The sequence below is a fragment of the Erythrobacter sp. KY5 genome, from assembly GCF_003264115.1.
Taxonomy (GTDB): Bacteria; Pseudomonadota; Alphaproteobacteria; order Sphingomonadales; family Sphingomonadaceae; genus Erythrobacter.
Window position 1 is genome coordinate 1,032,672 of the sequence record NZ_CP021912.1, and the last position, 57,307, is coordinate 1,089,978.

Annotated in this window: 51 protein-coding genes (2 of these 51 only partly in view); 25 read left to right on the forward strand and 26 right to left on the reverse strand. The window is 62.4% G+C overall.

From position 1 onward, the window contains the following. A protein-coding gene (locus CD351_RS04950) for a DcaP family trimeric outer membrane transporter (RefSeq protein WP_234027229.1) crosses the window boundary here: on the forward strand, positions 1 to 900 show its 3' portion. Its footprint begins 495 nt before the window's first position; only the last 900 of its 1,395 coding nucleotides appear in the window; its start codon lies beyond the left edge, outside the window; its stop codon occupies positions 898 to 900. Positions 901 to 983: 83 nt separating this feature from the next. Here CD351_RS04950 and CD351_RS04955 read toward each other — a convergent pair whose 3' ends face one another. Together CD351_RS04955 and CD351_RS04960 are read right to left on the reverse strand one after the other, a co-directional pair. Further along, positions 984 to 1,760, reverse strand: coding sequence for a DUF2189 domain-containing protein (locus CD351_RS04955; protein ID WP_234027231.1), 777 nt, complete (start codon positions 1,758 to 1,760; stop codon positions 984 to 986). Between the two features lie 24 nt (positions 1,761 to 1,784). Next, positions 1,785 to 2,459 (reverse strand): OmpW family protein, encoded by a 675-nt coding sequence (locus CD351_RS04960; RefSeq protein ID WP_111993594.1) that lies wholly within the window; start codon positions 2,457 to 2,459, stop codon positions 1,785 to 1,787. A gap of 300 nt (positions 2,460 to 2,759) precedes the next feature. On the opposite strand from CD351_RS04960, the gene CD351_RS04965 reads away from it, so the two are divergent. The 10 genes from CD351_RS04965 (at position 2,760) to hemN (ending at position 12,994) form a co-directional block, all read left to right on the forward strand. Then, a complete protein-coding gene (locus tag CD351_RS04965; protein WP_111991583.1) occupies positions 2,760 to 3,458 on the forward strand; it encodes a Crp/Fnr family transcriptional regulator in 699 nt (232 codons plus the stop codon). Between the two features lie 118 nt (positions 3,459 to 3,576). Further along, positions 3,577 to 5,247: a cytochrome-c oxidase, cbb3-type subunit I gene (gene ccoN / locus CD351_RS04970; RefSeq protein ID WP_111991584.1), complete on the forward strand. Its 1,671-nt coding sequence runs from the start codon at positions 3,577 to 3,579 to the stop codon at positions 5,245 to 5,247. Positions 5,248 to 5,260: 13 nt separating this feature from the next. Beyond that, positions 5,261 to 6,037, forward strand: a complete 777-nt coding sequence (gene ccoO / locus CD351_RS04975; protein ID WP_111991585.1) for a cytochrome-c oxidase, cbb3-type subunit II — start codon at positions 5,261 to 5,263, stop codon at positions 6,035 to 6,037. Further along, the gene (locus CD351_RS04980) at positions 6,034 to 6,195 is read left to right on the forward strand and encodes a cbb3-type cytochrome c oxidase subunit 3 (protein WP_007166286.1); all 162 of its coding nucleotides are present in this window, start codon (positions 6,034 to 6,036) and stop codon (positions 6,193 to 6,195) included. The genes ccoO and CD351_RS04980 overlap by 4 nt, the downstream gene beginning before the upstream one ends. Further along, positions 6,188 to 7,150: a cytochrome-c oxidase, cbb3-type subunit III gene (gene ccoP, locus CD351_RS04985; RefSeq protein WP_111991586.1), complete on the forward strand. Its 963-nt coding sequence runs from the start codon at positions 6,188 to 6,190 to the stop codon at positions 7,148 to 7,150. Before CD351_RS04980 ends, ccoP begins: the two co-directional genes overlap by 8 nt. Then, positions 7,137 to 8,672, forward strand: coding sequence for a cytochrome c oxidase accessory protein CcoG (ccoG, locus tag CD351_RS04990; RefSeq protein ID WP_234027232.1), 1,536 nt, complete (start codon positions 7,137 to 7,139; stop codon positions 8,670 to 8,672). Before ccoP ends, ccoG begins: the two co-directional genes overlap by 14 nt. Then, a complete protein-coding gene (locus CD351_RS04995) occupies positions 8,672 to 9,133 on the forward strand; it encodes a FixH family protein (RefSeq protein ID WP_111993596.1) in 462 nt (153 codons plus the stop codon). Before ccoG ends, CD351_RS04995 begins: the two co-directional genes overlap by 1 nt. Then, positions 9,130 to 11,253 carry a heavy metal translocating P-type ATPase gene (locus CD351_RS05000; protein WP_369880793.1) on the forward strand — a complete coding sequence of 708 codons (2,124 nt, stop codon included), beginning with the start codon at positions 9,130 to 9,132 and terminating at the stop codon, positions 11,251 to 11,253. Before CD351_RS04995 ends, CD351_RS05000 begins: the two co-directional genes overlap by 4 nt. Next, entirely contained in the window at positions 11,250 to 11,429 is a 180-nt protein-coding gene (gene ccoS, locus CD351_RS05005) for a cbb3-type cytochrome oxidase assembly protein CcoS (protein ID WP_111991587.1), read from the forward strand. Before CD351_RS05000 ends, ccoS begins: the two co-directional genes overlap by 4 nt. Positions 11,430 to 11,683: 254 nt before the next feature. Continuing rightward, the gene (gene hemN / locus CD351_RS05015) at positions 11,684 to 12,994 is read left to right on the forward strand and encodes an oxygen-independent coproporphyrinogen III oxidase (RefSeq protein ID WP_111991589.1); all 1,311 of its coding nucleotides are present in this window, start codon (positions 11,684 to 11,686) and stop codon (positions 12,992 to 12,994) included. A gap of 4 nt (positions 12,995 to 12,998) precedes the next feature. On the opposite strand, the gene CD351_RS05020 is transcribed toward hemN, so the two are convergent. From CD351_RS05020 to CD351_RS05055, 8 genes are all read right to left on the reverse strand, one after another. Further along, positions 12,999 to 14,810, reverse strand: coding sequence for a methyl-accepting chemotaxis protein (locus CD351_RS05020; RefSeq protein WP_234027234.1), 1,812 nt, complete (start codon positions 14,808 to 14,810; stop codon positions 12,999 to 13,001). Next, positions 14,810 to 16,384, reverse strand: a complete 1,575-nt coding sequence (locus CD351_RS05025) for a bifunctional diguanylate cyclase/phosphodiesterase (RefSeq protein ID WP_234027235.1) — start codon at positions 16,382 to 16,384, stop codon at positions 14,810 to 14,812. The genes CD351_RS05020 and CD351_RS05025 overlap by 1 nt, the downstream gene beginning before the upstream one ends. 128 nt (positions 16,385 to 16,512) lie before the next feature. Further along, complete coding sequence (locus CD351_RS05030; RefSeq protein WP_111991590.1) at positions 16,513 to 17,376, reverse strand: protein-glutamate O-methyltransferase CheR; 864 nt, start codon at positions 17,374 to 17,376, stop codon at positions 16,513 to 16,515. Between the two features lie 6 nt (positions 17,377 to 17,382). After that, a complete protein-coding gene (cheB, locus tag CD351_RS05035) occupies positions 17,383 to 18,456 on the reverse strand; it encodes a chemotaxis-specific protein-glutamate methyltransferase CheB (protein ID WP_234027236.1) in 1,074 nt (357 codons plus the stop codon). A gap of 107 nt (positions 18,457 to 18,563) precedes the next feature. Then, complete coding sequence (locus tag CD351_RS05040) at positions 18,564 to 18,929, reverse strand: response regulator (RefSeq protein WP_111991591.1); 366 nt, start codon at positions 18,927 to 18,929, stop codon at positions 18,564 to 18,566. Between the two features lie 55 nt (positions 18,930 to 18,984). After that, entirely contained in the window at positions 18,985 to 19,425 is a 441-nt protein-coding gene (locus CD351_RS05045; RefSeq protein WP_111991592.1) for a chemotaxis protein CheW, read from the reverse strand. After that, a complete protein-coding gene (locus CD351_RS05050) occupies positions 19,425 to 21,842 on the reverse strand; it encodes a chemotaxis protein CheA (protein WP_111991593.1) in 2,418 nt (805 codons plus the stop codon). The genes CD351_RS05045 and CD351_RS05050 overlap by 1 nt, the downstream gene beginning before the upstream one ends. A gap of 92 nt (positions 21,843 to 21,934) precedes the next feature. Beyond that, positions 21,935 to 23,320 carry an MATE family efflux transporter gene (locus tag CD351_RS05055; protein WP_111991594.1) on the reverse strand — a complete coding sequence of 462 codons (1,386 nt, stop codon included), beginning with the start codon at positions 23,318 to 23,320 and terminating at the stop codon, positions 21,935 to 21,937. 115 nt (positions 23,321 to 23,435) lie between these two features. On the opposite strand from CD351_RS05055, the gene CD351_RS05060 reads away from it, so the two are divergent. After that, positions 23,436 to 24,212, forward strand: a complete 777-nt coding sequence (locus CD351_RS05060; RefSeq protein ID WP_111993601.1) for a class II aldolase/adducin family protein — start codon at positions 23,436 to 23,438, stop codon at positions 24,210 to 24,212. A gap of 25 nt (positions 24,213 to 24,237) precedes the next feature. Continuing rightward, entirely contained in the window at positions 24,238 to 24,801 is a 564-nt protein-coding gene (locus CD351_RS05065) for a (2Fe-2S)-binding protein (RefSeq protein ID WP_111991595.1), read from the forward strand. A gap of 6 nt (positions 24,802 to 24,807) precedes the next feature. Here the strand turns inward: CD351_RS05065 and CD351_RS05070 are convergent, their stop codons facing one another. The 3 genes from CD351_RS05070 to CD351_RS05080 form a co-directional block, all read right to left on the reverse strand. Beyond that, positions 24,808 to 26,964, reverse strand: coding sequence for a TonB-dependent siderophore receptor (locus tag CD351_RS05070; protein WP_234027237.1), 2,157 nt, complete (start codon positions 26,962 to 26,964; stop codon positions 24,808 to 24,810). Positions 26,965 to 27,084: 120 nt separating this feature from the next. Then, positions 27,085 to 28,089: a DUF6607 family protein gene (locus CD351_RS05075; RefSeq protein ID WP_111991597.1), complete on the reverse strand. Its 1,005-nt coding sequence runs from the start codon at positions 28,087 to 28,089 to the stop codon at positions 27,085 to 27,087. 20 nt (positions 28,090 to 28,109) lie between these two features. Then, positions 28,110 to 30,356 carry a TonB-dependent hemoglobin/transferrin/lactoferrin family receptor gene (locus CD351_RS05080; protein ID WP_111991598.1) on the reverse strand — a complete coding sequence of 749 codons (2,247 nt, stop codon included), beginning with the start codon at positions 30,354 to 30,356 and terminating at the stop codon, positions 28,110 to 28,112. 223 nt (positions 30,357 to 30,579) lie between these two features. Between CD351_RS05080 and arsC the strand changes: the two genes are divergently transcribed. Next, entirely contained in the window at positions 30,580 to 30,924 is a 345-nt protein-coding gene (arsC, locus tag CD351_RS05085; protein ID WP_111991599.1) for an arsenate reductase (glutaredoxin), read from the forward strand. Positions 30,925 to 30,930: 6 nt separating this feature from the next. On the opposite strand, the gene CD351_RS05090 is transcribed toward arsC, so the two are convergent. Further along, positions 30,931 to 32,313, reverse strand: a complete 1,383-nt coding sequence (locus CD351_RS05090; RefSeq protein WP_111991600.1) for an MFS transporter — start codon at positions 32,311 to 32,313, stop codon at positions 30,931 to 30,933. 77 nt (positions 32,314 to 32,390) lie between these two features. Beyond that, entirely contained in the window at positions 32,391 to 33,221 is an 831-nt protein-coding gene (locus tag CD351_RS05095; protein ID WP_111991601.1) for a hypothetical protein, read from the reverse strand. A gap of 71 nt (positions 33,222 to 33,292) precedes the next feature. On the opposite strand from CD351_RS05095, the gene lipB reads away from it, so the two are divergent. Next, the gene (gene lipB / locus CD351_RS05100) at positions 33,293 to 33,994 is read left to right on the forward strand and encodes a lipoyl(octanoyl) transferase LipB (RefSeq protein ID WP_111991602.1); all 702 of its coding nucleotides are present in this window, start codon (positions 33,293 to 33,295) and stop codon (positions 33,992 to 33,994) included. Next, positions 33,991 to 34,317: a hypothetical protein gene (locus CD351_RS05105; RefSeq protein ID WP_111991603.1), complete on the forward strand. Its 327-nt coding sequence runs from the start codon at positions 33,991 to 33,993 to the stop codon at positions 34,315 to 34,317. Before lipB ends, CD351_RS05105 begins: the two co-directional genes overlap by 4 nt. A gap of 9 nt (positions 34,318 to 34,326) precedes the next feature. On the opposite strand, the gene CD351_RS05110 is transcribed toward CD351_RS05105, so the two are convergent. Further along, on the reverse strand, positions 34,327 to 35,457 hold the full coding sequence (locus CD351_RS05110) for an alkene reductase (RefSeq protein WP_111991604.1): 1,131 nt from the start codon (positions 35,455 to 35,457) through the stop codon (positions 34,327 to 34,329). A 67-nt stretch (positions 35,458 to 35,524) separates the two neighbouring features. Here CD351_RS05110 and CD351_RS05115 point away from each other — a divergent pair, with 67 nt between their 5' ends. Continuing rightward, positions 35,525 to 36,469 (forward strand): DMT family transporter, encoded by a 945-nt coding sequence (locus tag CD351_RS05115; RefSeq protein ID WP_111991605.1) that lies wholly within the window; start codon positions 35,525 to 35,527, stop codon positions 36,467 to 36,469. Here the strand turns inward: CD351_RS05115 and CD351_RS05120 are convergent. Then, positions 36,466 to 37,785: a DUF2254 domain-containing protein gene (locus CD351_RS05120; RefSeq protein ID WP_111991606.1), complete on the reverse strand. Its 1,320-nt coding sequence runs from the start codon at positions 37,783 to 37,785 to the stop codon at positions 36,466 to 36,468. The two genes, CD351_RS05115 and CD351_RS05120, sit on opposite strands and share 4 nt — an antisense overlap. A 38-nt stretch (positions 37,786 to 37,823) precedes the next feature. Continuing rightward, a complete protein-coding gene (gene nadA, locus CD351_RS05125; RefSeq protein ID WP_111991607.1) occupies positions 37,824 to 38,825 on the reverse strand; it encodes a quinolinate synthase NadA in 1,002 nt (333 codons plus the stop codon). 110 nt (positions 38,826 to 38,935) lie between these two features. Here nadA and CD351_RS05130 point away from each other — a divergent pair, with 110 nt between their 5' ends. Both CD351_RS05130 and CD351_RS05135 read left to right on the forward strand, forming a co-directional pair. Continuing rightward, positions 38,936 to 40,543: a class I adenylate-forming enzyme family protein gene (locus tag CD351_RS05130; protein ID WP_111991608.1), complete on the forward strand. Its 1,608-nt coding sequence runs from the start codon at positions 38,936 to 38,938 to the stop codon at positions 40,541 to 40,543. Positions 40,544 to 40,606: 63 nt separating this feature from the next. Beyond that, entirely contained in the window at positions 40,607 to 41,050 is a 444-nt protein-coding gene (locus CD351_RS05135; RefSeq protein ID WP_199797905.1) for a DUF1499 domain-containing protein, read from the forward strand. On the opposite strand, the gene CD351_RS05140 is transcribed toward CD351_RS05135, so the two are convergent. Both CD351_RS05140 and CD351_RS05145 read right to left on the reverse strand, forming a co-directional pair. Beyond that, the gene (locus tag CD351_RS05140; RefSeq protein ID WP_111991609.1) at positions 41,040 to 41,762 is read right to left on the reverse strand and encodes a DUF4230 domain-containing protein; all 723 of its coding nucleotides are present in this window, start codon (positions 41,760 to 41,762) and stop codon (positions 41,040 to 41,042) included. The genes CD351_RS05135 and CD351_RS05140 overlap by 11 nt on opposite strands. Beyond that, entirely contained in the window at positions 41,747 to 42,625 is an 879-nt protein-coding gene (locus tag CD351_RS05145; RefSeq protein WP_111991610.1) for an MBL fold metallo-hydrolase, read from the reverse strand. The genes CD351_RS05140 and CD351_RS05145 overlap by 16 nt, the downstream gene beginning before the upstream one ends. Positions 42,626 to 42,679: 54 nt before the next feature. Between CD351_RS05145 and glpK the strand changes: the two genes are divergently transcribed. After that, on the forward strand, positions 42,680 to 44,152 hold the full coding sequence (gene glpK, locus CD351_RS05150; protein ID WP_111991611.1) for a glycerol kinase GlpK: 1,473 nt from the start codon (positions 42,680 to 42,682) through the stop codon (positions 44,150 to 44,152). A 117-nt stretch (positions 44,153 to 44,269) separates the two neighbouring features. Here glpK and CD351_RS05155 read toward each other — a convergent pair whose 3' ends face one another. Next, positions 44,270 to 44,731: a DUF1465 family protein gene (locus tag CD351_RS05155; RefSeq protein ID WP_111991612.1), complete on the reverse strand. Its 462-nt coding sequence runs from the start codon at positions 44,729 to 44,731 to the stop codon at positions 44,270 to 44,272. Between the two features lie 343 nt (positions 44,732 to 45,074). Continuing rightward, the gene (locus tag CD351_RS05160) at positions 45,075 to 45,272 is read right to left on the reverse strand and encodes a YdcH family protein (protein WP_007163148.1); all 198 of its coding nucleotides are present in this window, start codon (positions 45,270 to 45,272) and stop codon (positions 45,075 to 45,077) included. Between the two features lie 291 nt (positions 45,273 to 45,563). On the opposite strand from CD351_RS05160, the gene CD351_RS05165 reads away from it, so the two are divergent. The 5 genes from CD351_RS05165 (at position 45,564) to tilS (ending at position 51,381) form a co-directional block, all read left to right on the forward strand. Beyond that, positions 45,564 to 45,731, forward strand: a complete 168-nt coding sequence (locus CD351_RS05165; RefSeq protein WP_111993603.1) for a DUF465 domain-containing protein — start codon at positions 45,564 to 45,566, stop codon at positions 45,729 to 45,731. Between the two features lie 115 nt (positions 45,732 to 45,846). Beyond that, the gene (ptsP, locus tag CD351_RS05170; protein ID WP_111991613.1) at positions 45,847 to 48,117 is read left to right on the forward strand and encodes a phosphoenolpyruvate--protein phosphotransferase; all 2,271 of its coding nucleotides are present in this window, start codon (positions 45,847 to 45,849) and stop codon (positions 48,115 to 48,117) included. 150 nt (positions 48,118 to 48,267) lie between these two features. Beyond that, positions 48,268 to 49,140 (forward strand): helix-turn-helix domain-containing protein, encoded by an 873-nt coding sequence (locus CD351_RS05175; RefSeq protein WP_111991614.1) that lies wholly within the window; start codon positions 48,268 to 48,270, stop codon positions 49,138 to 49,140. Positions 49,141 to 49,294: 154 nt separating this feature from the next. Beyond that, positions 49,295 to 50,326 carry a tol-pal system YbgF family protein gene (locus CD351_RS05180; RefSeq protein ID WP_111991615.1) on the forward strand — a complete coding sequence of 344 codons (1,032 nt, stop codon included), beginning with the start codon at positions 49,295 to 49,297 and terminating at the stop codon, positions 50,324 to 50,326. A gap of 134 nt (positions 50,327 to 50,460) precedes the next feature. Further along, on the forward strand, positions 50,461 to 51,381 hold the full coding sequence (tilS, locus tag CD351_RS05185) for a tRNA lysidine(34) synthetase TilS (protein ID WP_111991616.1): 921 nt from the start codon (positions 50,461 to 50,463) through the stop codon (positions 51,379 to 51,381). Positions 51,382 to 51,385: 4 nt separating this feature from the next. On the opposite strand, the gene CD351_RS05190 is transcribed toward tilS, so the two are convergent. The 4 genes from CD351_RS05190 to edd all read right to left on the reverse strand — a co-directional run. Beyond that, on the reverse strand, positions 51,386 to 52,342 hold the full coding sequence (locus tag CD351_RS05190) for a L,D-transpeptidase family protein (RefSeq protein ID WP_111993604.1): 957 nt from the start codon (positions 52,340 to 52,342) through the stop codon (positions 51,386 to 51,388). 106 nt (positions 52,343 to 52,448) lie between these two features. Further along, positions 52,449 to 55,238 carry a phosphoenolpyruvate carboxylase gene (locus tag CD351_RS05195; RefSeq protein ID WP_111991617.1) on the reverse strand — a complete coding sequence of 930 codons (2,790 nt, stop codon included), beginning with the start codon at positions 55,236 to 55,238 and terminating at the stop codon, positions 52,449 to 52,451. Then, positions 55,235 to 56,230: a glucokinase gene (locus CD351_RS05200; RefSeq protein ID WP_111991618.1), complete on the reverse strand. Its 996-nt coding sequence runs from the start codon at positions 56,228 to 56,230 to the stop codon at positions 55,235 to 55,237. Before CD351_RS05200 ends, CD351_RS05195 begins: the two co-directional genes overlap by 4 nt. 4 nt (positions 56,231 to 56,234) lie before the next feature. After that, a protein-coding gene (gene edd, locus CD351_RS05205; protein WP_111991619.1) for a phosphogluconate dehydratase crosses the window boundary here: on the reverse strand, positions 56,235 to 57,307 show its 3' portion. It continues 733 nt past the right edge of the window; 1,073 of the gene's 1,806 nt are visible here — the last part of the coding sequence; its start codon lies beyond the right edge, outside the window; the stop codon is at positions 56,235 to 56,237.

Genomic DNA, 57,307 nt, shown 5'->3' on the forward strand with positions numbered 1-57,307 from the left:
TTTAACACCGAAACCGACGTGGGCAGCGACCATACGCTCAAGAGCCATATCGAGCTCGACTTCAACGTCACCGAGGGCGGGAACGAGCGGATTTCGAACAGCTTCGTGCCGCGTATCCGGCAGGCATTCATCACCTACGATAACTGGATGTTCGGCCAGGCCTGGTCGACATTCCAGAATGTCGGCGCGCTTCCTGACAGTCTCGATTTCATCGGCGTAACGCCGGGCACGGTGTTCGATCGCCAGCCGCTTATCCGCTACACAAATGGCGGTTTGCAGCTTGCCGTCGAGCAGCCGGAAACAGTCGTGACCACGCCGACGGGCACGCGGCTTGAGGCGGGCGATGATCAGCTGCCCGATGTCGTCGCGCGTTACAATTGGGGCGGCGATTGGGGTTCGCTGACCGCGACAGGGATCGTGCGCCAGCTGCACATCTCGACCGACGATCTGATGGGCGTCGATGACAGCGCGTTTGGCTATGGCCTCAGCGTTTCGGGCAAGATCAAGGTGGGTCAGCGCGACGATTTCCGCTTCATGGCGACCGCTGGCGATGGGCTGGGCCGCTATATCGGCCTCAATCTCGTCAATGATGCGGCGATCACGGCTGCGGGCGAGCTTGATCCTATCTTCACCTATTCGGGCTTTGCCGCCTATCGCCACGTCTGGTCAGACGATGTCCGCTCGACGATCGCAGGTTCGTATTTCAAGGCTGACAACCCGGTCCTGCTCACCACCAATCAGGTGACGGACGAAAGCTGGAATGCCTTTGCCAACGTCATCTGGAGCCCGGTCGACCCGATCGATATCGGTATCGAGCTGATGTACGCCGAACGCACGCTTGAAGACGGGCGCAGCGGCAATCTGCAAAGGGTGCAGCTTTCGACCCGGTACAACTTCTAGGTCAGATACGTCTCAGGCAGCGCGGGTCTCTCTCTCCAATACGCGCAGCCATTCTGCCCCGCCGGTCCCCAGTGCCGGCGGGGCTATTGTATAGCGCGTCGGTAAAGGTGCCAGGTGGCATGCCCGAACAGCGGCAGAGCGATGAAGAGGCCGAGAAAGGCTGCAAGGATGCTTACGAAAAGGACGCCCGCAATGATCGCTGCCCAGATGAGAAGCACGCGGGCATTGGCCCTGAAGCAGGCAACGCTGGTTATCACGGCGGTCAGGAAATCGATCTCGCGATGGACCAACATAGGCAGGCTGAAGACGGTGACGGCGTAGAACACCAGCGCCATGACCGCGCCAATCGCGCTGCCCACTGCCAGCATGACCAGCCCGGCCTGAGTGGTGAGAAATGCGAGCGATTCAGAACCTGAGCCCGCTTCCACGATCGCGATGGAAAAAATGACATGCGCAACGATGACCCAGAACCCGAACGCCACGAAGATGATGACGCCCATCGCCAGGATCTGTTCGTCCCCGCGCCCTCTTACGGCACCCAGAACGGCGGACCAGCTCATCGGCAGGCCAAGTTCGCGCCGGCGGCTGACTTCGTACAGACCTACGGCGGTGAATGGCGCGAGTAGCGGGAACCCGGCGGCCGCCGGGATCGCCCAGGTGTATTCCCCGCGCGCGGCAAGGAAGTAGGTGAGAGCCAGCCCGCCAGCCACGAAAATCGCGGCAAAGAAAAGGCCGAAAAGGGGAGCGCTTGCAAAATCCCGCCAGCCCGCAGCCAGCGCCGCGCGCAAGTCCTCGAAAGCGAGATCCTGAGCGATTACCAGCGGTTTCGGCTGCGCGGTGTTGCTTGCGGTTTTCCCCAAACGTCCCCGTCCTTTCGTGATCCCTTAAAACCGGTAAGCGACGCCTGCGCTCACGACCCAGGGATCAAGATTGTGCTCGGTTTCCAGAACCAGCGTTTCGTTGACGAAGAACTGTGCGTTGGTGCCGATGAAATAGCGCTTGGCATCCAGCGTCACGCCAAAGCCCTGGTCACCGATCGGAATATCGACACCGCCCTGAAGGACGAAGCCGAATTCATCGGTAAGGTCAGTGTCGGTCACGCCAAGCGGCGCAACGCCAGCACCGGTCTCGTCGGTGAGCCACATGAAGTACGCCACACCCGCGCCGAGATAGGGTTTGATGCCGCCGACATCGAAATGTGCCTTGGCCGTCAGCGTTGCTGGCAGCAGCAGGGCATCCGACACGACTTCGGTGCCAGCGGGCAGGCCGGCGATTGCATCGACATCGTGCTGCGAAACACCCGCGATGGTCTCGATCGAGAAGTTGTTGGTGAAGAAGTACTCGGCAGCGATAGTCGGCACATAATTGTCGTTTGCCTCAACGTCGGTGCCTGCCGGCAAGCCGACATCGTCCAGCACAACCTCGTCGATCCCGCCATCGGGAAGAACGCCCGTCGCGAGGACTTTGACCTGCACATCTCCGGCGCGGTCCTGCGCCGCAGCGGGCGAAGCTACCATTGCTACGGCTGCGAGGCCGAGAAGAGCATGGGTCTTTTTCATCGTTCGTATTCCTTGAAACATTGGTCCTTCAATCGAAGGAATGCTTGCTGCGATAGACCGATCACGAAGCGGAAAATCAGCCATCCGGCGAACCAGGCGGCCTACGCCGACCAGTTCTTCACAAGACATTCGCTCCTTCTTAAAGTGCAGCAGTGGCCACCCGATGCGGCCCAGGATTTTTGCTGCTGATGCGCCAATGCCGCGAGGCTGATGCCGATGCATTGATCCAGATCAATGCGCCTGAACTTCTTTGCGCTCATCAGGCTGCCACTCTGATTATTGCGCGAGGCGCCCTTGCACATGACTTTTCCCGACCTTTTCGAACGCTTTTCGATAGCGATCCTCCCGCTGGGAACTTCGGATGCAACCCATCTCCGCTTCCAGGCGGTCGCCCGCTATGCGAGCGCGCGTGCGGGCGATGCGCCTTTCATGGGAAATGGCTCAGATCAAATCGTGTTCGTCGCAAGTGGCAGCACCAAACTCGTCGCCCACGCATCGGGCGGGCGCGAGCAGGTTGTCGCGTTTCACTTTGCAGGCGACCTCGTATCGGTCCCGGCCCGCGCTGCTCACGCTTATTCCCTGTGCGCGCTTGAAGACTGCGAATTGATCTATTTCCCTGCCGATGAATTCTACAAACTGGCTCGCTTCGAGGCGGGAATGGTAGATGAAGTCCTCGAACGCGCCATCCGGGCACTCAACCGGTGCCGAGAGAAAACGATTAGCCTCGGCCGCAAGAGCGCTCAGGAAAGGCTAGCGAATTTCTTCCTGACGATGGACCAGCGCATCGGGACGGACGGGGAGGGAGGGCGCCTTCTGCATCTGCCAATGTCGCGCCGCGATGTCGCTGACAGTCTTGGTTTAACGATCGAGACGGTGAGCCGCCAGTTCGGAGAACTGCGCGAGGCGGGCCTTATCGAAACCATGGGCCGATCGAAGGTCGTGCTCCGCGATTTGAGCGGCCTTGGTGCGCGAGCCGGGCATCTGTTCGAAGCCGCATGACGAAAACTCAGACGCAAAACCGAGAAAAAGTGACGCCCCGCGCTCCAAGTTGATCTGAGTCAAACACACGCGGTCAGCGGGCCTCTAACGCAGGTTGCAACAACAAGGGATCTTCATTATGGAAGCTGTAGTTGGCCGTGCAGGCCTGTGGTTGGTTCTCGCGCTTCTGGCGCTCGCCGCGATGGTGGGGGCGAAGGATGCGGGGTTTGCCGCTCACGCGCTGATCGTGGCGATCGTCGCCTTCGGGCTTGCGATTGTGACGACCGCGCGCTTTGACCCGATGGCCAAGGCGCAGAGCATTTTCCGCATGCCACCGGGCGAAAGCCGGTACGATGACGACATCGTGCGCTGGGGCGTCATTGCGACGATGTTCTGGGGCCTCGCAGGCCTTCTTGCGGGCGTCTACATCGCGCTTCAGCTGGCTTACCCTGCGCTCAATTTCGAGCCTTACCTGAACTTTGGCCGACTGCGCCCGCTTCACACCTCTGCGGTGATCTTCGCCTTTGGCGGTAACGCGCTGCTCGCGACCAGTTTCTATGTCGTCCAGCGCACCTGCCGCACAACCCTGGCGCTTCCGGGTGTCGCGCGGTTCGTATTCTGGGGATACCAGCTGTTCATCGTGCTGGCGGCGACGGGCTATCTGCTCGGTGTCACCCAATCGAAGGAATATGCCGAACCTGAATGGTATGTCGATCTGTGGCTGACCGTGGTGTGGGTCGCTTATCTGGCGGTCTTCGTCGCGACGATCCTGAAACGCAAAGAGCCGCATATCTATGTCGCGAACTGGTTCTTCCTCGCCTTCATCGTCACCGTGGCGATGCTGCACGTGGTCAACAATATCGCGATCCCTGTCAGCCTTCTGGGCGCGCGCAGCTACTCCGCCTATTCGGGAGTGCAGGATGCGCTGATCCAGTGGTGGTACGGCCACAATGCGGTCGGATTTTTCCTCACCGCCGGCTTCCTCGCGATGATGTATTACTTCGTCCCGAAGCAGGCCAACCGGCCCGTCTATTCCTATCGCCTGTCGATCATCCACTTCTGGTCGCTGATCTTCCTCTACATCTGGGCTGGTCCGCACCACCTCCACTACACCGCGCTGCCCGACTGGGCGCAGACGCTGGGCATGGTGTTTTCCATCATGCTGTGGATGCCGAGCTGGGGCGGTATGATTAACGGCCTGATGACGCTGAACGGCGCATGGGATAAGATCCGCACCGATCCGATCATCCGCATGATGGTGATGGCGCTCGCTTTCTACGGGATGAGCACGTTCGAAGGGCCGATGCTGTCAATCAAGGCGGTGAACTCGCTTTCGCACTATACCGACTGGACCATCGGGCACGTTCACTCGGGTGCGCTGGGCTGGAACGGGTTGATCACCTTCGCCTGCGTCTACTTCCTCGTGCCGCGTCTTTGGAAACGCCAGCGGATGTACTCGCTGCGCATGATCAACTGGCACTTCTGGCTCGCGACGCTGGGTATCGTAATTTACGCCGCCAGCATGTGGGTCGCAGGGGTTACGCAGGGCCTGATGTGGCGCGAATACGGCTCTGACGGATACCTGGTGAACAGCTTCGTCGACACCGTCGCAGCGCTGGAGCCGATGTACTGGATGCGCGCCTTTGGCGGCCTCCTCTACCTCTCAGGCGCGATCATCATGTCCTACAATATGTGGATGACGATTGCGGGCCACCAGCGCGACGAAGCGCCCATGGGAGACACCCATTACGACGAGGAAGCCGACCGTCCTCTGGCCGGCATTCAACCTCAAGCTCAACCTGCGGAATAGGGATACGCAAACAATGAGTGACACACACCCAGAAGCCCCGCCGCAGGGCGTTTTCGAAGGCCACAAGCGGCTTGAGAAGAACATCACCCTACTGACCGTTGCGACCTTCATTACGGTGGCAATTGGCGGGCTCGTGCAGATCACGCCCTTGTTCTACCTTGAGAACACGATCGAGGAGGTGGACGGCATGCGGCCCTACACCCCGCTCGAACTGGTGGGCCGCGATATCTACATTCGCGAGGGCTGCTACACGTGCCACAGCCAAATGATCCGCCCCTTCCGTGACGAGGTCGAGCGCTATGGGCACTACAGCCTTGCTGCGGAAAGTATGTACGATCACCCGTTCCAGTGGGGATCGAAGCGGACCGGACCGGACCTGGCGCGCGTCGGCGGGCGTTATTCGGATGAATGGCACGTCCAGCACCTGATCGACCCGCAAAGCGTCGTGCCGCAGAGCATTATGCCGAGCTACGCCTTCCTCGCGGAGACAGAGCTTCAGGTCGCCGACGTGTCGGCCAACCTCACCGCGCTTTCCAACGTCGGAGTGCCTTACTCGGCCGCCGACATCGAGGCGGCTGAGAACGACCTTTTCGCGCAGGCCAATCCCGACATGGACCCCGGCGATCTCGAGGACCGATACTCCAAGGCGCAGATCCGCGACTATGACGGCGACCCATCACGCGTGACCGAGATGGATGCGCTCGTCGCCTACCTCCAGATGCTCGGCACGCTGGTCGATGTCGACAGCGCCGCGGCGCAGACCGAACTCGCTGAGGAGAAGGGCCGGTGAGCTTCTACGACGCCTTTCGACACTTCGCCGACAGCTACGGTCTGGTGATGATCTTCGGCCTCTACCTCGTCCTGTGTGGCTGGCACTTCCTGCCGCGCTCAAGAGACGGCGTGGAAGAAGCCAAGACCTCGATTTTCAAGGAAGACGATCATGTCTGACAAATACCGCATCGACGAACCCACCGGCACCGAATTTGTCGGTCATGAATGGGACGGTATCGAGGAGCTGAACACGCCGCTGCCGCGTTGGTGGCTGTGGACGTTCTATGCGACGATCGCATGGGCAGCTGTCTACGTGGTGCTCTATCCGGCGTGGCCGATGGTGAGCCAGGCGACCGAGGGTGTGCTTGGCTGGTCGAGCCGTAGTGAACTTGCCGAAGAAATGAGCGCCGCCGACATGGCGCGCGCCGGTACGTTCGAGCGGATTGCCGCAACCGACATCACCAAACTCCCCGCCGATCCCGAGCTGATGGGTCAGGCGATTTCCGGAGGGGCGGCCGCCTTCAAACAGCACTGCGTCCAGTGCCACGGCGCGGGCGCGGCAGGGTACGAACAATATGGCTACCCCAACCTCAACGACGATGACTGGCTGTGGGGCGGCACGCTCACCGATATCGAATACACGCTCACCCACGGCATCCGCTGGGAGGGCTCGGACGAGACACGCTCAAACTACATGCCGGCATTCGGCGATATCTTCAGCCGTACCGAGCTCGACGCCGTCACAAGCCATGTCCTGTCGCTGAGCGGCGAGGGGCAGAGCAATCCGGCTGGCGCGCAGCTTTATGCCGACAATTGCGCCGCATGCCATGAAGCAAACGGCGCGGGCAATCGCGAGCTTGGCGCGCCTGCATTGAACGATGCGATCTGGCTCTACGGGAGCGAGCGCGCGCAAGTGAGCCAGCAGATCGCCAACCCACGCCACGGCGCGATGCCGGGCTGGAGCGACAAGCTCGACCCGGTCACTATCAAGATGCTCGCAGCCTATGTCCATTCGCGCGGCGGCGGTGAGTTTGAAGGCGAGGCAACCGAAGAGGTCGCTCCCGGGATCGAGGGTGAAACCGCCGATGATGTCGCATCCGCAGGCGAGGTCGGAGACGATGGCCGATCCTGAAGAACTCGAGAGGCCTGACGCCAAGCGCGATTGGGGTGCGGCTCTGCCCGAGGTGGAGACCGACCCCATTGCGGCGCGTCGCCTGCCTCACCAGCCGCCGCCCAGGCTCTATGAAAAGCGCAAGGCGGTTCACAACAAGCGCATTGACGGCCCGTTCCGCCGCTTCAAATGGCTGATCATGGTGGTCACGCTGGCGATCTATTATGTGACGCCGTGGATCCGCTGGGACAGAGGGCCCTATGCACCAGATCAGGCGGTTCTGATCGATCTGGCAAACCGCCGCTTCTACATGTTCGATATCGAGATCTGGCCGCACGAATTCTACTTCGTGGCCGGGATGCTCATCATGGCGGGGATCGGGCTGTTCCTTGTCACCAGCGCCGTCGGGCGCGCATGGTGCGGCTATGCCTGCCCGCAGACGGTGTGGACCGACCTGTTTCAGCACATCGACCGCCTGATCGACGGGGATCGCAATGCGCGCATCCGTCTGGACAAGGCACCGTGGGGGCCAGCCAAGATCGCTCGGCGCGGTGCGAAGTGGTCGATCTATCTCCTTATCAGCATGCTGACAGGCGGCGCGTGGATTCTCTATTTCGCCGACGCGCCGACGCTCTTCGTGGACTTCTTCAGACTGGAAGCCGACCCGGTCGCCTATATGACCGTCGCTATCCTGACCGGCACGACCTTCTGGCTGGGCGGGTTCATGCGCGAGCAGGTGTGCATCTATATGTGCCCGTGGCCACGCATTCAGGGGGCGATGCTCGACGAGAAGTCGCTGATCGTCACCTACAAGGACTGGCGCGGAGAGCCGCGCGGCAGCCTCAAGAAATCGCTTAAGAATCCGGACGAATACGGCGACTGCGTCGATTGCCTGCAATGCGTCGCGGTGTGCCCGACCGGCATCGACATCCGCGAAGGCCAGCAGATCGGCTGCATCACCTGCGCCCTGTGCATCGATGCCTGCGACCGGGTGATGAAGGATATCGGACGCCCGCGCGGGCTGATCGACTACGCCACTCTTGAGCAATGCGAAGCCGAAGCCGCAGGCGCGCCCGCGCAGCCGGCATGGAAAGCGCTCGTTCGCCCGCGCACCTTCATCTATTTCGGCATCTGGGGCGCGATCGGGCTTGCCATGCTGTTCGCGCTCGGCACGCGCAGCCACACCGACCTGACCGTCTCGCCCGACCGCAATCCGCCCTTCATGCTGATGAAGGATGGCTCGGTGCGCAATTCCTACACATTGCGCCTGCGCAATATGGAAGCGCGCCCGCGTGAGATGGAGGTTTCCTTTGCTGGACTGCCCGAAGGTTCGGTGATGTGGACCGACAGGATCGGACGCGAGGATGCGGCGACGGCACAGGTCCTTACCGTGCCTGCCGACGAAACCCGCGTGGTCCGCGTCTATGTCGTGACCCCTGCGGGCACCGACGTCGACAATTTCCGCTTCGTGCTCACCTCTCTCGACGAACAGCGTGAGAGCGACAGCGAGGAAACCACTTTCACCGCACCCGGAGACGAATGATGGCGAGCAAACCGCACAAGCCTTTCACAGGCAAGCATATGGCGGCGATCCTGGTCGCGGGCTTCGGTGTCGTCATGTGCGTCAATTTCTACATGGCGAGCCGCGCGGTTAGCGGCTTCCATGGGACCGTGGTCGAGAACTCCTACATCGCCAGCCAGAACTTCAACGACTGGCTCGACAAGGCAGACGCTTCGAAAGCGCTTGGCTGGCAAGCCCACATCACGCGCGATGAAGCGGAATACGTGACCGTGACGGCCAGCGGTGTCCCCGTCTCCGCGATGCTGACGGCGGAGCTGCGACGGCCGATTGGGGAGCGTGAATACGCAAGCCTGACATTCGAACCAATGGGCGAGGGTCGCTACCGTTCGAGCGAGCCAGTCGCACAGGGGCGCTGGACCATGCGCCTTTTTATTGAGGCTGATGGCAAGAGCTGGGCTGAGGAAAGCGAGCTGCCCCGGTGAACGCGCCAGACCTCTCGTTCGACAGGGGTGAAGCGCCCCTCAAGGGCATGCGGTTTACCGTGCCCGGCATGCGCTGCGCCGGCTGCATTGCGAAGATCGAACGCGAGCTTCCCAAGGTCGATGGGATTGTCGCCGCCCGCGTGAACTTCTCGTCCAAGCGCGTCGCTATCGAGCACGATCCCGCCGTCGGCGAGGATGCCCTGACCGAAGCGCTCCTGCGGCTAGGCTTCGAAGCGCAGCCGATCGAGGAAAATCCGCTCGGCACCGAAGCGGCTGAGCGCAAGCAGCTGACCCGTGCGTTGGGCGTCGCCGGCTTCGGCATGATGAATGTCATGCTGCTATCGGTCAGTATCTGGTCCGGTGCGCAAGGCTTTACGCGCGAGCTGTTTCACTGGCTTTCCGCGCTGATCGCGATGCCAGTGATCGCTTATTCGGGCAGACCCTTCTTTTCGAGCGCATGGATGGCGCTCAAATATCGGCGCACCAATATGGACGTGCCGATCAGCATCGGTGTGATCCTCGCCACTGCGCTCAGTCTTTATGAAACGATCACCGGCGGTGAGCACGCCTATTTCGAGAGCGCCGTCATGCTGCTCTTTTTCCTCCTCGCAGGGCGCGCGCTCGATGCCGAGATGCGCACGCGAACCCGCGCCGGGATCGGGGCGTTGCTGGGCCGGATGGGCAAGAGCGCCAGCGTCATCGGCCCTGACGGGGCGACCCGCCGCGTTCCCGCAAACGCGCTGGAGCCGGGTATGCTGGTGCTGGTCGCTGCAGGAGAAGCGCTCGCCGCCGACGGAGAGATCGAAGAGGGGCGCTCCACGATCGACAATTCCATGCTCACCGGAGAGAGCGCACCGGAAAGCGTCGGTGCAGGCGCGCAGGTCCACGCGGGCGCTATCAATCAAAGCTCGCCTTTCCGCATGCGCCTGACGCGAACCGCCGATGACACGGCCATCGCGGAAATTGCGCGCCTGATGGATGAAGCCGGACAGTCGCGCAGCACTTATGTCCGTATCGCCGATCGGGCCAGCCGCGCCTACGCGCCCGTCGTCCACGCGCTTGCCGCGCTTGCATTTGCAGGCTGGATGATAGCGGGCGCAGGATGGCATCAGTCGCTCGTCATCGCCATCGCCGTGCTCATCATCACATGCCCGTGCGCAATGGGGCTCGCAGTGCCGACCGCGCAGGTTGTCGCATCGGGAGCGCTCCTGAAACGTGGACTGCTGGTCAAGGATGGTAGCGCGCTGGAGCGCCTTGCCGAGGTCGATGTCGCGCTGTTCGACAAGACCGGCACGCTGACGCTGGGAGAACCGCGCCCGGATATCGGCGCTCTCAACACCGCAGAAAGACAGGTCGCTCTGGGTCTCGCCCAATCGAGCCGCCATCCCCTCAGCAAGGGCCTTGCGAAAAGACTGCTGGAGGAAGGCGTGCAGCCCGCAGCCATCGATAATCTTGAGGAAGTTGGCGGAGAAGGCGTTTCAGGAATGTGGGGCGAGGTGCGCGTCGCTCTCGAAAGGCCCCAGGTCGAGACGGACCGGCTGGCCGTTACGCTCAAGATCGGAGAGGAGCATACGACCCTTTCGTTCGATGATCCGCTGCGAGCCGATGTGCCTTGCACTCTCGCGCTGCTTCGCGACGAGAATATCGAGGCCAGCATTCTCTCCGGTGACCGCAATGCGCCTGTCGAAGCTGTCGCGCGCCAGCTGGACATTCCGGCGATTGCAGAGGCCAGCCCGCAAGATAAGCTCGCCGCGCTCGAAGCCTTGCGTGAAGCCGGGCGCTTTCCCCTCATGGTAGGCGACGGCCTGAACGATGGTCCCGCACTTGCCGCCGCGCATGCCTCAATCGCTCCGGGCACCGCCAGCGATGCGAGCCAGCAGGCGGCAGACGCGGTGTTCATTGGCGAGAAGTTGATGCCGGTCGCGCTTGCGGTGCGTGTGGCGAAGCGGACCATGGTGATCGTGCGCCAGAATTTCGCCTTTGCCATCGGTTACAACGCGCTTGCCGTGCCGCTTGCGCTGTTCGGCTATGTCACGCCGCTTGTCGCTGCGATCGCAATGTCATTGAGCAGCCTCGTCGTGGTCGCCAATTCCCTGCGGCTTGCGGGGAGCGCGAGATGACCGGCCTCACATTCCTTATTCCGATTGCACTGTTGATGGGAGGGGCAGGGCTGTTGGCCTTCTTCTGGGCAATGCGTTCAGGTCAGTATGAGGACATGGACGGCGCGGCCCATCGCATCCTGATCGACGAGGACACGGATCGGGATGGGGACGGGGAAGGAGAGGCAAAGTCATGAAGCTTCTCGCCGTAATAGCGCTCATCCCCGTCGCATTGGGGCCACTTCCTCAAGAGGAACGGTCGCTGACCATCGCCCTATGCCTAGGCGGGGAGATCACCATCCCGCTCGGCGACAGGGAGGACCGGCCCTCGCGCGATTGCCACCAGGAGGGCTGTCATGCCGGCTCCTGCCGTGAGAAAACGAAGCGGGCCCAGCGCACGATTTGATCTGGCGCAAAGACGTTTATGGTCGCCGCGTCTTTAACGCTGTGCATGTGGCCTTATTATCCAGACCTGCTCGAAACGCCGGTGCCGCGTTACACGAGCTATCCGACCGCCGCCGATTTCGGTGAGCTTCCCACATCGGCGCTTGCGCAGGCGATTGGGGAGGCCAGCGGCGACATATCGCTCTATCTCCACATTCCGTTTTGCGAGAAGATCTGCTTTTATTGCGGGTGCAACACCGGTGCGGCTGGCAGGCGGCAACGGGTGCAAAGCTATCTCGCCTCCCTTCATGCTGAAATCGAGACCGTCGCGACCTTGCTGCCACGCGACGCGCGGGTGAGGCGCGTTGCGTTCGGGGGTGGCAGCCCCAACGCCATCGAACCATCCGAGCTCCTCGACCTCGTCGATGCGCTGCACCGCAATTTCTGGCTCGACCAGACCGAGTGGTCGATCGAGCTCGACCCGCGCTCAATGAACAGCATCTGGGGGGAAGCCATTGCCGAAGCGGGCTTCACGCGGGCGAGCATGGGCGTGCAGACATTCGCTGCGCATTGCCAAGAGGCGATCGGGCGGGTGCAGGACGATCAGATGATCTGCCGCAGCATCGACTGGCTGCGCAGCGCGGGCGTCACATCGCTGAACTTCGATCTGATGTATGGCCTCCCCGGTCAGACGCGCGAGGACCTTGCCGACAGCCTCGAATACACCGCCTTACTTGGCGCGGACCGGATTGCGGTCTTCGGCTATGCACATGTTCCGCATATCGTGCCACGCCAGAAGATGATTCCGACCGATGAATTGCCCGGACGAGACGAACGGTTCGCTATGGCGAGCCAGGCTTTCGAATACCTCATGGAGAAGGGATACAAGGAAGTGGGGTTTGACCACTTCGCCCTGCCCGGCGACCCGATGGCAGAGGCCGCGCGAACGGGCACTTTGAGGCGCAATTTTCAGGGCTTCACCGATGACCAGTCAGACGTCCTGATCGGGCTTGGGGCCAGCGCGATCAGCGGTTTTCCCGGACTGATTGCCCAGAACGAGAAGAACAATGGCCGCTATCGGATGATGGCCTCGCAGGGTCGTCTTACCGCTACGGTCGGCATAAAGCGCAGCTCCGAGGATCAATTGCGCGCGCGCGTGATTGAGGAGCTTTTGTGCCGGGGCAGGGCGAGGCTTTCGCCTTGTCTCCTGATCAGCCACGCGCAAGAGTTCGAGCCGTTTCTCAAACGCGGATTGATGACGCTGAGCGGTCTCGATCTCTCGATCACGCCCAGCGGCCTTCCTTATGCGCGCGTGATCGCTTCGAAGTTCGACACCTTCCGCGCCGCGGCGAAACAGGCATTCAGCTCCGCAATCTGACCGATCAGCCTGCGCGCACCTTGGCGAGGAAACCGTCTACCTGCACGCGCAGGGTCTGAGCCTGTTGCTCGAGTGCGGTTGCGCTGGTCAGCACCTGGCTGGCTGCGGCGCCGGTCGAGATTGAAAGCTCGCGCACTTCCCTGATGTGACCCGAAACCTGCTCGGTGCCCCGCGCGGCAAGGTCGATGCTGCGGGCAAGGTCCTGGCCTGCGACCGATTGCTGGTCGACCGCGCTTGCGATCGAAACAGCGGTGGTCTCGAGCTGGGCAACCTCACTCGCGATTGAGCGCAGCGCGCTGACGCTTGCGCCGGTGGTGTCCTGCATGGTGCGGATCTGGTCCGCGACCTGTTCGGTTGCGCGGCTGGTCTGCATGGCGAGTTCCTTGACTTCGCTTGCGACAACGGCGAACCCGCGCCCGGCCTCGCCGCCACGGGCGGCTTCGATCGAGGCGTTGAGCGCAAGCAGGTTGGTGCGCTGCGCAATAGTCTGGATGAGCTCGACGATCTGGCCCACCTGTTCCGCGCTGCTGGCGAGCTCTGAAATGGTGGAATCCGCCTCATTGGCAGACAGTGTCGCCTTGCGAGCGAGTTCCGCCGATGAAGCGGCCTGTCGGCTGATCTCGCCAATCGACATCGCAAATTCATCGGATGCCGCCGCGGCTGCGGTTGCGCCGGTATTGGCCTCTTCCATTGCCGCTGCGACTTCTGCTGTGCGGTTGGAGGATTGCTCTGCGCTTGCCGCCATTGCGGTGGAAGTGGTCTGCAATTGGCTCGATGCACTCGCGACCCCGCCAACGACGTCACCGACGGTGCGCTCAAACTGGTCGGCAAAGCTTTGCAGCGTGCGTTCGCGTTCGAGGCGAGCTTCCTCTTGCTGGATCTGAAGGCGGGTCTGCTCCTCAAGTTCCTCCTTGGCCTTTTGCGAGCTTTCGCGGCTGAGGCGCTCAAGACGGATACTGGCCTTGAGAAAAATACCCATCGCGCGGGCCATCTCGCCAACCTCGTCGGTCCGGTCCTCACCGTGGATGTCGATCTCCTTCTCGCCCCTGGCAAGCCGGGTCATCTGACTGGCAAGCTGCCTGATCGAGCCACCGACCGAGCGGTCGAAGTAGCGCTGTGCAACAAGCGTGGTCACGGTCAGCAAGACCGCCAGCGCGACCCAGATCAGGAGCAGCGTGGAAAGCAGGCTGGCGCCCGAATCCGAAATGCGGTCGGCCTCGGTTCCCATGCGGGTCGCAAGATCACGAGCGGCCTCAAGCGCTGCGCTCCCAGTGGCCGTCACCTCGGACGCCTGCGCTTCGCGGCGCGCCGTGGGAGCTTCGGGATTGAATGCCCCGATCTGGCGGCGAAAATCCTCGGTCGCCGCAGCAATCAGCCCGATGCGATCAATCGCTTCCATGTCGAGGCCCGCAGTAGCATCGCGAAGACCGTCAAGCTTGGCATCGGCGATGGTAAGCTGCGCCAGCGCCTGATTGGCCCGAGCATTATCGCCGGTTACGACGAGGATCTCAGCGTGACGCTGTGCCTCCGAAATGTCTGTCAGAAGACGCTCGGCATCAATCGCGAGATCGTGGGTTACATTGATCTGCTCGGCTCGGTTGCCTGCTTCGACGAAGAAGCCAATCAGCACCAGCCCCGCAAACAGGGCAAGGATGAGATTGAACCCGTAAAATGCCGAGATCTTGCGTCCGATGGACAGCTTTTCGAACCACCCGGCCGCTGCGCCCAAAGGGTTGAGGCCTCTTTTGTCGACTGTTTGGTTGGTACCGATCCGTTCTGCTTCGAGGTCTACTGCGATTTCCTGCAAAGCGCTCATTATGCGTCCCCGTTTGTCCCTGTTCGAGCTGCTCTGGCAGGCTCGTCAAAGTCACCAGCGCTGCTCTCGGCGCGAACCTGCGCTTCGATCAGCGTGTCGATATCCGATGCCGGCATGGCCTTGTAATAAAGCCAGCCCTGGATCTGATCTGCACCGGCAAGGCGGACCATGTCGGCCTGTTCAGTGGTTTCAACGCCTTCGGCAGTCACACCCATCTTGAGTGCGCGCGCAACGGCAATGCTGGAAAGCATCATGGCGCGGCTGCCTTCGTCCTCGCCCGCTTGTACCACAAGGCTGCGGTCGAGCTTGAGCTTTTCAAACCGGAATTGGCGAAGAAACCCGATGGAGGCATAGCCGGTCCCAAAGTCGTCGAGCGAAATGCGCACGCCGAACTTGCGGATGACGTCGAGGCTGCGCTCGGCCACCACCGGATCGAGAACGAGACATGTCTCGGTGACTTCAAGCTCCAGCTGGTCGGGTGGAAAGCCGGTATCCTCAAGGATTTCGCCCAGTTTGATCGGGAATTCCGGGTTTCTGAGCTGGGCGGCCGAAATGTTGACCGACAGCGTGATGTCCTTCCACCGGCAGCCATCGGTCATGGCCTTGCGCAAGACCCAAAGGCCGATCGGATTGATGATGCCTGAATCTTCCGCGACCGGAATGAAGACATGCGGGCCGACCTTGCGGCCATCCTCACGGTTCCATCGCAGCAGCGCCTCGACGGCGACGATCCGCGCGCCGTTCGATCCGGAATCGGCAGCCACCAATGGCTGATAATGAACCTCGTATTCGCCCTTCGTAAGACCAGCGCGTAATTCGTCTTCGAGCTCGCGCACGGCTTCGCGGCGTTGATCGAAGCTTTCGTTGAACCATGTGCAGCGCATTTTTCCGTCGCGCTTCGAGACGGACATCGCAACGTCGGATCGGCGCAGCATTTCAGAAGAAGGCAAACGTCGACCCGCGGTTGAGCGTGCCAGGCCGATGCTCGCTCCGACACATATGTCGTACTTGCCGACTGGCACTGGTGCCTGCAACTGTTCAAGCAGCGTGCGGCACATGCCTTCAAGGATAGTGCCCGAAACCCGGCCCGCCATCGCCACGGCAAATTCGTCACCACCCAGACGGTAACAGCGCGCTTCATCGCCGCAGATTTCCTGAAGCATGCCAGCGCATTCCTGGATCAACCGGTCGCCGATCGCATGCCCGTAATGGTCGTTGACCTGCTTGAAACGATCAAGATCGATAAGCGCGACTGCCACTTCCTCATCGCCCAGTGAAAAGGTCTCAAGATCGTTGTGAAGCGCGCGCCGATTGGGCAGCTTGCTCAGTGTGTCGGTCTCGCTCAGTTCTTCGAGTTCGTGGACATTGTTGAAGCCGTGGCGGCTCAAGAGAAAGATCGTCGCCGCGTAGACCAGCGCGCCTGCAATGAAGAGCAATTTTGGTTCTACGATGTCGATTGTCTTGCTGAAGCTGATGACGAGAACGATGCCGCCGAACACGAGGCTGAGCGTGGCAAGAGGTGCCAGGACAATCCCGAGGGGAGTGAGGCGCAGAGGTTTACTCGGCTTGGGCACGCAACTTCCTTCTACTCGCGGCGAAAACGTCAGCTTGGCGATGCCCGGCTTTCTAAATATCAATGGCTAACGAACGGTAAAATCTCCGAAACCCGGATAGGGAAAATCCCTTTGATTCCGCTTAATTTTTACCCAAAGCCAAGAGCCGCGCTGCGGGCGACCTGCTCGGGAAACTCGTAGATGCTCATGCGTTTGGCCGCAGGCTCGAAAGCGCGCGTCTGGCCTACGACCGTTTCCCCGGCGCCGAGCATCAGGAAACCGTCGCGCGCCATTGCCGATGCCAGCCTGTCGAATACCATGGCGCGTGTGTCCGCATCGAAATACAGCAGGACATTGCGGCACAGCACGAGGTCGAAGCGGGCGCGTGCGGGTGGTTCGGACAAGACGTTGTGCTGCTGAAAGCGGGTAATGTGGCGAACGTGATCGAGGATTTGCCAGCCGCCGGGAGTTTCCTCGAAGTGGCGCAGCATCTGGGTAACGCCAAGGCCACGCTGAACCTCGAACTGGCTGTAAAGCCCGGTGCGTGCGGTTCGGATGGCGCGGTGCGATACGTCGGTGCCGAGGATATCGATCGTCCAGCCGTCCCATAAGGCCTTCTGGTCTTCGAACAGCATGGCAAGACTGTGCACTTCCTGTCCGGTCGAACACCCGGCGCACCAGATCGACAGGCGCCGCGTGTGCCTTCTGCGCCGCGCAAGCTCGGGCAGGATATCATCGGGGATCTGATCGAAAGTCGGTTTGTCCCTGAAAAAGTATGTCTCATTGTTGAGCAAGGCCTCGACGACCTCGGTCGCCAGGTCGCGGTCATGCGAGCGCCGGCGCGGCTCATCGAGCAGGCAGACGAGCTGGTCGAGATTGCTGATTCCGTGTTCGCGGAAGACGCCCGAAAGCGCCGTTCCGACACGCCAGCGTCGACTTTCGGTGAGGTGCTGCCCGGTGCGGGCGGACAAAAGGTCGGCGATGATCTGGTAAGAGGCCTGGCTAACTTCCATGTCGGGTCAGGTCGTCACACTCTGGCGCGTCGGTTGCGCTGTGCCGCTGATTGTTCCGATCTGAGCCATAAGCGCCTGCCCCAGAGCGGGAGGCGCTGCCACATAATCGCTGAAGCCCGCTTTCGTGACCGCTCCCGGCATTCCCCAGACGGCGCTGGTCTCCGCGTCCTGGGTCCAGACGGTCCCGCCCGATTCGCGCAGGTGCTGGACACCATCGAAACCATCGCGGCCCATGCCTGACAGGATAATTGCATGAACGCGGCCATTGCAGGCGTCGGCGGCGCTGCGCAGCATCGGGTCAACCGAAGGCAGGCAACCACTGCGAGCAGGTTCGCTGGAAATACGCGCCACAAGCGTTTCGCCCAGCCGCTTCACGATCATGTGCCCGTGCCCGGTCGCGATGGCGATTTCGCCCTTGCGGATTTCGGTTCCGTCATCCGCGATATGGGTGGGACGACCGCTCGCAACCTCGACCTGGCGCGCGAACACCGGGATGAACGAGCTGGGCAGGTGCTGCGTTATCAAAATCGGCAGATCGAAATCGGGTGTGAGTTCACGCAGCATCAGATTGAGCGCGTGAATGCCTCCCGTCGACGCACCGATTGCGACGAGCTCCGGAAGCTGGGCCGGGCGCGACAGTCTCGCTGGTTTGGCCTCCTGAGCGCTGATCTGCGCATTGGCGCTGGCGGCTGCATTATCGCCTTTGCCGCCGAGCGCGCGGATCTTGCCGAGAAGCTGACTGCGGTAATCCTCGTTGAAGCCACCGGGACGCGGCTTGAGCATGGTGTCGGCCGCACCGGTGGAAAGCGCCTGAACGGTGGCCTCGGCCCCGTCATCGGTCAGGGATGAGACGACCAGCACCTGAAGGTCCGGCGCGGCCGCGAGGATAGCAGGCAGCGCTTCGAGACCGCCCATGCCGGGCATTTCGAGATCGAGCAGCAGGACATCGGCGTCGGTCGTGCCGAGCTGTGCGATCGCCCGCTCGCCGGACGATGCGGTCGCGGTGACTTCCATCGCGCCGTCGCTTTCCACGATGCGCTTCAGGACCGTGCGAACGGTCAGCGAATCATCGACGATCATCACCCGGATTGCGTCGCTCGCACTCTCGCACGCGGGCGCGCTGTCGCGGGAAGCCGGCTCGTTCGCTACTTTTCGCAGGATTCGGGAAGGGGAAGAAGACATCGCGTTCACGCGAAGCCGACCAGCTGCAGTTTGATTTGCAATGTTTCGTGATCGAACGGCTTCATCACGTATTCGTCGGCGCCGGCACTTATTGCCTCGCGGATATGAGCCACGTCGTTTTCGGTCGTGCAGAACACCACTTTCGGCTTGTCACCGCCGGGACGCTTGCGCAATTGCGTGATGAATTCGATCCCCGTCATGACCGGCATATTCCAGTCAAGCAGGACCACGTCGGGCATCTTGGCCTCGCACGCTTCCAGGCCCTCCTTGCCATTTTCGGCTTCTTCGACCGCAAAGCCCAAGGTTTCGAGAATATGCCTCGAAACTTTGCGAATTACGCGGGAATCATCGACGACTAGGCAGCTTTTCATGAGGGATCCTCGGTTCTGAACGTTAGGTTGATATGCTCAGAAGGTAAGTTTTGGATTAAGCGGCATGCTCGATTGAAGTCTGTCCTGCGATCAGCGCGGCAAGGTCGATCATCAGCGCAGGCCCTGTGCGGGTTTCGACGAGGCCGCTGGCGACACTGGCCCATTCCGCACCGAAACCTCCCGGAACACTGCCCGGTTCGCCGATGGCAGAGGTGATGTCCTCGATGGAATCGATCCGAAGCGCATAGGAATAGCCCGAGGAGGCGACCACAATGGCGCGGTGATCGAGCGCATAGGCGTTCGGATCGAAACCGATGGCGCGGCGGCAATCGATGACAGTCAGCGCCTGACTGCGCATGGCGGTGAGGCCTGCAATGAAATCAGGCGTGCGCGGTACGGGCGTGATGGTGCCGATCTCGATCACGGATTGCACGTCATTCGCCCTGAAAGCGCAGCGTCGGCCAGCGATCTGGCACATGACCAGTAGCTCGTTCATCAGCGATTGCTCCCGCTTGCACGTGCCGCATTGGATGCGGAACGCAGGGCTGCGACCAGTCCATCGCGATCATAGCGATAGATCGTCTCTTCCATATTGGCCCCATCCGGAATGTCGCGAAGCCGGATGACCGGTGCCGCAAATTCAACGTCAAGCGCGAGGGCCGCCTGGTACTCGTCGTCGAACCAGATTGCGACATCCTGGTCGCCATCCTGATCGTCGGCGATCTCGTAACCAGCGGCGGTGACAAGCGGCGCAAGGATCGTGCTGGCCCATTCGGTCTGCGGGATGCGGCAAATCGGTTTGATGGCCGCTTCCGGGGTTTCGCCGTAGCGTGCGAACAGCGCGTGCCCGTCGATCAACGTGACGGTTTTGCCATCGACCAGCGTGACCGCTTCGATCATCGGATCGGTGTCGACCGGCCTCAGTGCATCGACAAGCTCAACCGCGTCGTCGATCTCGCGCACTGCGTGGACCAGCTGGCCCGATCCGTCGGTCAGGCGCAGCAAACGGACCTTTTCGGCAGGCAGTGGCCCGTCAGGCAGGCCCACCAGCGGCAAAATTACGCCGTCGATCACCGCTCGAGGGCGGTCGCCTGTAAGGTCGATGGCACCGACAGGCGCGGTTTCGATGCGCTGCACCAGCTCAAGCCGCACGGCACAGCGACGGCCGTCAAAATCGGTAAACAGCATTGCGCGCATGGCAGGTTTTTCGGATTTGGCCTGTTCTTCCTCAGCTCCCCGGAAGACGCGGCTGCGGGCATCGGATGCAAGATCGTGCTGCGACGCGATGTTCGTCACGTCGAGCAGCAGCACCGGCTGCCCATCGTCGAGCAAGGTTGAGCCAGCATAGACGCCCGCTTTCATGATCGCAGGAGCCAGCGGTTTGACGACGAGGTCCCCATGCGAATGAATACGGTCGACCGCGAGCGCGAACAGGTCACCGCTCGCAAGTCGCAACATGACCATCGTGCGTTGCTCAGCGGGCGTATCGCCTTCGTCCAGACCGAGCGCGTCGGTCAGCATGAGGCATGGCACGCGTGCATCGCGGAAGGTGACGAGCGCGCTTTCTCCGGCACGGGTGAAGTCGAGTGCCTTGGATGATGCGTGGATGATCTCTTCGACGTAGCTTTGCGGTATTGCGAACCTTTGCTCGCCGACTTCGACCGTGAGCCCGGCAATGATGCTGAGCGTGAGCGGGATCTGAAGGGTGAAGAGTGTGCCGACCCCCGGAGTTGAGCTCACTTTGATCGAGCCGCCGACGCGCTCAAGATTGTCGCGCACCACATCGAGCCCGACGCCGCGTCCCGATACGTTGCTGACTTCCTCGGCGGTGGAAAATCCGGGCTCAAAGACAAGTTGGAGGATCGCATCGCGGCTCATCTCCGAACGCTGGGCGGCGGAGATCAACCCGGTGGAGACCGCCTTGGCCGCGATCTTTTCTTCCTCGAGCCCGCGTCCGTCGTCGCTGACCACGATCGAGATCGTGTTTCCAGCCTGACGCGCGGCAATCGAGAGGAGGCCCGTTTCACGCTTGCCGATGGCGAGGCGGTCAGACGGTTTCTCGATCCCGTGATCGATCGCGTTGCGGATGATGTGAGTGAGCGGATCCCGTATCATTTCGATCATTTCGCGGTCGAGTTCGACATCGCCGCCTTCAAGATCGATCAGAACCTGTTTTCCAAGCTCGTTCGACAGGTCGCGCGCAAGCCGGGGCAGCGCGCCGAACAGGGTCTCGATACGCTGCATGCGCATTCGTGTGATCGCATCGCGCACATCGGAAAGGATCGTGGTGAGCCGTTCGAACGGACCGTCAATCGTCGGCTGCGTGCCCGCCTGACGCAGGCGATGCGCAAGATCGTTGCGCGCCAGCACCATGTCCGACACACCGCTCATCACCCGGTCGAGCAGGTCGACAGGCAGACGGATCGAGCGCTGGGCAGCGGGCGCTTCCGTTTTTTTGGGAGAGGGCAGCTCGTTTTCGCCCGCCGGCTCGGGGTCTTCGACCGGTTCTGATCCTGCGTCGATGACATCTCCGGTCACGGCCTCGGCACCGGGCTCCAGCGCAGCGATCAGTTCGTCATCGCCGCCTTCGGGGAATTCCTCGCCAGCTTCGATGACATCGACCATCTGTGCGATCCGGTCGATGATTGCGAGCACTGCGGTAACCAGTGCAGCATCAGGCGTGCGGCGCCCGGCCCGGCAATCGGCAAGGGCGTCTTCAGCCGCGTGGCTGAGACCAGCCAGACGCGGGAAATCGAAAAAGCCGCAATTGCCTTTAACCGTGTGTACGAAACGGAAGATGGTGTCGAGCCGCGCACGGTCCGCCGGATCGGCTTCCCAGGCGACGATCTCGCCTGCGCTGGCTTCCAGCATTTCCCGTGTCTCTGCGACGAAATCCGCCAGCAGGTCATCCATGACGCGCGTGCCCCTCTTAGACTTGGAAGTCTGTATGGACACAGATGGTTAATGATTGCCTAGCGCCGAGCTTTTATCATGGGCTCGCTCTTCTATTTGGGCGCGCGCCGGACCAGAACAAGCCATACCAGCGCGGCGCCGGTCAATGCACCGAAGATATTGGCTGCAAGTTCAGCGGTGTAAATCGCAGCACTACCCCACGATGCCTGAAGCAGCCAGGCGACCGGCAGCATCACCAGAAACACGCGAGCAACGGACTGGCCCAATGCGAACGAGGCCTTGTCGATCGCGTTCAGGATACCATTCGCGACGATCAGGATGCCAAAGCCCGCATAGCCCCAGGCCGCGATCTTCAGATACAGCGCGAACTCCTCGATCACGGGCTGCTCGTCAGTGAATGCTCTTGCAAATGTCTCACCCGCAGATGTCAGCAGGACCGCAGTGCCAAGCCCCCAGACAACGCAGAATATCCCCGCGTAAAGGGCTGCGCTTCGTGCTCGCCCGTACTCTCTTGCGCCCCAGTTCTGCCCGACGATCGAACCGATCGCTCCGGAAAGCGCGAGGAGTGGAACCGTCGCAAAACTCTGCAATCGGCCAGCAGCCCCGAACCCTGCGACCGCATCCTGCCCGGCGGTGGCGATCAGCGCGGTCAGGATCGACAGCCCGATCGGATTAATCGCGTTCGAGAATGCCGCCGGCCCTGCGACCTTGGCGATGCTCGACGCGGAATCGGCAAGGTTCGATTTCGCAAGCAGCGAGGGATTGAGCGGGATGTCGGTCTGCTTGACCAGCACCAGCGCCATCGCCGCGCCGCAGCCCCATCCGATTATGGTCGCATAGGCCGCGCCCACTATGCCGAAGCCCTCGAACCCGCCAAAAAGAAAGTCGGGTGAGCCGGTGATCAGGATCGGATCGAGTATCCAGTTGGCCGCGGCATAGGTGATGCTGACCACGCTTGTGCGGCGTGCCTCACCCTGTCCGCGCAGGATGCCGTTGAAGCCCATGATTGCGAGGATCAGCGGGAAGCCGAGCGCGAAGGGCTGCATGTATGTCCGGATGAGCGGCATCAGATTGTCCGGCGCATTCATCAGCCGGAACAGCGGATCGTTCAGCGCGAACAGGGCAAGGCCAATGACAACGCCTGCCCCGACCGCAAAGACGAGCCCGAAATTGGCCCGGCGCGCGGCGCGCTCGCGGTCTCCTTCGCCCAGAGCCCGAGCGACCACCGAATTGATCCCGACCATGACGCCCACGCCGAGCGAGGTAAGCGCGACCGAAATCGGGAAGATGAAAGAGATCGCCGCGAGCGCGTCTGACCCCAGCTGTCCGATGAAGTATGCATCGACGAGACCAATCGACATGATGGCTGCGACGCCGATGATTGCGGGCAGGGTCTGTCCGACAAGGTGGCCGGTGATGCTGCCTTGCGTGAGCTTCGCGCTCGCGGATTGTTCCGCTGTTTTATCCGTGTCGCTCATCGCTGATCAGCGCCTAGCCGCGCGCAGGGGCTGGCGCAAAGTGAAATCCTTGTGCTTGGGCGAATTGGCGTGCGATAAGAGAAGCCAAAGTTCAGACATGGAGAGACATCAGATCATGGCGACCCAGCTCAAGCCCGACAACAGCCTCGAAGGGAAGGTCAGCAAGGAAGAGTGGCAGGCGCGGCTCGATCTTGCGGCGTGTTACCGGATTTTCGACCACCTTGGCTGGGGGGAATCGATCTATAATCACATCTCTCTTAAGGTTCCGGGTGAAAAGGACACGTTCCTCATCAACCCGTTCGGGCTGCTCTATGATGAAGTGACCGCCTCGAACCTCGTCAAGATCGACGTAGAGGGGAATAATGTCGGCGGATCGCCTTACATGGTGAACAAGGCTGGCTTCACTCAGCACGGCTACTTCCACAAGCATCTCGGCAGCCGTGCCGACGCGATCTGCCATGTCCACACGACCGCGACCATGTCGGTGTGCAGCCACAAGGATGGCTTGCTCCCGATCAGCTTTTACGCCTGCAATTTTCAGGATCAGATCGGCTATCACGACTTCGAGGGCGTGACCGTTCGCGCCGAGGAAGGCGAGCGGCTGGTGCGCAACCTTGGCAATCACTCGATCCTGATGCTGCGCAATCACGGCCCGGTAGTCATGGACGGCACGATCCAGGGCATGTTCGTCAAGATGTGGGCGCTTCAGCGTGCTTGCGAGATTCAGATCGCGACGCTGTCCCAAGGTGAGCCGCGCATAGTGCCTCAGGAAGTGATCGACGTGCACCAGCGTGACCTGTCCGTCATGGCGAGCCAGGGCGGCGCGGGCGTGTTCGATTTCGAAGCGTGGAAACGCCGGATCGACAAGATCGACGACAGCTGGCGCAACTGATTTTACCGAGAGATAGGGCCAGCGCATGCCGCGCATGACCGTTAACGACCGGCCGGTCGAGTTCGACCTCGATGCCAATATGCCGCTGCTTTACGCGCTGCGTGAGGCGCTGAACCTCACCGGCACCAAGGCGGGCGGTGGCGGCAATTGCGATTGCGGCGCGTGCATGGTGCTGGTCGATGGCGCGGCGCTGCGGTCGTGCAGGATCACTCTGGCAGAGGCAGAGGGGCGCTTCATCACCACGATCGAAGGCGTGTCGCGCGACCGTTCGCATCCGGTGCAGCAGGCGATGGTGGCCGAACAGGCGGTCCAGTGCGGCTATTGCACGCCGGGTATCGTGATCGCGGCGGCTGCGCTCCTTCAACGCAATCCCGTGCCCTCGCGTGCCGAGATCGAGGACGCGATCCAGAACATGTGCCGCTGCGGCGTCTATCCGCGGTTGGTGAGCGCGATCCAGCGGGCAGGGCGTGTGGCCCAGCGCGGCGAGAGCATTGGCGCAGCGCCCGCTCCCGGCATTGCGCCCGAAGACGCCGCCGCGATGGTGCCTGCGCTGCGAACGTCCTCGGATGCCGAAGCACCCGAGGACTGATTTCGCCTAGAAACGCCCGTTGATCGCAAAGCGCGCATTGAGCGGCGCGCCGACACTCGCCTGATGGGTCGAGTGCGAGTTCGGGAAGTACAGCGTGTCGGTCAGGTTCTCGACATTGACCTGAATGCGCCAGTTCTCGCTCACATCGTAAAAGGCCGACGCGTCGATGCGCGTGTAGCTCGGCAGGATCGCGCTGTTCGAATTGTTGATGAAGCTTTCGTCCTGGTGGGTCAGGCCAACGCCGATGCCGAAGCGGTCGGTCACGGTGATGGAGTTCCAGATCGAGAACATGTTTTCAGGCAATTCGCGCGGGCGAAGGCCGGTGGGGCCGGTCTGATCGACCTGCTCGCCGTCGAGATAGCTGTAGCCTGCCGAAACCTGCCAGCCGGGCATGACTTCGCCCTGAAGCTGGAACTCGAAGCCGGAGATAGTCGAATCGACCACAACCAGAAGCGCCGGGTCGGTGTCGTCGACTTCGGGCGTGCTCTGCTCGATCTCGAATATGGCGGCCGTCAGGCTGAGCCGGTCGAGGATGTCCCACTTCACCCCGGCTTCAAGGTTTGTGAACTGATCGGGATCGAGCGCCGCAGCATTGCCGCCGAGGTCCGCGAATTGCTCGCCCGAACGCGGCAGGAAGCTTTCCGAATAGCTCGCATAGATCGAGATGTTTTCCTGCGGCTTGATGATGAGGCCGCCGCGCGGTGAGAATTCCTCGTCCTTGCGGCTCTGAACCGCGCCGCCATTGGCAAGGTCGACCACCGTCAGGTCGAAGCTGTCGAAGCGCCCGCCGACCACGAGGTTGAGCCATTCGGTCAGCTCGATCTCGTCCTGAATGAAGAGCGAGAAGACCTCAAGGTCGCCGTCGGTGAAATCGTTGAGGTCGCTGAACGCAACCGTCGTGACCTGACCCGAAGCGTTGACGCCGACCCCGCCGCGAAGGGCCAGCGGGCGCTGGACCGCGAAGATTTCGTTGTCGTCATTGGTCTGGTCCCAGACCGGGTTGAAGCGATCATTGACCGATTGCGTATTGATATATTCCGCGCCGATCAGGAGCGTGTGGCCGACACTGCCGGTTTCGAACTCACCCACGAGGTTGCCCGACAGGATCAGATTTTCGCGCGTCGTCGTGTCGACATAGCCATCGGTAGTGACCTCGCCGGGCGTGTTCGCCTGGTCATATCGCTCGGCATAGAAGTTGGAATAGAGCTTGTCGTAGTCGCCATAGAACGCGCTGACGACGCCCTTCCAGTTGTCTGAGAAATTGTGCTGGAGATTGGCACGCAAGAGATGCGCCTCGAGCTCATGGAAATTGAGTTCGGGATCGCCGAAGACGATTTCCTCGAATGCTTCGACCGGGCGGCCATCGGTGCCCGTCACGATACCGCGATCGATGAAGCGGTCGTGGTTCGCATATTCGTATGCAAGGTCGAGCGTGGTGTCTTCGCCCAGCGCGATGCGCGCGGTCGGGTTGATGCCGATGCGCTCACCGTCATAGAAATCGCGGTGGTTGTTCAGGCTTTCGTACGAAGCGTTGAGCCGGAAGGCGAAGGTTTCGGACGAGGACAGGTTGATGTCGCCCTGAACGCTGAACTCGCCGAATGTATCGACCGCAACCTGACCGCCTGCAAAGTTCGCGCCAAGCTCGCCCTTCTTGGTCACGCGGTTGAGCACGCCGCCCGTACCGCCGCGCCCGAACAGCAGGGCGTTGGGGCCGCGCAGGATCTCGACCTGCTGAAGATTGTAGAGCCCGCGATAATACTGAACGTCGTCGCGAATACCGTCGATGAAGAAGTCGGCGGTCGAACGAACGCCGCGGAAGACGATGGCATCGCGGTGGCCTTCGCCCTGCGATGTGTTCACGCCGGGCGTGTAGTCGATGATCTGGCCGATGCTGGTCCAGCCACGTTCTGTGATCTGTTCTTCGGTCGTGATCGTGAGGCTTTGCGGGACGTCGATGATCGGGGTCGGTGTCTTGACCGATGCAACGACGCTCGACTGAAGAACGTCGCCGGTCACCAGAATATCCTCGCCCTGCGTCTCAAGGATCGGTCCGTTATCGGACAGCAGGTCGGTGTTCTGGGGAGCTGTATCTTCGGCAGCAGCCGGGAAAGCAATCGCAGCGCTCGAAAGGAGGAGCGCGGCGCGTGAAAGTGTACGGTTCATCATGTCCCTTCCGATTGACATGGGCGCGCTATTGAAAACTATTCTCATATTCAACCGCTAAAATGAGAATCGCTCTCAAAGCGCGCCCGGACCTGTCAAATGCCGGATCTGTGTGGCAAATCAGCCACCCGAGCGGGCGGTGCCTGCCTCGATCAGGGCAACGGCCTGGGCGGCCGCGTCGTCCGAATCGGTCTCGCCCTTCTTGATCGCGTCGGCGAGTTCGAGCAGCTTTGCCGCGATCTCGGTGCCGTACTGTGCCTGTTGCGCGATGCGGATGCCGCCGTTTGATTCGGCAACCTCGTCCCATTCGGCGCGCACCGCCTCCCAGTAATCCGCGGTCTGCTCCCAATAGGCTTCAGCGGCTGCGACATTGTAATCGTCGAAGCGTTCGTAAGTGTTGAGCACATATTCCTGAACGACCGGGACCAGCTCGCCGCTACCGGTTTCGGCAGGCATCATCTTGGTGTTGTCCTGCCAGTGGATCCAGCCGGTGGGGGTGATCTGGTGACGGTTGATCCCGACATAACGGTCGTAAATGGGGTCGCGCACAGCGTCGCGCCGGGCGAGCGGGCGGGTGGTCCAGTTCGAGCGCCAGCGCTTCACGCCATGGGTGGTTTCCCACTGGCCCCAACCGGCATAGCGCGGGCTGTCATCGACCTGCCAGACGGTCTGCGACCAGCGGCCAGCGCGCATCGCTTCGGGAACCGCGGTCATCTGCCACGTATCGCCGCCTTCATAGGTGAGGATGGCCTCAGGCTCGTACTGCCAATCCTGACGCCAGTGCTTGACGACGTAAGGGTTCTCTTCATCACCCACGACAAGAAGGTGCTGGAGCACGATCTTGGTCCCCGTATCCTCGATCACGCGCACGCTTTCATAGCCGCCCGACAGCTTTGGCTCGAGCGGGTCGTACCCTTCCATCCAGGCGGTGGATTCGCGCATGTCGAAAGTGACCTTGAAGTCGCCTGCCATGGACAGGATCGTTTCGCGGTCGGCCTGAAATGCGGCCTGTTCGGCGGCCGCACTGAGCTCGATCGGGTCGTCGGCGAGCGCTGGGGCTGGGGCGGCGGCGAATGCCAAGCTGGCAAGGCCAGCAAGCAGGGTGGTCTTGGCAAGTTTCATCATGGGTAATCTCCCTTTCAACGTCAGAATTGGAGGCTCGCCGAAACGCTCACATTGCGTCCCGGACGGGTGAAGGCACCGGCGATGCCGCGATCCTCGACGCGCAGGCCGCGCACGTCGGACCACACGGCGTATCGTTCATCGAAGAGGTTGAAGATCCCGGCGCGCAGTTTCAGCGCCTCGGTCACTGCGACGAAAGCGGTGAGGTCGAACACGGTCGAGGCTTCGGGGCGGATGAAGAGGTCGGTTCCGTCGGCGGCGCGCTCGACGTCATCCGCGTCCTTGCGCGCGTTATGGGTGAGGATCAGCTCCGCTCCGAACCGGCCCTGCGCATCGCGATAACCAAGACCAGCGACAAGATTGTACGGATCAACCGTGTCGAGCGGGGTGCGGCTGCCGTCGGCATTGATTATGTCGCCATTGGCATAGGCGATGGCGAGGCGCGCATTGACGCCGCTATCTAGCTCCATCGATCCCTTGACTTCGAATCCGTCAATCTCGACCTCGGTGAAGTTGACGAACTGGAAGATCGCCGGGTCTTGCGGTGTGAAGGAACCGCCCACGATCTGCTGGTTGATGAAGTCGTCATAGTCGCCTTTGAAGCCGACCACTTCGAGGGCGAAGATGTCGCCTGTATAGCGGGCGCCCAGCTCCCAGCTCTCGCTGGTCTCAGGACCGAGATCGGGATTGGGAAGCGAGGTGTAGCCGCCTGCGAGAAATTCGAAGAAGTTGTTCACCTGGCTTGGCGTCGGGGCGAGGAAGCCTTGCGCGTAATTGGCGAAGATCAGGAAATCGTCCGCAAACTTGTAGGTCGCGCCGACTTTGGGTGAGAGGCGGCTGTCTGACTGGCCTTGCGGATTGAATGTCGTAAGCAGCGGGTCGTCGGTTGGATTGAGGTCGTAGAAGTCGAACCTCAGCGCCGGATACAGCGTGAGCGCACCGTCGCCAAAGGTGATCTCGTTGGCGATGAAAACGCCGCCAAGCGTGAAGTCGGTGACCGGAAAAGCGCGCGTCGGAAAACTTTCGCTGCGGCCGGGGAAGGTGCCATCGCGCAAGCCCTCCTGCCGGGTCCAGCTGACATCTCCGCCAAACGCGATGGTGTGCGACACGGCGCCGGTCGCAAAGCTGCTGCGCGCCTCGGCGTTGATGCCATAGACTTCGTTCTCGAATGTGTTGAGGCGCGTGCGATCGGGGGCGGGGATGAAACCGAAGGCGGTGCGGTCTTCCTCGGTGAACTGGCGGTCTTCGGCGTCCTGATAATAGGCTGCGAGGAAGGCGTATTCGATCAGGTCTTCCGGCTGCCCTTCAAAGGTCCAGTCCGCCGAAACGCGCGCGCGGCTGGTCGTGTCTTCGGCTTCCAGCCGATCGACGTTCCAGACGGGCGCGGGCCCGAACAGAAAAGCAGGACCAAACCCGGTCAGGGCGTTGGTGACAAGCTCGCTTTCAAGCCACTCGCCGGTCAGACGCAGGCGGTGTTCGCCATTGTCCCAGACAAGCTTGCCGAGCACTGCATTGGATTCGCCGTCCTGCGGATTGGGCAGCGTGCGCGATGGCCCGACGCCGCCGATCTCGCCCTGATTTTCGAGTTCGGAGAAATCGCGGCGGGTGTAAGCGATCATGCCCGACAGGTTGCCCGATTGCGCGGCGAGGGTGGCGCTCTGGGCGAATTCCTCGTCCTCGCTCGAAAATTGGGAGCGAACGAAGCCGCCCACGCTGTCAGCGCCAAGGATGTCGACCGGGTCCGAGGTGGTGAAGCTGACGGCACCTGCAAGCCCGTCGCTCCCGTAAAGCGCGGATGCGGGACCGCGCAGGATTTCGACCTGTTTGACGAGGCTCACATCGGAAAATCCGCCGCGCCCCGCGTCCTGTGCGCCAAAGCTGAAGCCCTGCGGTGAGCGAATGCCATCGACCTGGATCAGCACACGGTTGCCGCCGATACCGCGAATGACGAAGTCCTCGTTCCGTGCACGGCCGGTCGAACCGAGCGCTGCGCCAAAGCGGGCAGGCGCACGTCGTACGGTGACGCCGGGTTCGTAGCGCACGAGGTCGCGCACATCGGTGGCAAGTTCGTCTGCGATCTGTTCGTCGGTGATGATCGAGATGGTCGCCGGTGCCTCTTCCTGGACAACCGGGGTGCGGGTCGCGGTAACTGTGATAAGCCCATCATACCTCTCGGCTTCGGCGCTGCTTTCAGTGTCTTCGGCAAGTGCGGGAAAGGCGAGGCCGGCGCAGGAGAGGAGCAGGGCAGTGCGGGCGATTTTGCGTGTCATGGAGATCCTTCTTAGTCTCGATGCGAATCTGCTAATGACAATGACTCGCAAACGCAACAAAGAAGTTGAGAATTATTCGCAAAACGGGCCGACCAACACCCAGATCGGTAATTAAGGTGGCGAAGCGGGCGCGCATCGGTTAGCGGATCATGGACAATCGACCGGCAATCGACTGGCAACAGATTGGCCCGATCACGGCTTTGGCACAGCAAAGGATGGAACCATGAAAGCGACAATCTGGCACAACCCCAAATGCGGCACGTCGCGCAAAACGCTCGCGATCCTTGAGAATCTGAAGATGATCGACCTGACCGTCGTCGAATATCTGAAAGACCCGCCCACGCGGGAAAAGCTTGCGCAGCTCTATACCGATGCGGGGATCACACCCGCCGAGGGCCTGCGTATTCGCGGGACCGACGCAACCGAGCGCGGACTGCCTGACGCCGATGCCGACACGATCCTCGATGCGATGGTGGCCGATCCGATCCTTATCGAGCGCCCTTTGGTGGAAACCGAAAAAGGCGTCGCACTGTGCCGTCCGCAGGACAAGGTTCTGGATCTGCTGTGACGCGTCTCAGCGGCGCTCGGTGGTGAGATCCTCGTCAGCCTGAAGCCCGCGCCAGCCATGCGCTGCAACGGCAAGGCACAGGGCTATGATGAGGGCGAATGCGCCCCAGTCCGAATAACCGTAGAGCCACACCCCGAGCGCGGGCGCATAGATGTAGCTGAAGCCCGCAAGGCTTGCGACCACGCCCGATGCCTGCCCCTGCTCGGCGCGGGTCACGGCGAGCGATGTGCCTGCGGTCGTACCGGGCCTGAAAAGGCCAAATCCCAGCGACGCGATGGCATAACCAAGCGCGATCACGTGAAGCTGCGCTCCGGCAGCGAGAACCGCCGTGCCAAGAGCCGCGGTAAGCACACCTGCCAGGGTTGCAGAGCGTGGCCCCAGCTTAAAGCGCGGAATGATCCCCCATTGCGCAAGCAGCGATGCAATGGCTCCGGCCATCAGGACCAGCCCAACAGGCCCAGCACCTTCCGCAGGCGTGTCTCTCAACGACAGCCGGTCGAGCACCAGAAACCCGGTTATTCCAAGGATCATGGCCTGCGCGTGCCCGCCCAGCAATTGCGCCACGATCCATGCCCTGATGCGCGGATCGGTCCATTTGAGGCGCGGCGGCTCTGCGTCCGCCTCTCCGGTCACGACCCCCGTTACCGCTTCATCCTCCAGCTCTTCATCGCTGAGCGCTTCGCTTGGTCCTGAATAGCTGGTCGCCATTCCGCGCGCTGCGAATTGCGGCTGATCGTTGGGCAATTGAAGGTGGAGAAGAACGAGAACCACGATCCCGAGCAGAGCGAAGCCGATAAACGGCCCTGTAAGGCCAAGCCCCATCAACGGCAGCACCATCAGCGGGGCGAGCGCGGGGCCGATTACCGTGCCGAGGCCAAAGCTCGACGCGATCAGGGATAACGCGTTGGTCCGCTCCGCACGCGGGGTGCGCGAGGCGACGTAGGCCTGAACGGCTGGCGGAGCGGCGCTGCCAAACCCGCCATACAGGCTGCGCGCGGCGGCAAACAGGATCAGCGTCGCAAACGCTCCGAGCCAGCCTGCGAGCCCGGCCCACAGGACGAGCCCGCAAATCACCATGGATGCCACAAAGCCGACAAGGCCCAGCGACATCATCGACTTGCGTCCACGCCTGTCGGAACGCCGCGCCCAGATCGGCGCGCACACGACCCAAAGCAGCGCCGACCAGCTGAAGGCGAGGCTGATCCAGACGTCGCTCACTTCAAGGGCGGTGCCGATCGACGGCATGACCGATTGCATCGCCGTGTTGCCTGCCGCCGTCACCAGCATCACGGTAAAGAGCAGCGCCATCCGCCCATTCGAAATCGCACCCGAAGTCTGGGCGCTTTCGTTGCGATGGATCGAGTCGCGAGAGGGGTCGGCGTCGGCCATTGCAACCGCGCTAGGCCTGCATAAGGCCCGTTTCAATCACCAACTGACCGTTGGCCGCTCTCACGCAAAAAGAGCGCTTATTCGAAAGTCTCTGCGACGTTTTTGGCGCTGGGGCCTGAAAGCTGGCCGTACATCGCCACCGCGATTGCGCAGAGCATGACGCCGCTCACCATGCCAAGCATGCCGTTTGCGATACCCAGGATAAGCAGGCTCGTCGTGCCGCCTCCGAAGACGGCAGCGATCAGGCTGAATACGCCGGTCAAAAGCAGGCTGATGAGAACGAAGATCGCGCCAAGAACCACCCAGAAAATCAGGATCATCCACTGGCTCTTCCTGGTCAGGCGGAAGCTGCCGGCGATGCCTTTGAAAGGGTTGAGCGTCCCGCCAAGGACCAGTGTCGGCATGACGAGCGACATGCGCGCCATCAACCACAAGACGAACAGTATGACCGGAAAAATTCCGACAAGGCCGAGCGCCGGCACTCCTGCTGCCCCGACGATCAACGAGATGGGCAGAGCGATGAGAAAACCGCCAAGAACATAGAGCAGCATGAAGATGATGAGCACCACAAACAGGCTCGGCACAGTCTTCGCCCCTGTGCCAAGTGCCTGCCCGACAGTCGGGCGCGCGTCGCCCATCAGTGCGACCATGGCGCCATAGCCGGTGAGCTGCACGGCCAGGGAAAGGGCCCCGAAGCCGATCACCGGCCCAGCGATCTCGGCGAGCTTTTCTGCCAGCGCTTCGCGGTCTGCCGTGGGGTCGAGGAACATCTGTATATCGGGCACGAACAGATAGGTCGCGATAGAGGGGAGCAGCACGAACACTCCGGCGATAACCACGAGCAGTTGGAAATTGCTGCGAACAAGCTCAACTGCGCGAGCCCAGCAGGCATTCATGTCGAAATTCATAAGTCTTCCCCGCGCCCCAACATGAGCGATTGGCTCTTGATCTGGTCGGTCAATGCCTCCACCGGGAAGCTATGGCAAGCATCGCCCCCGATCTCCCGCGCGATATTTCCGCAGCCAGCATCGAATGGCAGCGTGAGAGCGCGCCCGTGGCGTACACGCACGCGCTTGAGGAGATGCAGGAGCGCAACGAGGCGATTGCGGCGGGCGAGGCGCGCGAGCTTGCGTGGCTGCTTGAGCATCCGCCGGTCTACACAGCCGGGACCAGCGCCGATCCGGCAGAGCTGACCGACCCACGCTTCGAGGTGGTCGAAGCCGGGCGCGGTGGGCGATATACCTATCACGGGCCGGGGCAGCGCGTGGGCTATCTGATGCTCGACCTGGGAAAACGCGGGAAGGACGTTCGCTGCTTCGTCCACGCGATCGAAGGCTGGGTGATCGACACGCTTTCGGATTTCGGCGTCGAAAGCTGGCGCGCGGAAGGGCGCGTTGGCATCTGGTGCACCGATATTGACGGGCGCGAGGCCAAGATCGGCGCAATCGGCGTTCGCGTGCGCCGCTGGGTGACGATGCACGGCTTCTCGGTCAATCTCGACCCGGACCTTTCGCATTTCAGCGGGATCGTGCCGTGCGGGATCGACGAATTCGGGGTCACCAGCCTCGCGCGACTTGGCAAAAGCGTAACTGCAAACCAATGGGACGAGGCGCTGATAGCGCGCGCCGACGGGTTCCTCGGCGCGTTGGAGGCCGCACGACAAAAGGCATGCCGCAAATGAAGTTCAAGACCTTAACCCTGCTCGCCATCCCGGTGATGATGCTCACTGCGTGCGAGGAGGAAACGCCACAGGTCGAAGCAAGCGAATCCAGCGGCGAGGCGGCGGGAGAGGTGCTCGGCGGGACGATCAGCGACGATATGCTTCCGCTCGAAACGCTGACTTCAACATCGCCCCCTGCCGAGCCCACGCGTAGCTCGACGACCACCACCGTTACTCAGGGCGAGGACGGTTCGACCACTGTCGAAACGACGACCGAGACCAGTTCGGGTGACAGCGATGCGCCGACCCCGGCGCCGCCGGTTCCACCAGCGACGCCGGAATAGGTCGGCGGATCAGGCTGCCGCTTCGGCGGCCTGCTCTTCTTCCATCGTCGGATAGTCGATGTAGCCTTCGGGGATCGGGAAGTACCAGCTTTTTGGCACGTCCTTGTTCGGGTTGAACGCCGCGCCTGCCGCGATGCGCTTTTCAAGGTCGGGGTTCGATATGTAGGGGCGGCCAAAGCTGATCGCGTCTGCGCGGCCGCTCGATACGTCGGCGTTGGCTTCTTCGGCTCCGTAATCCGAATTGAGGATCAGCGCGCCCGAATAGAGCGAACGGATCAGCGCATCCTGCTGGGGCACATCGGTCTGGCCAAATGTACCGTCCGGGCCGGGCTGGCGCAATTCGAGGAAGGCGAGGCCAAGCTCTTCGATCACTCTGGTCGCCGCGCCAAAGGTCGCGGGCGGATCGCTGTCGTCGGTTCCCTGGCTGTCGCCATTGGGAGACAGGCGGATACCGGTGCGATCCGCGCCCCAGACATCGACAATCGCTTCGAGCACTTCGCGCATGAACCGCGTGCGGTTTTCCGGGCTGCCGCCGTAATCGTCGTCGCGAAGGTTGGTCTTGTCGCGCAGGAACTGGTCGACGAGATAGCCATTCGCGCCGTGCAGCTGGACGGCGTCGAAACCGGCCTTCTTCGCGTTTTGGGCGGCGCGGCGATAATCGTCGATGGTGCGGTTGATGTCGTCCTGCGTCATCGCGCGGGCGGTGGCATATTCCTGCTTACCTACCGGAGTATGCGCTTCGCCGGGAGCTTTGGTCTCGCTCGCCGAGAAAGGACGTTCGCCGCCGAGGAAATGCGGGTGAACGATGCGGCCCATGTGCCATAGCTGCATGGCGATCAGGCCGCCTTCTTCGTGCACGCCTTCGACAATCGGCTTCCACGCCTCGACCTGCTCATCGCTCCAGATGCCCGGGGCGCTTGGCCAGCCCAGCCCCTCAGTGCTGATGCCGGTGGCTTCGGTGAGGATCATGCCTGCGCCTGCGCGCTGGCGGTAATAGGTGCCCATCATTGCATTGGGCACAAACATCGGGTCTGCAGCGCGGCCACGGGTCAGCGGGGCCATGAAAATGCGGTTCCTGGCTTCGAGCGCACCCATGGTGAGCGGCTGGAATAAAGCGGGATGCCTTGTCTCGTTCGGCATTGGCGAAATCCTCCTGTTGGGTTTCAATTGGCTATTCACTTGGCGGCGATAGGGCTACGGCGCAAGGATGGAAAAAGGCGCTGGGTCCAAAGACAATCTTGCTGGACAGGGAGAGGCCGCGGGCTCCTCCTTGCGCGCAGGGCTTTTGCTGGCCGCGCTGCTTGGCGGGAATGTTGCGCTCGCGTTGGGACCGTGGCTGGTGAGGCTTGCGGATACAGGCCCCGTCAGCGCGGCGTTCTGGCGGCTCTTTCTCGCTTTGCCGTTTCTGATCGTGTTCGCGCGCATCGCGGGCCAGCGGCTGACCGGGATGCCGAAGAGGACATTGGTGCTGGTCGCCATCGGGTCGCTCGCCTTTGCTGGAGACCTTGCCAGCTGGCACATCGGCATCGGCATGACGCGGCTGGGCAATGCGACCCTGTTCGGCAATGCGGGCTCGATCATCCTCTTGTTCTGGGGCTTCATCATCGCAAGAATGCTGCCGCGCGGGTTCGAGTGGCTTGCGATCGTGTGCGCGCTGGGCGGGGCGGGCATCCTGCTGGGGCGCAGCCTCGACATATCGCCTGAGACATTCATCGGCGATCTGTTCTGCATCACCGCCGGATTGCTTTACGCGGTCTATCTGCTGACACTTCAGGGCGAGCGCGCGCGGTTCGGTTCGTGGAGCCTCTTGGTATGGGTCAGCATCTTTGCCGCGCCTGCACTGCTTACGCTCGCACTCGCTCTTGGCGAGCCGGTCTGGCCGACCGACTGGACGCCGATCATCGTGCTGTTCATCACCAGCCAGCTGATCGGGCAAGGCCTGCTGGTCTATTCGCTTGGGCATTTCCCGCCGCTTATCATCGGCCTTGCGCTGCTCACTCAGCCGGCGATTGCAGCGGTGATCGGATACAGTGTCTTTGGCGAGGTCCTGACCGCGCTCGATATCCTTGGCATGGTCTTGTTGGGAAGCGCGCTGGTGGTGGCGCGCACGGCGCAGCGCAAATCCGGGCCGGCGATTGCCGCCAAAAGCTAGGCCGCTAGCCGTTTCTGAAACTCGCGAAAGCGCGCCTCGACCGTGTGAAGGTCAGGCCCGACCAGCGTCTCTCGCGCCTGAGCCATCAGCAATTCGCCCTGCTTGCGCATGGCATCCCTGCGCGCGCCATCGCGAACGGGAAGGGCAGCATTGGCGATCACGTCGAGCATCACCAGCGCCGCGTTGGAACTTGCGGCAACCGCGCTGCGGATCGATCCAAGGCCGCGCGTCAGGTAGTGTTCGAAACTGTCGTAGCGCGGGATGACGGGGCAATCCTCGGCGTCTTGCCCGCAAACATCCTTGCGCAAATCGCGCCGCGCAATCTCGCTGGTCGCAGCGCCCAACCAGTGCAGCGCGGTGATCGCGGTGAAGGGATCGTTGATGCCCGGAGAAAGCGCACGAAGGCCGATCTCAACCAGCTCGTCGATCAGGAATTGCGGGTCCTGCGTCGGCGTTCGCACCGATCCGAGGGTGAAGCAGTCGCGCACCCGCTGCTCGATATCTTCAGGCTTGCAGCCCTTGATCTCCATCAGCGGGATGTCGCGGTGGACGAAGTCTCCGGTTCGCACAGACAGGGAGAATGTGCAGCCGCATCCTCTTGCGATCTCCTCGAGGTCTTCGAAGTCGATCATCTGGACGTAACCGGTGCCCCATGCGGTGAGCGGTTCGCCCTCGACCGGCTCGCGTGCGTCGCGAAACTCGTCCTCGTCTGGATAGGTCTCGCGGATTTCATCGAGCAGGCGCGCCCCGATCCGTTTCATCACCATGTTGATCCGGATCGAGGAGGGGACGTGGTGAAGGAAAAAGACCAGCACCGCGACGCAGAGCACGATGAGGGCATAGGCAACCAGCAATGAGAGCTGCGGAGCAAAGCCGGGCAACGCACTTGCCGCAGCGTCGCTTGCAGTGCTGGCGGATTCGTCCTCGGCACGCACCGATCGCAGGACGATGATGTAATAGACAAAGCTGCCGATGAAGGTCGCCAGGCTGACCTGGTTGCCTTTGTCCTCAAGGAAGTTCGTCAGCAGGCGCGGGCCGTATGTGCCGCTCGCATAGGTTACTGCCACCAGCGTGATCGAGAAGACGGTCGAGGCAACCCCGATAGTCGCGCCCGCCAACACGGTCAGGATATCGGCCGCGCCCTTGGGACGGACGGGCACGATCCACTCATAGTCGTTGAGGAATTCCGTGAACCCCTCGCGGTCGAGATAGACGGTCACCAGCGCAAGCGCCGCCGCCAGCAACGCAAAGGTCGCCGGATAGAACCAGTAATTCGCGTTAAGGCGCGCCCAGAAAAAGCGGATTTCGGCTGTCATAGGTCAACAAACGCGCGAGCCGCGCGTTCGTTGCCGACTCAATCGGCTTTGAACGGCACCTTACCCAGATCGCCCATGCCGACCGTGCCGCTTGCCATCTCCAGCATGCGGTCGAGGCTGGCCTTGGCTTTCAGGCGCAGGTCTTCTTCGATTTCGATGCGTGGCTCCAGATCGCGCAGGGCGACGTAGAGCTTTTCCATCGTATTGAGCGCCATGTAGGGACAGATGTTGCAGTTGCAGTTTCCGTCCGCGCCGGGCGCGCCGATGAAGGTCTTTTCGGGAAGCGCCTTTTCCATCTGGTGCATGATGTGCGGCTCGGTCGCGACGATCAGCGTGTCGCCTTCGAAATTCTTGGCGAAATTCAGAATCGAGCTGGTCGAGCCGACGTGATCGGCGTGCTCGATGATCGCGGGCGGGCATTCCGGGTGCGCGGCGACCGGGGCGCCGGGGTGCTGTTCCTTGAGCTTCAGAAGCTCGGTCTCGCTGAAAGCCTCATGGACGATGCACACGCCCGGCCACAGCAACATCTCGCGATTGAAATTGCGCGACAGCCATCCGCCAAGGTGACGGTCAGGGCCAAAGATGATCTTCTGGTCCTTGGGGATCTGCTCGAGGATCGTCTCGGCGCTGGAGCTGGTCACGATCACGTCGGAGAGCGCTTTCACCTCGGTCGAGCAGTTGATGTAGGTGAGCGCGATGTGATCGGGATGCGCTTCGCGGAAGGCCTTGAACTTGTCGGGCGGGCAGCTGTCTTCGAGGCTGCATCCGGCGTCCATGTCGGGCAGGACCACGATCTTTTCCGGCGAAAGGATCTTGGCGGTGTCGGCCATGAACTTCACCCCGCAAAATGCGATCACGTCCGCATCGGTCTCTGCCGCCTTGCGCGAAAGTTCGAGGCTGTCGCCAACGAAGTCGGCGATGTCCTGAATATCGGGGGTCTGGTAGTAATGCGCGAGGATGACCGCATTGCGCTCCTTGCGAAGCCGGTCGATCTCGGCCAGCAAATCGTCGCCGGTGGGCACTTTGGTCTCGATGCTCATGCGCTAAATCCCCAATAACTATCTTGCGCCCGACATAGGGATTGATGCGCCGTTTTGCGAGTGTTTTGCGCAGCGCCCCGTGCTAGCTTTCCTTGTGGGGAGAGAACCATATGTACGAGCTTGACCTCAAAGAAGCGTATTTCCCGGCGCAGACCGATACCGAATACAAAGAACGCACCATCGAAGGCGAATTGCGGGCGCAGGTTGCCGAGCGGCCGGATGCGATGGCTTTGCGCGAATTGCTGGCCGATGGCAGCATTGGCCGCGAATGGACCTATGCCGAATTGCTGCGCGATGCGGAGCGCTGCGCAAAAGCGCTTTCGGCAAGACATGCGGCTGGGACGCGAATCGCAATCATGGGCGGCAATTGCCCCGAATGGGTGCTGGTCCAGTATGGCGCCGCAATGGCTGGCCTGACGCTGGTGACGGTGAACCCCGCCTTCATCGCGCGCGAGGTCCGCTATGTGCTCGAACAATCGGGTTCGGGCGCGGTCTATTACCAACCCAATGTGCGCGGCACCGCGCTTCGCCCCATCGTCGACGAGGCAGCGGCGGGCCTGGCTGCGCATGATCACATCATCGACATCACCGATCATGCCGAATTGTTCGCCGGCGAAAATGACGGCGAGCTTCGCCCGACCGGCCCGCATGACATCGTGATGATCCAGTACACGAGCGGCACGACAGGCTTTCCCAAGGGCGTGCTGCTGCATCAGCATGGCCTCCTGCAAAGCAATCGCGACGTGTTCGTGCGCTGGAACCTTGCGCCCGGCAAAACGGTGATGTGCCCGTTCCCGCTGTTCCACACCGCCGGCAGCGCGGTCTGCGTGCTGGGCGTGATGACGCATGGGGCGTGCCTGCTGCTGGTCTCGGTGTTCGATCCGGTCGCGGTCGCCAAGGCGATCGAGCGCGAGAAGCCAGACGTGCTGGGCGGGGTTGCGACCATGATCTTCGCGATCATCGAGGCGGCGCGAGCAACCGGCACCGACGTGACCGGGGTCAAGACCGTGGTCAGCGGCGGCGCGATGGTGCAACCGGCCCTAAACAAGGCGGCGATCGAGACTTTCGGCGTGCCGATCCTGATCGTCTATGGCCAGACGGAAACCTATCCCGGCATCACCGCCGTATGGCCGGGCGATAGCGGCGAAGAGCTGTTCGAAACTATCGGCCAGCCCATCGCCCACATCGAGGTTGCAATCCTCTCGCCGCAGGACAATTCTGTTTGCGCAATCGGCGAGCAGGGCGAGATCTGCATGCGCGGCTACAACCAGATGGCGGGCTATAACGACAATCCGCAGGCCACCGCCGCGACCATCGATAAGGAGGGCTGGCTGCATACCGGCGACCTCGGGACGATGGCGGCGAACGGCTATCTCAAGATTACGGGCCGGGTGAAGGAGATGATCATTCGCGGCGGCGAGAACCTGTTCCCTGCCGAGATAGAGGCCGCGATGCTCGAACACCCGGCAATCGCCGAGGTTGCGGTCGCGGGCGTTCCGGACGACAAATGGGGCGAGATCGTCGCCTGTTTCATGCGAATGTCGGAAGGGGCCGAGCGCCCGAGCGATGACGAATTGAAATCCTTCGTTCGCGAACGACTCTCCCCGCAGAAAACCCCGGCGCACTGGGTCTGGGTGAACGAATTTCCGCTAACCGGATCGGGCAAGATCCAGAAGTTTCAGCTTGCCGAGAGCTTTGCGAAGGGTGAGCTTGGCTAGGTCATTTGGAACTGCCGCGAGGATGCGCGCGTTTATGCCCGTGTCAATGAACGGAGAACAAATGTGAGCGCGCTTGCAAAGGGACTTTACGCACTGGCCGGACTCGGCGCGCTCGGGGTCGGAGGTTTCTTCACGCTGGGGCTTGTGTCGCAGAACGGCTCCGCTCCCGGTCTTGTCGATGGCCGCCTCAGCTCATGTCCGGGCAGCCCCAATTGCGTCAGCAGTGAAGACGGGACAGCTTCGGAAAAGTCGGTAAAACCCCTGCCGCTCGGCGCGTGGGACGATGTACCGCAAGCTGTCGAGGGGATGGGCGGGACAATCACGGCCAACACATCCGATTACATCGCGGCGGAGTTCAAATCGTCCTTCTTCGGGTTTGTGGACGATGTCGAGTTTCGCAAGGGCGAGGACTTTGTCCACGTGCGCTCGGCCTCGCGGGTCGGTCATTCCGACGCCGGCGTGAATGCAGCCCGGGTGAAGACGCTGCGCAAGGCGCTTAGCCAGTAAGCTGGGTTTCGATGTCCGCATCGGGCAGGTCAGAAGGTTCATCGCCGAACCGCACTTTGACGCGTGCATTTTCGAAGCCTGCAACCTGAAGCGGGATAGCGAGATTCTGCCTCACCGCCTCGCGCGCGGCTGTGCGGGCGAGGGCAAGGACTTCGGGGTTCTTGGCGAAAGCCAGCGCGCGGCGTTCGGCCTGCTCTGAATTGTTGGCGGCAAGATCCTGAGCGGCCTGCCGCGTCACCCACACCCCTTCGGTAAAAATCCGCGCCTTGGCCTCGTCGAGATTGGGGCGCGAGGTTTGCAAGGGCGGCAGCGTGACCGTGAGCGTCTCTGCTTCGGCGTCCCATTTGAACGCGTCTTCGTCCATCCCTGAAAAGTCGATGCGGTAATCGACGCTTGCCGGGATGATCGTCGCCTGCCGCGTTTCGAGCAGATCGACGCCCGCAAAGCTGCGCGTGTCGATGCTTTCCGCGACCACTTCGAAGCGGCTGGAAAAGACGATCAGCGAGTTCTGTTTTTCGAAAGCCAGCATCGCGCTTGCGACCGGATCGCCCTCTTCCTGATAGACATAGGCCCGCCATGCGAGGAACAGGCAGGCGACCAGAAGAAGCGCCGCCGCTAGGCTGAGCATGCGTTCGCCATGCGCATTGAGCTTGCCGCCGTCTTGCCGGATCGCCGGTGCGACGCCTTCGGCCTCTTTTACACCGTCCGCCAAATCTCGCCCTCTCGTGTCGCGAGCCCGCGCTTCTCGAGGTCGATGAGATGCGCGGTCACGCTCATCTCGGCGGCGGGGATCAGGCGTTCGTCCAGACCCTTGTACATATGCGGGATGAAGGCGCTGACGGGTCGCGCTTCTTCGCCCAGCAGGCGCATGATCTGGTTCTCGCGCTGGCGGCGATGGCCGATCATGCCGCGCACCAGCTGGCGCGGCTTCGTGATCGCTTCGCCGTGGGCCGAGTGATAGACCGCGTCCTCGCGGCGCTGCAGCTTTTCAAGGCTCGCCATGTAATCGCCCATGTCGCCATCGGGCGGGATGACGACGCTGGTGGACCAGCCCATCACGTGATCGCCGGTAAAGAGCGATCCGCTCTCCTCCAGCGCAAAGCACAGATGGTTCGACGTGTGGCCCGGCGTCGCAACGGCGGTCAGCGTCCATCCCGTCCCGCGCATCTGCTCGCCATCTTCGAGCACGCGGTCGGGATCGTAGGTCGGGTCAAATGCCTCGTCCGCGCGTGGCAAGTCGGTTTTGAGCACGAGCGGCGCGCAGCCAACGACCGGCGCTCCGGTTTTCTCGGACAAAGGCGCGGCGGCGGGCGAATGATCGCGGTGCGTGTGAGTGCACATGATCGCGGCAACTTTGCGCTCGCCGACAGCGGCAAGGATCGCCTCGATGTGCGCAGCCTCATTCGGTCCCGGATCGATCACCGCGCAATCGGGGCCGTCAAGCTGGCCGACGACGTAAGTCTGCGTGCCCGTATAGGTATAAGGCGAGGGATTGGGTGCCAGCACGCGCGTTACCAGCGGTTCGACCTGATCGGCCAAACCCGTGGGCCATGGCTTGGGAGGAATGGGTGGCATGGGCTTGCATATGGGGTGAAGCGTGGCACATGTCACGCCCAAGAGAGGGATCGAATGTCTGATTACATACTCGTCCTTGACGAAGGCACCACATCCACCCGCGCCATGCTGTTTGCGAGCGATGGCGTGCTGATCGACAGCGCGCAGGAGGAACTGACCCAGCATTATCCGCAAGCTGGCTGGGTCGAGCATGATGCGGGCGAGATCTGGGAAAAGACCTTGAAATGCGCGTTAGCCCTGATCCCCAAGGCGGGCGGCGCTGCGATGATTGCAGGGATCGGTATCACCAACCAGCGCGAAACGGTGGTCGCGTGGGACAAGGAAACGGGCGAGCCGCTCACCCGCGCGATCGTCTGGCAGGATCGCCGCACTGCGCCGTTTTGCGCAGAGCTTCGCGCGGGCGGGCACGAAGAGGCGGTGCAGCGCAGGACCGGGCTGCTGCTCGACCCCTATTTTTCCGGCACCAAGATGCGCTGGATGCTCGACAACGTCCCCGAAGTGCGCGCCGCTGCCGACGCAGGCACGCTTGCGTTCGGGACGGTCGAAAGCTGGCTCGTCTACAAGCTGACCGCCGGCAAGAGCCACATCACCGATGCCAGCAATGCCAGCCGCACGCTTCTTATGGGCCTCGCGGATGACGGCTTTGACGAAGGGCTATGCGAACTTCTCGGTGTGCCCATTTCCGCGCTGCCTCAGGTGGTCGATATGTCGGGAAGCCTCGCTGAAACCGATCGTTCGGTCCTCGACGCGGCGATCCCGATTGCGGGGCTGGCAGGCGACCAGCAATCCGCGACGATCGGGCAGGCCTGTCTTGCGCCGGGAGAGACCAAGGCGACTTACGGAACAGGGGCCTTCGTTCTCACCAATCAGGGCGAGAACATACCGCTTTCGACCAACCGGATGCTTGGCACGGTTCTGATGCAGCTTGATGGCAAACGCACTTACGCAATCGAAGGTTCGGTCTTTGTGGCGGGTAGCCTTGTCCAGTGGCTGCGCGATTCACTCGGCATCGTCGAGGTCGCCAGTGAGACCGAAAAGCTTGCCCGATCAATCCCCGATAGCGGCGGCGTCACCATCGTACCCGCTCTGTCGGGGCTGGGCGCTCCGCACTGGCGGGCTGATGCGCGCGGCGTCATCACCGGGCTCAGTTTCGCTAGCGGTAAGCCGCAGCTTGCCCGCGCCGCTTTGGAGGCGATGGCGCATCAGACCTACGATCTCGCCGATGCTTTTGCGGCCGATGGGGCCCCCTGGCAGACGCTGCGGATCGACGGCGGGATGGCGGGCAATGACTGGATGGCGCAGGACCTTGCCGACATGCTCGACGTCACGGTTGAGCGGCCGAGCTTCATCGAAACCACCGCGCTGGGCGCTGCGATGCTCGCGGCTGTCGGTGTGGGGCTCTATCCCGATCTTGCGAGCGCTGCTGCAAAGATGCGCGGCGAACTCACCAGCTTCGAACCGTCGATGAGCGAGGATGTGCGCGAGGAACGTCTGGCGCGCTGGCGCAAGGCACTCGAAGCCGTCTGATGCTCGCAGAAACCGGCGTGAAGCGCCGCAAGGGCGACCGCCCGCCCGCAGCGGGCTTGTAGCGAAGCGGAAGGCGTCTAGCGAGGACGAAGCCGCAGGTGCGGCTTCGCTAGGAAACTACCCCAGATCCTCAATCCGGCGTTTCAGCCGGCTGTGGATCGCGCGCGCCGGCGATGCCATTTCGAAGCCGCAGCGCCATGCCTCGTCGAGCCGCGCGATGCGTTCATGCAGCCGCTCGGTCTCGGCAATGAGATCGCAGGTTGCAGGCTCCAGCACCTCGAGCGCTCGCGGATCGGCGCAGCGATCGGAAGGCAGCGTTCCATGCAGGCGCACCTGCGTCTCGCTGAGGTCGCCGGAGAAGAAGGCGCGCTGGTTCAACAGCCAAGCAAGCACATGCATCATGCGCGTGGTGGTCTTGAGGCCCTCTGTCGACAGCGCAAGGCGGATGTCGGAGCTTTCGCCGTTCTCCGGTTCGCGCGTGCCCAGAGCAAAGACGGCGCGCACCTCGTCGGCAAGGAGAAGCGCCTCACTGTAAAGCGCCTCGATAATCGGGCGTGAAAGATCGGTTGTACGTGACATTGTGGGGTTGCGCTACGCCTCGCTGGGCCGGCTGACCAGCCGCCCATGGTTACTATACCGTTGTCGTTTTTATGGCGTCCCGTAGCGGTACATTATGGGAGCGTGTTTAACGCTTTGTTAAATCGCGGACTGCCTTCGCCCACCAATCCGCGCTGGCGTCCTCGCATAAGCTCGGGCGCGCGGTCGCGCTTGCGACGCCTGCGGTGTCGATTTAGCGTGACCTCACCTGCGTATCACTGGTTTCGGCTGCACTGCAGCCGCAAGGCCGACTGGCCGCCCGCAGCGGGCGCGGCTTGCCGCGCATCTAGCGAGGACGTGCCCCTGGATGGGGGCACGCAAACTATCACGCAATGATATCGGGCAGCAGCGTGTCTTCGATGATCGCGATCTGGTCCTTGAGGCGCAATTTGCGCTTCTTGAGGCGGGCGATCTGCAACTGGTCGGTTGACCCTGCGTCGGTCAACGCGGTGATGGCGGCGTCGAGATCGCGATGCTCGGTGCGCAGCAGTTCGAGCCGTTTGAGAAGCTCCTGCTCATTCATATCGCAAACGAATCGTCCTCGAGGCTAAAGGGCCATAACTCATCGGTTCATGCGCCATCTTGTCGCCATTCGCCAAGGCCTTTCGCGAGAGATTGAGTGAACATTCACAAGGCCGACCTTGAGCAGTTACCGCAGGTTATCTCAGGAATGGACGCGGTTCACCGATTTACGTTTCATCAGCCCTTTGCAAGTTAACTGTGTTTGTGATCTTATCGAGATCTGCGGCCCGGCCGCCTGATGCCGAGTCGCTCCCCGGGGGCAGCCCCCCGACACAAGCAAAGGAGAACGCTTATGGCATCGCACGCATCTACGTCTCACGTGAATGCTCTCCAATCCAAACATGCCGGCCTTGAGGCCAAGCTCCGCGATGAGCTTGCCCGGCCCGCTCCCGATACGGCGATGATCCAGGCTCTCAAAAAGCAAAAGCTCAAGTTAAAAGAAGAGATTGCGCGCTGTTAGCGGCGCGCCGGTTTCCCCGCAGACACATTCATCGCAAATGGCGCCAAAAGAAGTGCGCGGCGCATCATGCAAGCCTTTGCTTTTGCAGAGCTGACAGCCTAGTCAGGGCAAAGTCATGACAGCCGCCGCTTCCGCCAGACAGATCCTCACCCGCCTTCACGAGGTGATGGCATCGCGCCTGCACGCGCAGGGCAAGCTTGACCAGGTGGTCGAGATCATCGGCGAATGTCTGTCGAGCGAGGTGTGCTCGATCTATCTCCTGCGCGAAGGAATGCTGGAACTCTACGCAACGCGCGGCCTGAACAAGAGCGCGGTGCATGTCACGCGCATGGCCATCGGCGAAGGGCTGACCGGCACGATTGCCGACAACGTCGAAACGCTCAACCTCGCCGAGGCAAAGGCGCATCCCGACTTCAGCTACCGGCCCGAAACCGGCGAGGACAAGTTTCACTCCTTTGCAGGCGTTCCGATCGTCTATCGCGAGCGGGCTGTGGGCATATTATGCGTTCAGCATGTCGACCCGCGCCGCTACGAAGACATCGAGATCGAGGCGTTACAGACCACCGCGATGGTCTTGTCTGAACTCATTACCAATGCCGAATTGGTGGACGAGGAAGAAGCGCTCAGCCTGTCGCCGCAGCAGTCGGGGCCTCAAACGCTTTCCGGGCTGACCCTGGTGAGGGGGCTTGGCGCCGGATTTGCCGCATACCACCAGCCGCGCGTCCAGATCACGCAGGTCATGGCCGACGATACCGAGGCAGAGCGTAGCCGCGTCTATCGCGCCTTCGACAAGATGCGCGAGCAAATCGACGGTCTCACCACTCAGGCCGAATTTGGCGTGGGCGGAGAGCATGAGGAAGTGCTCGAAACCTACAAGATGTTCGCATACGACGAAGGCTGGTCGCGCCGCATCAACGAGGCGATCGATTCAGGCCTCACCGCCGAGGCCGCGATCGAGCGTGTGCAGCAGCACACCCGGATGCGCATGCGCGAGATCGACGATCCGCTGCTGGCCGACCGGATGCACGATCTGGAAGACCTTGCGAACCGCCTGCTTCGGATCGTGTCGGGCCAGATCGGTACGGCGGCGCAGCAGGGGCTTCGCAAGGACACGATCCTGATTGCGCGCAATCTGGGCCCTGCGGAACTGCTTGAATATGACCGGCGTCGCCTGAAGGGCGTGATCCTTGAGGAAGGCTCGCTCACCGCGCATGTCGTGATCGTCGCGCGCGCCATGGGCGTGCCGGTGCTGGGCCGCGCAAACCGCGCACGCGGGGTCATTCGAGAGGGCGATGAGATCCTGCTCGACGCGACTGCCTCAACCGCGACGGTCCGGCCTTCGGCGCAGATGGCAGACGCCTTTGCGCAACGATTTGCCAAGTCGAAAGAGCGCCAGGCGGCCTATGCGAGCCTTCGCGATGTCGAACCTTTCACGCGCTGCGGCACGCGCATCACGGTGATGATGAATGCCGGCCTGCGCGACGATATGAGCGCGCTTGCGATGACCGGTGCTGACGGGGTCGGCCTGTTCCGCACCGAATTTCAGTTCCTCGTCTCCGCGACCCTGCCCCAGCGCGAACGCCAGTTGAAACTCTATCGCGACGTGCTCGATGCAGCCGGAGACAAGCCGGTGATTTTCCGCACGGTCGATATCGGCGGCGACAAGTCGGTGCCCTATCTTTCCTCCGGCATTGCCGACAACGATGAAAACCCCGCAATGGGCTGGCGCGCACTGCGCCTTGCACTGACGCGTGAAGGGCTGATGAAAGCGCAGGCGCGCGCCTTGCTTGAGGCGGCGGCGGGGCGCTCGCTCTATGTCATGTTCCCTATGGTCTCTGAGGTGTGGGAATTCGACGCGGCCAAGAAAGTCTTCGATGAGCAGCTCGAATTCATGCGCTCCAAAAAGAAAATGGTGCCCGAGCAGATCCATTTCGGCGCGATGCTCGAAGTGCCGGCGCTGGCCGAAATGCTGGACCTGCTTGTCCCGCGCCTTTCGTTCCTGTCGATCGGCACGAATGACCTTACGCAGTTCCTGTTCGCCGCGGACCGGGGGAACCCGGCGCTGGCGGAACGCTATGACTGGCTGAGCCCGCCGATCTTCCGCTTCCTGCGCCGCGTGGTGCAGGGCACTCTTGGCAGCAACATCGATCTGGGCGTCTGCGGCGAAATGGGCGGGCGAAGGCTGGAAGCGCTCGCTTTGCTTGGCATTGGCGTTCGCCGCCTCTCGATCACTCCGGCCGCTGTCGGCCCGATCAAGGAACTGGTGCGCAAGGTCGATCTTGCCGAGATCAACGATGCAATGAATCAGTGGTTGTCCGAACCCGGCGTCAATCTTCGCGAAGAGCTTTCCAGGTGGGCCACTGAGCGTGAAATTGAAACGGATTAGGGACAGCCTGCCTCTGGTTAACGACTGCTTGGGGCATCCTGGCTCAAGCCCTCGGGTTTTTACAAACCCTTGCTTGACTCATCACAGGGCGGGAAGCTTCTTGCATCAACAATGAAAATGCAAAATAACCACGATAACGTGGATCGGGTCATGGATAGCGAACAGGACACCACTTTTGAGGGCGATTCGGTGGCGGAAGATACAACTTCCGACACAGCCGGCGGTCGCCTGCGCGAAGCGCGCGAGGCCAAGCGCCTCGATCTTGCTCATGTGGCGGCCGAAACGCGTATCCCGCTAAGGCATCTCGAAGCGATTGAGGAAGGCGACTATGCCTCGCTGCCCTCTCGCACTTACGCGATCGGTTTCGCCCGCAATTATGCGCGGGTGGTCGCACTGGATGCGGAACAGATCGTCGGGATGGTCCGCGATGAGCTGTCCGAAGGACAAGCGCGCCAGTCGGCGATGCAGGGCGGTATGGAACCGGGCGACCCGGCCAAGCTTCCTTCATCTGGGCTTGCGTGGTTCGGCGGGATTGCCGCGCTGATTTTCGCGATCGGTGCATTCGCATTTGCCAGCACCTATTTCGGAGCGGGCGCCGACCTGCCATCGCTGATCGCGCAGGATGATGCCGCAGCTGAGGAAGGTGCCGATGCCGGCGAAGTCGCCGTGGCTGCAAATGAGGCGAGCTCCGCCGACACTTCAGACACCGTCGCCCCGCCCACCGACGGCCAGGTCGTTTTCACGGCCACCGGCGAAGGGGCATGGGTGCGCTTTTACGAAGAGGGAGGAGAGCGCCTTTACGAAGGCGTCATGGAAGAAGGCGACACGTTCGAAGTGCCGCTTGATGCGGACGATCCGCGCCTGAATACGGGTCGGCCCAACCTCTTCCAGATCACCATCAACGGGCAAGCGGTTCCGCCGCTTGCCGAGGAAATGGTGCCGGTTGGCGATGCTCCGGTTTCCGCCGCCGCACTTCTGGCGCGTGCCAATTCCCCGGACGAGCCGCAGATCACCAACAACTGAGCTGGCACCGCTCACCTCGCAATCCCCACATTCCCCCGTTTAGTACGCTTACGGGGTCGACTTGAACGCACCGTTTCGCCACAGATTCCGGTCATATTCATGCGCGCTTTCACATGATGCGCACACGCCAATGAAAGAGGGAGCCTGAACCACCATGACCCCCGCAAAATCTCTGAAATTCTCTGGTCTGTCGACCTTTCGCGTGCAGCGCGCCTTTCCGGCGCTTGGCGCGATTGTCGCAGCCGCCGTTGTTGCAACCACGCCGGTGCCGTCGATGGCACAGGACAATGCCGAGGCGCGCCTTCGCCGTGCCGAAGCCGAAATTCGCGCGTTGCAGCGCGCCGTGTTTCCCGGCGGCGACGGGCGGTTCTTCGAGCCGCAGATCACCGCAGACGGCAGTGCGACCGGCCCGGCAACCACGAGCGCTCCGTCGACGACCGCGGTAACCGATATTCTCGCGCGGCTCGACGCGATGGAGCAGCAGCTTCAACGCCTGACCGCTCTCACCGAAGAAAACACCAACACGCTGGGCCTGCTGGGCGAGCGGGTCACCGGCCTCGAAGCGCGCGCGAACAATGCGCCGATGATCGCGCCCCAGACCGCCGCCATCACCGCCGAAGCTGAGGCGGAGACCGGGATCGGTGCCGAGACCGAGACCGAAGCGGGCGCGATGGAAAGCAACCTCGCCGCCATGACCGGAGCGAGCGAAGCCGAAACGCAGGCCCCCGCCGCCAGCGGGCCAAGCCCCGAACGTCTTGCCGCGGTTCAGGAAATTACCAAGCCGCAGACCGAAGACGCGGCGGATGATGAATATTCCTACGGCTTCCGCCTGTGGAATGCCGGTTTCTATCCCGAAGCACGCCAGCAACTCGCCTCATACGTAGAGCAGCACCCGGACCATTTCCGCATCACCTATGGCCGCAACCTGCTTGGCCGCGCGTTTCTCGATGATGGAATGCCCGAGGAGGCGGCGCGCTGGTTCCTGCGCAATTATCAGGCGGATCGCACCGCCAATCGCGCGCCCGACAGCCTGCTCTATCTGGCCGAAAGCATGATCGCGATGGGCGACACCCGCCGCGCCTGCATCGCGCTTGCCGAGTTTGGCGACACCTATCCCGCAGTAGCCACCGGGCGACTTGCCGATCAATACGAGAGCAATCGTCGCCGGGTGAACTGCGAGAGCTGATCCGGCCGGTTACCGGGCGCAAGGGGGCGCTGATTGATACGCAGATCCATCTCGAGGCTATCGATCCTGAGCTGATCGCGCGCTTCGACGCTGCGCTGGAGCGCCTTTGGCCCGAAGAGGATCGAACCGGGCCGTTGGGCCTGGCGGTGTCGGGCGGTCCCGATAGTCTCGCGCTGCTGTTGCTCGGCGCGGCAGCGAGGCCGGGCGAAGTTGCGGTGATGAGCATCGACCACGGACTTCGTCCCGAAGCGGCTCAGGAAGTCGCTTTCGTGGAGAGCCTGTGCCGGACGCTCGGCATTCCCTTTACGGCGGCGAAGGTCGCGCCGGGCTCGGGAAACCTGCAGGCGCGGGCGCGTGAGGCCCGCTACGCAGCGCTAGTCCAATGGGCCGCGCAGCAGGGGCTCGGTGCGGTCGCGACGGCGCACCATATTGACGATCAGGCCGAAACGCTGCTGATGCGGCTTGCGCGGGGAAGCGGGATTGCCGGTCTGGCTGGCGTGCGCGAGTGGACGCATCTGCCCCAAAGCGACGTGCCATTGATCCGCCCCTTGCTGGGCTTTCGCAAGACAGAGCTTGAAGCGGTGGTTAAGAGCGCGGCCATCGCTGCGGTGAGGGACCCCTCAAACGAAAACCCCGCCTTCGACCGCGTGCGCGTGCGGCAGCATCTTGCTCAGCACGACTGGCTCGATGCCGAGGCGCTGGCGACGAGCGCACATCACCTTGCCGAAGCGTGGCGCGCACTGGAATGGTATGCGCAGCTCGACTGGGAGGAGATGGTCGACCGCGAGGAAACGCCCGAAGGCGCGCCGCAATACCGGTATTATTGCAATGCACCGCGCGCGGTCCAGGTGGAGACGGTAAGCCGGATCGTGAGCGCCCTTGGTGGCCGGGTCAGCCGCAGCGAAGCGGGTAATGCCGCCGACAGGTTATGGCGCGGCGAGAACGCATCGCTCGGCGGCGTGCTAGGCCGATGCGATATCGAGAAGGTCGAGAAAGTCGGCGTCGAAATGCGTGTCTGGCGCTTCTCACCCGAACCGCCGAGGAACACGCACTAACAGGTCACGACATGATCTTGTCGCCAAGGCCGATCATTTTGCCCCGCGTGATCACAACCCTGTCGCCGCGCTTTGCAATCGCGAACAGCTTTTCCGCAAAAGGATCGGGCACGCCGATACAGCCGTGCGAGGCATAGCCGTTCATTACCGGTGAACCGTGGATCGCGATCCCGTCCCACGTGAGGCGCAAGGTCCATGGCATTGGCGCATTGTTGTACTTCTCCGATACGTTATCGCGCTCCTTCGTCAGGATCGGGAAAGTGCCGAGCGGCGTCGGGTGCGACTGGGTACCCAGCAGCGCCACCGCCGTGCCGATTTCGTGACCGTCGCGGAACACGCTGATGACGCGCGCATCGAGGTCGACGGTCATCACGATCTTGCCCGTGGCAGGCGCGCGGCTTTCGTCCCAGTACCAATCGCCATACCGGATCGAACCCTCGATCGGCAGGATAGACTTGATGACGAAGGGATCGTCGCTCTGGACGACCGGCACGTTCTGGACCTGCGGCTCGGAAATCAGGCGGGTTGCGGGGCCACGCGGCGGCTGCGTCGTGGCGGAGGCATATTGCGCAGGCACGCTGTTATAGGTCACTTCGTCGAAGTCGTAGGCGCTGTTTGCCGCGATGGTGGCTGTAGGTTCGGGCGTTTCGACCAGTGCATTGGCAAGCGCGTTCACCGCAGCCGGGGCTGGCGGAAGTTCGGGAAGATCATCGGCTGACGTGTCGATCCCGAAAGGCTGCGGCAGGCTCGGGTCGACCACCAGCGAAGCGCCTCCGGTGGTCGGGTCGATCGCGCGGATCGCGTTTTGCGCGTCGGAAGCGACCTGCACGGCGGCATCGGCGGCCTCATCGGCGCTGGTCTGCGCGACTGCGAGCGAGGTGCCCCCGGTCAGCGCGGCAATTCCGGCGAGCGCGGTCAGGCCGAGATGTGTGAAAGTCGTTTGCAGAAGTTTCTGGTTCATGCTGCGCATTATGGCGATAATCGCGGTAAACTTCCAGCGACTAACGGGCGGCGTCCCCTCAAGGGACGCAGGGAACCCAAAGGTTAATGCGCATGGCCTCGCGGAGTTATCCGTGCGCCCCGAACTGGTTGGCTATCGCAATGCTGAGACGCAGCATCAGCGAATAGGCGCGCTCGATAGGGTCGATGAAGTCGCGGGTGATCGCGGCATAACCCTCCGCCTGCGCATCGGGATAGTCGGCAGGCGCGTCGATCGCGAAATCGGATGGCGAGGGGAAATGCGTTGGGAACGCGCGCCGCATCTGGGAAAGCGCGTCTTCGATGCGCAGGCTGAACACCATCTCCAGCACGTCCTCGCGGCTGACATCGTTCGCTCTGGAGAAGACCGGGACCGACACGGCGCGAAGGAAGATATGCTGCATCAGCGCCAGCCTCAGCGCCTGCGCCGCGCCGATCATCCGGCGGGTTTCCTCGACCGGCATGTCATTCTCAACCGGCGGCAACAGCTCGATCAGGCGGTGATATTTGAGCGCATCGACGCGCAAGCGGGAGGCAAGGCGGCGGAACACCCCGGTGCGATCGTCCTTGGTCAGATATTCGGCCAGCACCTCGCACGCGGCCGACAAATGCGGCTCGGTCCCGCGATAGGGACGGCTCGCCCAGTAAGCGGAGTTGAACAGCTCGCCATATGCCGCAACCGTCTTGATGCTGGCGAGCGAGTTCGATGTGCGGGCAAGGCGCAGCATCTGCCGCCCGCGCTCGCTTTCCTGCAAGAGCGCTGCGATCTCTTCGTAATTGCCATCTGCCGCGCTGCCGATCCCGGCGATGACATTCACCGGAAAGCCAAGCTGCTGGAGGATCGAATTGTGCGGGATCGCGCGGATCTGGCGTAGGTTCATGTCGCGGTCGGCGCTAAGGTCCGACTGGCGGCGCGAGACCCGGCTGCCGGTCGAATTGAGCAAGCCGAGGCCGAAGGCTGTCACCGCGCGGCTGTAAGTCTGGCTGCGCAGATGGGCGCGCTGATGCGCACGGATGGCGCGGTAGAAATCGAGGCTGAGATCGGTGCGCGCATAGAATGGATCGTCGCAAACCTCGCTGCGCTCAGGCGCATCGGTGATGATCCGCGTCAGTGTCGCGTGGGCGAGCGCGGGGTTGGCAAACAGCAGATATCCGTCGCCGCCCTGAAAGCTGACTTCGGGTTCGAGTTCAATTCCGTGACGGTGGAACCGGCTGCGCGCCCACGGGCTGAGCGGCCATGTCAGGCGGTCGGCAAAGCCGCTGGGATGCGCGCCGCGACCCATGCTTTCGCCGTGTGTGTTGAAGATCAGAGCGGCCACGTCCTTGAGGCCATTGCGCTCCATCGCCTGCGCAAGCCGCCCTTGCAGACGCTCAATCGCGAGGCTCGCGGGAATTTGCCCGACGAACCGCCCGGCGTCCGAGAACCCGGTCTGGATGCACACCCGTCCGCGTGTCCGGGCGTAGTCCTTGTACTGGTCTTCTGCGCACAGCGCTTCGAGGAAGCGCCCGCCGTGCTCAAGCGCGCTTTCGGTTTCGAACAAAGGCGAGACATCGACCTTGTCCTCGATCCCGAACAGCCGCGCGAGATACAGCGCGGCGAGGATGGTCGAGGGCTGCTCGCATTCGGCGATCAGCATCCGGATCGGCGTATCGGCGTCGATATGACCCAGGATCTGCGCCATCGCGAGGAATTGCCGGGTCGCGGTCGAGCTTTCGATGGCGAGCGAGGCGAAATTGGTTCGCTTGGGTTCGACTTCTGCAAGCATCCGGCGAAGCGTCGCCATCGCGCCCTTGCTGGCGAGATCGAGGCCCGCTTGATCGCCCAGATGCGCGCGGATGGCGTTGTGAAGCTGCTTTGCGTTCACGCGGAAATGGACATGCGCCATGCCAAGCCCATCGGCGCGCATCGCGGCGGCAAGAGTGAGCAGGTCGACGGCGTGATCGGTATCGTCGCTCGCCTCGGCCTCTTTTTCGAGCGCTTCGATGATCCCAGCGAGCGAGGTCAGCTTTGCCGGATCGTCAGCGGTCAGCCGGTTGGCGGCGGCGGAAAGCTTGTCCGCATCGGTAAGGTCATCTGCGAAGTCCTTCGCCCCGCGCGCGGCGTGTTCGGCCGCTGCGGTGAGCGTTTCGACCAATGCGTGCCCGGCGTCGATGGCCTTGAGGTCAGCCGCATAACGCTCCAGCCGTTCGGCCTTTTCCGACAGGCGGAACCGGATCGAGGTGTACCACTTGATATCGGTGCGCCCGTCCATGTCGTATCCAACCCAGGTCGCGAAGCGGAACGGCAGCGGCTTTGTGATCTTCCACTGCTTCGGCCAGCACGCGGCTGCATGGACCAGCGCCTCGCGAGCGATCTGGCTGCGCGCATCCTGCGCATTGGCGATGGCGGCCATCGCCTGTTCGTGTTCGTAATCGAGCGTGACGGCGGGTCGCGGCTCGCTGGTGGCGCAGGCATCGCAGGAAAGCTTCGCGCCGGTCGCGGCGGCTTCGGCGACAACCGTTGTGTGCGCGGGCGTCATCAAAAAGGTGGGATGCGCGGTGAAGACCGCGTGCAGGCTCGGCGTTTCCAACCTTGCGCGAAAAGCGTTGAAATCCTCACCCGGTCCCAGCGCTTCCTTGAGAGCGGTCGTGTTGGCTTGCGGTTCGACCGGCGCAACCAGCCGCTCAAGCCGTTTGGCGCGCGCCTTGAGCGAGCTGCACTCCATCTCGACCACTAGGTCTTCGAGCGCATCGAGGTCCATCACCCCGCCCTCAAGCGAGCGCGACAGGTCGAGGCCAAGCTGAAAGACCGGGTTGAACAGCGGCGTCTCGCGCGTGCGGGCGTGCAGCTCCTGCAATCGCTCTGACAGCGAGCCGAGCGTGGTCAGCGGCAAGGTCATGGCTGCGGTTCCTCAAGATGGGTCTGGGCAAAGGCGGCTGCTGCACCGAGCAGGCCGGGTTGGGGGTGGGTGATGAGCTTTACCGGAAGCGTCGCCATCATCCCGGCAAAGCGCCCCTTGGCGGTGAAGCGCGAGGCGAAACCGGACGTGCGGATCGTCTCGCGAATGCGGTAGCCAAGGCCCCCTGCGATCACGACGCCCTTGGCCCCCTGAACCAGCGCGATGTCCCCTGCGACCGATCCCAGTGCGAGGCAGAAGCGGTCGACCGCGGCGGCGGCGAGGCTGTCCGAACCGTCGGTTCCGGCGGTCCAGATTTCGACATCGGTCATTTCGCGCACCGCGCGCCCTTCCATGGCAGCTAGCGCCTGAAAAATGTCGACGATGGCAGGGCCCGAGACGACGCGTTCGTCCGAGACGCGCGTGTGGCGCTTGCGCAGGCGAGCAAGGATCGCGTCCTCGATACTGTCGAGCGGCGCGAAATCGCCGTGACCGCCCTCGGTCGCCTGAACGCGGTAAGAGCCGTCGGGGCGGCGATAGAAGTATGCGACGCCCAGCCCGGTGCCCGGACCAAGGACGCTGATCGTGCCGGGTTCGGGGAAGGGCACGTCCGGGCCAGCGAGATGCAGGAATTCCTCGTCAGGCGCGCGCGCAGCGGCGTGAGCCACGGCTTCGAAATCGTTGACGATGACGTGGCTCTTGCAGCCCAGCTTGCTCTCGATCAGCGGCGGGCGGATCATCCAGGGATTGTTGGTAAAGCGGATGATGTCGGGCTTGATCGGCCCGGCCACCGCCATCGCCAGTTGGTCGGGCAAATTGCCGCCCATCTGCTGCGCGAAATCCTCCCACGCGGTCTGGAAACTGGCGTGGGTTTCGGTGTGGATCGTGACCGGATCGCCCAGCGCGATGTTGCTGTCCGCATGGATGGTCGCGATGGCAAAGCGTGCATGCGTGCCGCCGATATCGACGGTGACGATCTGTGTCTCCCCCGCCAAGGCTTTACAATCCTGCGCTGGCGAGCATTGCCGATGCGCCCTGTTCGGCGCCATCGGCCTGCAACTGCATCATCCGGTAAAGCTCGCGCCCGACGCCCCATTCGGGCTCGGGATCGGGAGCGGCGTCGCGCGCGTCGAGGTCGGCTGTGGTCGAAAGCTCGCCCGTCTCCGCGCAGACCTTCACCATGTCGCCATCGCGCAGGTAAGCGAGCGGTCCGCCGCCGACAGCCTCGGGCGTGATGTGGATCGCGCAAGGCACCTTGCCTGACGCGCCCGACATGCGCCCATCGGTGACGAGCGCGACCTTGAACCCCTTGTCCTGCAACACTGCGAGCGGCGGGGTGAGCGAGTGGAGTTCGGGCATCCCATTGGCGCGCGGGCCCTGAAAGCGCACGACGACCACGACATCGCGGTCAAGCTCGCCCGCCTTGAAGGCTTTCGTCACGTCATGCTGGTTTTCGAACACGCGGCACGGCGCCTCGATGGTCCAGCGCTCTTTTGCGACCGCCGATGATTTGAAACAGGCGCGGCCAAGATTGCCGGTCAAAAGCTTCATGCCGCCGTCATGCTGGAAAGGCTCTGCCACCGGGCGAAGCATGGTGTCGTCGCGCGTTTCGGTGACGCGGGTCCACTGGAGCTTGTCGTCCTGCCAGACGGGTTCTGCCGTGTAGGCTTCGAAGCCGTCTTCCCACACGGTGAGGATGTCGGCGTGCGCAAGGCCTGCGCCCAGAAGCTCGCCGATCACGTAACCCATGCCGCCAGCGTGGTGGAACTGGTTCACATCGCCCGATCCGTTGGGATAGACCCGCGCGACGAGCGGGACGACGCTCGACAGCTCGGCAAGGTCGGTCCAGTCGATGATGACGCCGGCGGCGCGCGCCATGGCGGGGATGTGGATTGCGTGATTGGTGGAGCCGCCCGTGGCGAGAAGGCCGATGGCGGCGTTGATGATCGCTTTTTCGTCGACCACCTGCGCCAGAGTACGCTCCGTCGTCCCGGCAAGCTCGGCCACCCGGTGAACCGCCGCCCGGTCGAGCGCCTGGCGCAATCTCGTGCCCGGCTGGACGAACGCCGCGC

Coding starts and splice junctions, on each gene's coding strand:
- ccoN (WP_111991584.1), top strand. CDS start 3,577: ATGGAAGCTGTAGTTGGCCGTGCAGGCCTGTGGTTGGTTCTCGCGCTT.
- arsC (WP_111991599.1), top strand. CDS start 30,580: ATGAAAGCGACAATCTGGCACAACCCCAAATGCGGCACGTCGCGCAAA.
- CD351_RS05065 (WP_111991595.1), top strand. CDS start 24,238: ATGCCGCGCATGACCGTTAACGACCGGCCGGTCGAGTTCGACCTCGAT.
- CD351_RS05075 (WP_111991597.1), bottom strand. CDS start 28,089: ATGATGAAACTTGCCAAGACCACCCTGCTTGCTGGCCTTGCCAGCTTG.
- CD351_RS05060 (WP_111993601.1), top strand. CDS start 23,436: ATGGCGACCCAGCTCAAGCCCGACAACAGCCTCGAAGGGAAGGTCAGC.
- CD351_RS05160 (WP_007163148.1), bottom strand. CDS start 45,272: ATGAATGAGCAGGAGCTTCTCAAACGGCTCGAACTGCTGCGCACCGAG.
- CD351_RS04965 (WP_111991583.1), top strand. CDS start 2,760: ATGACTTTTCCCGACCTTTTCGAACGCTTTTCGATAGCGATCCTCCCG.
- CD351_RS04995 (WP_111993596.1), top strand. CDS start 8,672: ATGGCGAGCAAACCGCACAAGCCTTTCACAGGCAAGCATATGGCGGCG.
- CD351_RS05180 (WP_111991615.1), top strand. CDS start 49,295: ATGACCCCCGCAAAATCTCTGAAATTCTCTGGTCTGTCGACCTTTCGC.
- ccoO (WP_111991585.1), top strand. CDS start 5,261: ATGAGTGACACACACCCAGAAGCCCCGCCGCAGGGCGTTTTCGAAGGC.
- CD351_RS05165 (WP_111993603.1), top strand. CDS start 45,564: ATGGCATCGCACGCATCTACGTCTCACGTGAATGCTCTCCAATCCAAA.
- lipB (WP_111991602.1), top strand. CDS start 33,293: ATGGCAAGCATCGCCCCCGATCTCCCGCGCGATATTTCCGCAGCCAGC.
- CD351_RS05105 (WP_111991603.1), top strand. CDS start 33,991: ATGAAGTTCAAGACCTTAACCCTGCTCGCCATCCCGGTGATGATGCTC.
- CD351_RS05070 (WP_234027237.1), bottom strand. CDS start 26,964: ATGAACCGTACACTTTCACGCGCCGCGCTCCTCCTTTCGAGCGCTGCG.
- CD351_RS05155 (WP_111991612.1), bottom strand. CDS start 44,731: ATGTCACGTACAACCGATCTTTCACGCCCGATTATCGAGGCGCTTTAC.
- CD351_RS05145 (WP_111991610.1), bottom strand. CDS start 42,625: ATGCCACCCATTCCTCCCAAGCCATGGCCCACGGGTTTGGCCGATCAG.
- CD351_RS05090 (WP_111991600.1), bottom strand. CDS start 32,313: ATGGCCGACGCCGACCCCTCTCGCGACTCGATCCATCGCAACGAAAGC.
- ccoS (WP_111991587.1), top strand. CDS start 11,250: ATGACCGGCCTCACATTCCTTATTCCGATTGCACTGTTGATGGGAGGG.
- CD351_RS05110 (WP_111991604.1), bottom strand. CDS start 35,457: ATGCCGAACGAGACAAGGCATCCCGCTTTATTCCAGCCGCTCACCATG.
- ccoG (WP_234027232.1), top strand. CDS start 7,137: ATGGCCGATCCTGAAGAACTCGAGAGGCCTGACGCCAAGCGCGATTGG.
- CD351_RS05115 (WP_111991605.1), top strand. CDS start 35,525: ATGGAAAAAGGCGCTGGGTCCAAAGACAATCTTGCTGGACAGGGAGAG.
- CD351_RS05130 (WP_111991608.1), top strand. CDS start 38,936: ATGTACGAGCTTGACCTCAAAGAAGCGTATTTCCCGGCGCAGACCGAT.
- hemN (WP_111991589.1), top strand. CDS start 11,684: ATGTGGCCTTATTATCCAGACCTGCTCGAAACGCCGGTGCCGCGTTAC.
- CD351_RS05055 (WP_111991594.1), bottom strand. CDS start 23,320: ATGAGCGACACGGATAAAACAGCGGAACAATCCGCGAGCGCGAAGCTC.
- CD351_RS05095 (WP_111991601.1), bottom strand. CDS start 33,221: ATGAATTTCGACATGAATGCCTGCTGGGCTCGCGCAGTTGAGCTTGTT.
- CD351_RS05030 (WP_111991590.1), bottom strand. CDS start 17,376: ATGGAAGTTAGCCAGGCCTCTTACCAGATCATCGCCGACCTTTTGTCC.
- CD351_RS05040 (WP_111991591.1), bottom strand. CDS start 18,929: ATGAAAAGCTGCCTAGTCGTCGATGATTCCCGCGTAATTCGCAAAGTT.
- CD351_RS05175 (WP_111991614.1), top strand. CDS start 48,268: ATGGATAGCGAACAGGACACCACTTTTGAGGGCGATTCGGTGGCGGAA.
- nadA (WP_111991607.1), bottom strand. CDS start 38,825: ATGAGCATCGAGACCAAAGTGCCCACCGGCGACGATTTGCTGGCCGAG.
- cheB (WP_234027236.1), bottom strand. CDS start 18,456: ATGATCGTCGATGATTCGCTGACCGTTCGCACGGTCCTGAAGCGCATC.
- CD351_RS05195 (WP_111991617.1), bottom strand. CDS start 55,238: ATGACCTTGCCGCTGACCACGCTCGGCTCGCTGTCAGAGCGATTGCAG.
- CD351_RS05120 (WP_111991606.1), bottom strand. CDS start 37,785: ATGACAGCCGAAATCCGCTTTTTCTGGGCGCGCCTTAACGCGAATTAC.
- CD351_RS05080 (WP_111991598.1), bottom strand. CDS start 30,356: ATGACACGCAAAATCGCCCGCACTGCCCTGCTCCTCTCCTGCGCCGGC.
- CD351_RS05045 (WP_111991592.1), bottom strand. CDS start 19,425: ATGAACGAGCTACTGGTCATGTGCCAGATCGCTGGCCGACGCTGCGCT.
- glpK (WP_111991611.1), top strand. CDS start 42,680: ATGTCTGATTACATACTCGTCCTTGACGAAGGCACCACATCCACCCGC.
- ptsP (WP_111991613.1), top strand. CDS start 45,847: ATGACAGCCGCCGCTTCCGCCAGACAGATCCTCACCCGCCTTCACGAG.
- CD351_RS05020 (WP_234027234.1), bottom strand. CDS start 14,810: ATGAGCGCTTTGCAGGAAATCGCAGTAGACCTCGAAGCAGAACGGATC.
- CD351_RS05050 (WP_111991593.1), bottom strand. CDS start 21,842: ATGGATGACCTGCTGGCGGATTTCGTCGCAGAGACACGGGAAATGCTG.
- CD351_RS05190 (WP_111993604.1), bottom strand. CDS start 52,342: ATGAACCAGAAACTTCTGCAAACGACTTTCACACATCTCGGCCTGACC.
- ccoP (WP_111991586.1), top strand. CDS start 6,188: ATGTCTGACAAATACCGCATCGACGAACCCACCGGCACCGAATTTGTC.
- CD351_RS04960 (WP_111993594.1), bottom strand. CDS start 2,459: ATGAAAAAGACCCATGCTCTTCTCGGCCTCGCAGCCGTAGCAATGGTA.